The organism is Acidisoma sp. L85 (genome assembly GCF_009765865.1).
GTDB lineage: Bacteria > Pseudomonadota > Alphaproteobacteria > Acetobacterales > Acetobacteraceae > Acidisoma.
This window is the reverse complement of the sequence record NZ_LMUQ01000022.1, coordinates 43,322-100,992: the sequence shown is the minus strand read 5'-3', so window position 1 is coordinate 100,992 and position 57,671 is coordinate 43,322. Positions and strand designations below refer to the sequence as shown.

Below are 57,671 nucleotides of genomic sequence, written 5' to 3'. Positions count from 1 at the left end.
GGGGAACTGTCGAGCGTTTTGTCTTCACCGGCTCCGTCTTCAATACGCACGTGCGAGTGATCGAAGGGCTGGAGGTTCGCGCGGCGCTGACGATCGAGGAAGTTTCGATGTTGGGCGAGGAGAGTCTCCACCCGGACTCATACTTGGAGTTGCATTGGCGCCAAGAGGACATCGTTTTCGTGGAAGACTCGTAGATCGCTGTCACCCACCGGGTTGCTCGGCTACTAAGCCGTTCTCAACGGCGAGAGGACTGGATAGAATATGCCAAACGACTTGCGGATCGGCCTCGTCACCGAAGCTCTGATCAAGTGGCCCTTACCCGATGTCATGGACTGGCTCGAGCATGACGTGCCCGAGATCACCGACCTCGAAATCGGGACCGGCGCCTACGCACCCACCCAACATTGCGACATGCCTCAACTCCTGGCGGATAAGAGCGTCCGCGCCGCCTGGCAGCGGGAGATCGTCGCTCGCGGCTTTCGCATCGCCGCTCTCAACGCATGGGGCAACCCGCTGCACCCTGATGTCGCAATCGCACAGGCGCACGACAAGGCCCTTCGTGACACGATCACGCTTGCGGCGGCGCTTGGTGTGGACAGGATCGTAGCGATGGCCGGCTGTCCTGCGGGCGCTCCGGGCGATGTCACGCCGGTCTTCGCCGCCGGCGGCTGGCTTCCCTATCTGGAAAATGCCCATCTCAAGCAGTGGCAGGATGTCACCATGGGTTATTGGCGCAACCTGAGCGAATTTGCGCAACGCACCCATCCTGGGCTTCTGATCTGCCTTGAGCTTCACCCCGGCACTGTCGCGTACAACGTCGAAAGCTTCGAGCAGTTGGCAGGGCTGAGCCCCATGATCGCCGCGAATATCGACCCGAGCCATTTATTCTGGATGGGCATGGATACCGGCGCCGTGGTGGACCGACTCGCTGGACGTGTCGGCCATGCGCACGCGAAAGATGTCGTCTTCAACACGAAGCAGCTTGCGCTGAACGGACTGCTGGACCGCCGCTGGCCGATGCCCCCAGAGGAAATGCCCTGGACCTTTGCGACGGTCGGGAGCGGCCATGACGCTCATTGGTGGCACGGTTTCAAAGCGCAGTTATCCACCTTCGGCCGCGCCCGCACCATCGCGATTGAACACGAAGATCCGTTCGTTGCGCCCGAACTTGGTATCAAGGCCGCCGCGAAACTCTTGGCAGTCAAACCTGCCGCGGGTACTGCTTCTGCCTCTCCTCACCGAGCCATGGAGTGATATGCAGCCTCATGTCGCTTCAAGCGGCGGCTACGCGACCGCACTGGCAATGTAAGCCAGGCGGCCGTGCGCCGGCCCCGAGCGGAAGGGAGACCGGCATCACTCTCGCGGGGGTTTGACGCACGGTTCCCGTAAAAGATAGTAGCTGTTACTGCATGGTCTCCACCTCATCCGCACCAAGTTGATTTACGACCGTGTCATGCAGGGTCTTGAGTGCCGCCGAGACCGATGTCGTCGGATCTTGCGCGATTTGGCCGGTGGCCTCTTCTATACCACGGGCCCAGACAGCGAATCCGTCGTTCGAAGGAAGTAGCTTGTCATAAGGAAGAAATGTCGCGAACTCGCCATTGAATGGCGGCGCATAATTCACGTAGTCGGGCGATTTGGCGACCTCGGTATCGGGCGGAACGAAACCCGCCTTGGTGGCGATAAAGACCATGTATTTTCTTTGTTGGAGGAGATTGACCAAGTCCCAGGCCAGATCGGGATTCTTGCTTGCTTTCGAAATCGCGACATCCCATCCTCCCAAGGTACCACCTTGACCAGGGGACTGACCCTGTGACGTCGGAAACGCTGTCGCGCCCGCCGCTGTCGCCGCCTCGGCCCAATGCCGATTCTTCTCCTTCCAAGCACCGCCATACCAGTTGGACCCAAGTGCGATCGCCAGCTTTTGCTGCGCCATTAGGCTGACCGGTACCGCAACTGCTTTAGGCGAAAACAGATCGGAAAGCTGCGCCCCGAGCCCCGCCGAATACACGTCTTTGTAGAATTGCAGGACGTCCCGCAGACCGGGGCTGTCAATCACGTATTTTTTCGTTTTCGTATCATAGATGATGGGCGTTTTGGACGAAAAGATGACTGCACCAGAACCTTGCAGGACACCGGTCGGTCCCGCGCTGGTGCCAGCGGCGATCCACAGTGGAACAACCCCGGGAACCTTCTCTTTGATCGCCCGGGCCGCCGTCAGAATATCATCCCAATTGTGAGGGCTCCACGGCACGGCAATGCCGGCCTTCTGCAGCATCTCCTTGTTGTAATACATGCCCGTATTGTTCTCGCCAATGTCCGCGGCATAGACACTTCCGTCGATCCGGCCTTCATCCTGGATATTCTTTGGAAATCGGTTCCAAAACGCGCTAGAGCTTAGATACTTATCGAGCGGCAACAAATAGCCGGAGCTTTGGAACTGACCGATATAGGTTGTGGGAAGCTGGATGACGTCAGGCGTTGTGGATGGCGAGCGATACTGCAGGGCAATCGCGTTCATCTCATCGGTGTCGGTGCCGCCGTGCGGCTGCAGTTCCAATGTCACGTTCGGATGTGCAGCCTCGAACTCCTTCTTGATGTCATTCCAATATGAGACCGAGTCCGCATCTTCGTCGAAGACATAGGCGGAGGAGTACCCGACCTTGATGGTCGTTTGGGCCGAGGCGGCGCTCGCCCAGCCATAGGTAGCCAGCAAAGCCGCGACTGCCGTGGCCCCGCTCAACATCGCATTCCGCGACGTCAGCCTACGTGTTCCGAGCATCTTCATCTATCTCCTGTTATGGTTCTAGTTTGCTCTAACCTCAGCAAACACCTCCGGCTGCCACGTCTTCACCGGGCCCGATGTCGTCGGCAATAGTAGGCTTTGCTGTGTTGTCTTATCGAATAAGTGGAGATGCTGCGTATTGATTTGGATCCTAATTCGGTCGCCGATCGCAATCGGAGTACGGGGAGGCACGCGGGCCACTAGCGTTGTGGTCTCGTCACAGCGAGCGGTAACGAGGGTCTCGGACCCCAGCGGCTCGACGACTTCAACATCGCCGTAAATGGCATCTTGTGGATTCCCTGGATCGCATAAGACGTCCTCGGGTCGAATCCCGACAAACACCTCGGCGGATGAAGACGAGTTGGGAGACACAAAACTCGCCGGGTCCATCCGGATCGTCCGGCCCAGGACCTCAAGCACGGGCGAATTGTCGACGCTACCTAATCGTCCCGTCACGACATTCATCTTCGGCAATCCGACAAAGGTCGCGACGAACAGATCCGCTGGGCTATCGTAGATCTGCTGTGGCGTACCCACCTGAGCAAGGTGTCCTTTGGACATCACGGCAATCCGAGTAGCCATCGTCATGGCCTCCGCCTGGTCGTGGGTCACGTAGACGATTGTAGCATTGAGCTTCGTGTGCAGCCGGATGAGTTCGGCGCGCATCTGCGCCCTCAAAGTGGCGTCCAGATTTGACAGAGGCTCATCCATCAGAAACACCTTGGGTCGGCGTAGCAATGCCCGCCCTAGCGCTACCCGTTGGCGCTCACCCCCCGAAAGCTCCGCGGGCCGACTGTCGAGCAAGCGTTTAAGGCCGAGCAGTGTCGCGACCTCGTCCAATTGTCGGTTCATTTCGGCTTTGGGCACCCGCCGCAACTTCATCCCGAAAGCCAGATTCCCACGGACGGTTTTGTGCGGATATAGCGCGTAGTTCTGGAACACCATGGCGACGTCGCGCGCTTTCGATGGTAGCGCATTGACTGTCCGCTGCCCTATCGCAATGCGCCCATAGGTCGGCCGTTCCAGACCCGCTAGCATTCGCAGGCTCGTCGTTTTTCCGCAGCCTGACGGACCGAGCAGAACCAGAAACTCGCCATCTGCAATGTCGAGTGACAGGTCGTTGACCACGGGATGGTCTCCGAACAGCTTATAAACGTGCTCGAACTGCACATCAGCCATCGACGTTCGCCGTCGCTATCATCGCGAAGTTCCATGTCATCAGCCACGCACCCCCCCACCGAAGGCAAAGCCACCCCTGAAGATCCTGGCGATCAGGAGATAGAGAACCACGACCGGAAGTGAAAACAGTAGAGAGAATGCAGCCAACTGGCCGAACTGTATGTAGCCATGCGATCCGAGGAATTGATATATCGCGACCGTTCCAGGCTGGTCGTCGGGATTGGCATCCAAAACCAGGGGAACGACAAAGGCCCCCCACGCACTGATGAAGTTGAAGACCGCCGCGACCGCGAGCCCCGGCAGAACCAGCGGCAGGACAACATGGAGGAGGACGCGCAGGGTGCCAGCACCCTCAATGCCTGCGGCTTCCTCAAGCTCCATCGGCACCGCGTCGATATAATTCTTCAGCAGCCAGATCGCGAATGGCAGCGCGCTCGCGGCTAAAAACAGAGAGGTGGTGAACCTGGAGTCCAACCAGTGCAGCGTCGCGTATATCTGATAAATGGGAACCAACATCATCGTCACCGGCAGGCCGGAGGCAAAGAGCACCAGGAGCATCACCGTGCGTTTCCCAGGCACGTGCCGCCGCGACAGCGTATAGGCAGACAGCAAGGCAAGTCCGGTTGCGACGACCGTCGTCACCAGAGCCAGATAGAGGCTGTTCACAAATGGCTGCAGGCCATGGGCGGTTAGAACCGCCCGAAAGTTCTCGATGGTCAAGTTCGGCAGGCGGATGCTCCAATCCGCGTTTTTATCGACGGCTGCCAGAACCAACCAAAGGAGCGGCAGGGCAAAGGCTACTCCAACAATGACCAGGGTCGTGTTGGTGGCGATGCCTGTCGGAGAAAGTCTCGGATAGTCGACAACGATCAACGGCCCGGTAGGCTGTAGCGTCGGTGGGGCCTTCCGGTTCAAAAACCTCATGCCGCCGACCTCGATGTTCGCACGAATAAGAGCGACAGCGCTGCCCCGATAAGGATCAGCACAAGCGAAATCGTGGTGCCGTAGCCGAGCTCATAGTAGTTGAAGGCCTCCTGGTAAATATAGACCGGCAGAGTCATAGTCGAATTTCCTGGACCGCCCTGCGTCAGCGTGTAGATCAGCGTAAAATCTGAGAGATTGAGAATCGTCACAAGCAATAAATTGGTCACAAGTGTCGGCCCGAGCAATGGAAGAGTGATCGACCAGAGTCTTCGGAACCGGGAAGCGCCCTCGACATCAGCCGCCTCCAACACTTCACTGGGTATGTTGCGGAGCGCCGCAGAAAAAACGAGCATCGAAAATGCCGTACCGCGCCAGAGATTGGCGACAGAGACGGTCGTCATCGGAGCGGAAAACAGAAAGTTGGTGTGCGGAGATCGCGTCAATATGCCTAGCGTGCCGCCGGCCTGCGAGAAGGCATACCAGACAAACGCTGCGGTAACCTCGGGAATGACCCATGCCGCGACAACCAATACTCCGACCGAGAGCCGGATCGGCATCAACGACCGCCGCATAAGTAGTGCAAGAGCCAATCCGACCAGCGTTTGGCCCACCATTCCGGAACCGACGACGAAGATCAGAGTGAGCTTGACCGAAGTGAAGAAAACCGTGTCGTGCATGAGCCGGGTCGGGTTGGCGAGCCCGGTGAACCACCATCTCTGCGCATGCGGGCCGATAAGCTGCAGGTTCGTGAACCCGAGAAATAGCGCATAGACGATCGGCCCGACGAACAGGAAGAACAGAAAGCCGCCAGGTAAAGCCAAAAGAGCGGCGCTGCTGAGCTCAAAGCGCGGCTTATCCTGCCGATGGCCTAGTTGGAACCTTGTATCGCTTCCCATTGATGAAGCCCGTCCCGACAAATATCGTTCAGCTCAGCACGTGCGTCGATCCTGTCTCGAACTCGCAATCCCAACGCACCTGCGACCCACCACTGCCGATCAATCGACCGGTTTGTGGCGGACTACCTCCGAACGGCAACAAAACCGCTTTGGAACGTGACAGAACGGTAGGGACAGCCCGGTTTCCCTGTCAAGCATTATGCCAGGACTGGCTCACGATTGTGTTCGCCCGATCTGGGACGCCCTTGTGCGATCGAGAGCCGATATTCCGATCCGACCGACTTGCTTCGAGGCACTCAGGGGAAATCCAGCCAAAACAACCCGATATTTTCGTCGCCCAGGAAACTCAAGTTGCAGCTCCCTCGCATCTGATCTATCTCGTGGAGCGTTCCACAGCTGGGGCGACGAATGGGTGGAAAGCTCTCGGTTCTGAAAAGCATCGAGATCCGGCTCATCTACTCGCGCGCTCGAGCCGCTGATCCTGCCTGCCATGAACAAAGCATGGAATGAGTGTGATGCGCATTACTCGCGTGCATAGCCGGGTCGTCGACTTGCCACTGCCCGCTCCATTCCATCCCGCCTGGGCGCGCGGACGCAATCAGACCAACGTCCTTCTGGTTCTGGTGTCGGTGGAAACCGATGCCGGACTCATCGGTCACAGCGCGGCGCATGCTGGGCTCGAAGCCGCCATCACTGTCGAACGCTTCATATCGCCATATTGGATCGGCCAGGATCCGACCGGGGTCGAGCCTCTGTCCGCTGTCCTCCGAGATGCCGAGATTCTCGGTCCCCCGGCGTATTTTATGGAAATTGCGCTCTGGGACATTATCGGCAAGCAAGCTGGGCTTCCGGTCTACAAGCTATGGGGCGGTGCGCAGAACCAAGTGGCCGCCTATTGCGCCACAGCTGAGCTGCGTTCGCCGGAGCAGCGGGTCGAAGATATCCATCTTATGCTCGACCAGGGCTATCGCGCGGTGAAACTCCGTTTCCATCATGATGATGTCCGGCGCGACCTGGGAGTCGTGGAAGCCATCCGCAAGGCCGTCGGCAACCGTATCGAAATCATGATCGATGCCAATCAGGCCGGGATCGAGCCGGGGCTGACTGCGCACCGCATCTGGGGCTTCCAACGCGCGCTCGCCGTCGCACGCGAGTTGGAACAACTCGACGTGCTCTGGCTGGAGGAACCGCTGCCTCGATACGACTATGCTGGCCTCGCCCGGCTGCGCGAGAAATTAGACGGAATCAAGATCGCTGGCGGCGAAGACAATCACGGCATTCACGAATTCAAGCTTCTGATCGACCGCGGCTGCTTCGACATCCTTCAGCCCGACGCGCTTCTTTCCGAGGGCATCTTCCAATTGCGCAAGGTGGCCGCGATGGCCGAAGCAGCACATCTGGAAATTGCGCCCCATACCTGGGGCAACGGTATCGGCCTTCTCGCCAATCTGCATTTGGCCGCCTCGACGCCGAACTGCACATGGCTCGAGTTTCCGCACGACCCACCCAGCGGCTTCACCGCGTCCAGCCGGGACCAGATGCTGCGAGAGACACTATCGATCGATGCGCAAGGCTTGGTCGCGGTTCCCGACAGGCCCGGTTTCGGCTTCATCCTCGATGAGGATCGTATCAGCCACTACACCGTTGCCGAATTCGGGTAGACCTCTCACATGCGCCGGCACGATCACTCGCGCCACAGATACCCTTTTGCTTGACATTTCTAACCAACAAAAAGTATCCAACGGGAGTTTGGAACGATCCAAGGGGCGCGGCAAGATGTACGATGGCCCGATGATTGACTGCGACGTGCACCACGCGCGCGCGACAGACCAAGAGCTTCTGCCCTTTCTTTCTCGGGGCTGGCACGAATTCATCTCAAATCGCGGACCGGCCGGCATCATGCCGCTCACCGTACAGGATGGGCTGCCGAACCCACACGGTTTTATGCGTGCCGACACTTTTCCTCCCGATGGCAGTCCGCCAGGCTCGGACTTCGAAATGCTCCGTCAGCAGGTCTTGGACCGTGGCGATGTGCGCCGCGCCATTTTGACCTTTGGCGACGACAGCCATGTGGCCGGCCATCACAACCCCTATTTCGCCGCGGAACTGGCCCGTGCGCTGAACGACTGGTCGATCGATCGTTGGCTCAGCCGTGACGAACGCCTTGTCTCATCAATCATGGTGGCCACTCAACTCCCCGAGCAAGCTGTCGCCGAAATCCGCCGTCATGCCGATAACCCGCGGATGGTCCAGGTGATGTTGGTGGATAACCCCCATCGCTATCCGTTCGGCCATCCCGTGTTTCATCCGATCTATGCGGCCGCGGAGGAAATTGGGCGCCCCATCGCGATCCATGGCGGTGCCGGCGGATGGGCCAATCCCGCCAGTACTGGTGGCGGCAAGGTCAATTTTTATTTCGAGGCGCATACCCTTTGGCCTCAAGTCGTCATGACGCATCTTGTCTCTTTCATCAGCCACGGTGTGTTCGAGAGATTCCCTCGCCTCCGCCTGCTGCTGATTGAAGCAGGCGCGGCCTGGTTGCCCAGCCTGCTCTGGCGATTCGACACTGACTACAAAGGTCTGCGCCGGGAGGTTCCTTGGCTCAAGAAACTGCCGAGCGAATATGTCCGGGACCATGTCTGGCTGACGACACAGCCGCTCGAGATCTCGCCAAAGCGGGAACAGGTGGCCGAGTTGCTGGGATGGGTGAATGGCGCCGACCGTCTTTGCTATTCGTCGGATTATCCACACTGGGACGCCGACGAGACGAACTATATCGCGAGCCGTTTGCCCGCATCTTGGCACCGCCGCGTTTTCTTCGAGAATGCCTTGAAATTCTATGGCTGGCAGGAAGCCGATCTGGCGCCGGTAGGCGGGAGAAACGCGAAGTGACGACGGATGTCGGCCCGGTCGAGAGTTTTCCTGACGGCCAGGTCTCAATTATCACCCTTGGACGTATCGAGGTCGGCATCATCCGATGGTCTGGCAAAGTCTATGCGGTGAGCGGAATTTGCACACATCAAGGCGGCCCGCTCTGCCGCGGGGTTCTTTCCGGCCGCCTCGCCGGGACCGCGCCTGGAGACATGACGCTCGAAGACGCCGCTCCTGTGATTGCCTGCCCCTGGCATGGATGGGAATTCGATGTCTGCACCGGAGAGGCGATCTGGGACCCGGCCGTGCGTGTCCGCACATTTCCGGTCAAGATCGTCGCCGACCGCGTGCTAGTCGAAATCGGCGCGGGCTCGAGGCGTTGGTTGGCAAGCCCACGAGCGGATGAAACGTAAACCTTTGGAGCCCACAAGGCTTCCCACCATTGTCGATGTCGCCCGGTTAGCCGGAGTCTCCAAATCGACCGTCTCGAACGTCATCCGTGATGCCGCCTGCGTCGCGCCAGCGATGCGTGCCCGCGTGACCAATGCCGTGGCCGCGCTGAACTACCGCCCTAATGTATTGGCGCGTCAACTCGTACAGCAGCGCACAAAGATATTTGGGGCAGTGGCCGGCGACCTTGCCAACCCCTTCCACGCGGAGATGGCAAAGCAGATCGAGCAGCATGCAGCCGCGAAAGGCTATCGGGTCATGTTCGTCAATACGCATGCGGACGAGGTCGATGAGGCGAGTCTGGAGCAGCTCTTGGAATATCGGGTCGCGGGAATCCTATTCCTCGCCCATGCCGGCATGTCCGAACGCGCGCGCCTGCTCGTGTCGGGCAAGTTGCCGGTCGTTTTCGTCACCTGCAGCGCGGATTGGGGCGATGTCGTATCGGGCGACGACCATCGGGGAGCCGAAGTTGCCACGCGCCACCTGATCTCCCTTGGCCACCGGCGCATCGCCTATTTCGCCGACCCGATCGTCGAGGATGCCGCGGATCGGGCGCGCAGGGCAGGTTATCGCGCGGTCATGGAAGAGGCAGATCTCCAGCCAAACGTGTATCGCTGGCGCCGCTCCCCTCCTGGGCTGCTGCGCAACAATCGCGAAGTCTCGCCCGAGAGTCTTCTGCTGGGGGAACGCAGGGTTACTGCCATTTTCTCCTCCAACGACCTAGGCGCCATCGAAATATTGGATTGCGCCGACCGGCTTGGCATTCGGATTCCCGAGGATCTTTCGGTGGTCGGCTTTGATGATATTCTGCTGGCACGGCTTGCACGCATCAATCTCACCACGGTCGTCCAGCCGCAGCACGCTCTCGCGGAGCTGGCAATCGACACGCTCTCGGCGCGAATCGCCGGAAGTCTCCCCACCACACCCGTCCGACGCACTGTTGAATTGCACCTTGTCGTTCGCGGATCGACAGCGCCACGCTCGCCTGAGTGATGTGCGAATACTGACGCCGGCGATTGGGAGCAGGCTCACTACTTCAGGATGCGGGCGCGGATTGACGCTCCAAGCTCAGCCGGTATGGGTACGTTGCGCCCGGCTCGGATGGCACTTGGGGCGCCTAGCGCTCCGCGGCACGTGCCGGCGGTACCGGCAAAATGATTTCGGAAGCGATCTTCCAGTCCTTTCCGACGCTAAGCCAATTGATGATCATCAGAAACGGCTTGGGTGCTCCACTCTGCCCCGCATATGAGACCGTAATGTTCATAGGCACGTACGACTCCGCGACGTCGCTTGTCAGGCCAACGACTTTGAGCTTCGAATAGTCCGGCTCGAGCACGACCGGGCCGGAGGTGCCGATGTCGTGCAGCTTCTGATCGATGGCCTTGTTGCCCCAGAAGCCGGCCCAGTTCCCCTCGGACGGGATCGCGCTCTTCGCCACCAGAAGGGTCGAGGGCGATTGCCAGAACATCCCGTGGAGAGCCTTGAAATCGTGCTTGTTGGCCAATTCCATGAGCTTGCCGAACTGCGATTTGATCGTTTTCAGGGTCACAAAATTCAACGGCTCATTGCTGACGGCGGGAGCCGCCACGACAGCCCGAGTGGAAAGAACCAGAGCGGTAACGGCGAAAAGAAGCATGTTGCGCATCTCGGCATCCCTTTGCAGGTTGAACCATCGCTTACGAAGGAACACGATCCACGCCCGCTTCTCGGCGATGTTCGCGCCCCAGAGCGAGCCCGGATTGACGAGTCCTCGCAAAGATCGAGCAACGCATTGTAGAGCTGGCGCGTGCCCTCCGCTGACATGTCCGGCAGTCGGAATCGCGTAGAGACTGCCGCACGGGCTCGCAACAGGTCAAACCGCCTTCGGCGAGGTCAGATAGCGTGGAGCGGGATGGGAATTGCCGAGATGGCCGCTTAGAACGCGGCGAGCGGCCTCGTAGGACGTCCATTCCTGACCGTCTTGCAGAGGAGGGATAGTAACTACCTCGCCGGCGTCAAAGCCCGCGAGTGCGGCGGCAACCAGATCCTCGACGCTCATGACGATCTCGCCCGGCAGGTTATGGTGACCGCCGACGCCGGGGATGTCCCAGAAGGCGGTCGCGGTCGCGCCGGGAAGCACTGCCTGGATCCGGATCCCCTTCTCAGATAGCTCGTGCTGGAGGGACTGGGTCAGCGCGAGCACATAGGCCTTGGTTGCGCCATAGACGCCGTTGAGGATCTCAGGGCCAATGGCAACGATCGAGGCGATGTTGATAATCGCTCCGGTGCCGCGTTCGACAAAGGCCGGCGCTGCGGCGTAGGTCAGTCTGGTCAGCGCGGTGACGTTGATCCCGATCATCTCCTCGATCTTGCCGACGTCGGACTGCAGCAGTGGCGTTGCTGCGCCGAAACCGGCATTATTGACGAGGAGCGCGATCGTTGCGTTCCTACCCAGGACATCCTCGATCCGGCGCAGATCGGCGGCATTGTTGAGGTCGGCCGTCATCGCGTTGACCGCGCGGCCAGTCTCGTTGCTGACGCGCCGAGCGACCGCCTGCAGTTTGTCAGTGTTGCGCGCGACCAGAATCAGGTCGTAGCCACGCCTCGCCAATCGGTCGGCGTAGACGGCGCCGATGCCGCTCGAGGCGCCAGTGATAAGAGCGGTGCCCCTGCTTTGAGAATTGGTCATTTGTCCCTCCGTCGCGGCCGTCATGCCCGGTCGAGAGAGGCTAGCCTTGTCCGTCTACGGCTTGAATGTCATATAAACGGCAATTCAGGACATTCTGGAGCGAGTGATGCGGAAGGTCGGGTTCATCATTCATCGGGGATATTCGCCGATGGGCTTCGCCGTCAGCACAGCCTTCGAAGTGGCGAACCTCGTCACAGGTGGGATGCATTACGACGTCCGTATGCTATCCGAGCACGGCGGCCCCGTTCGAACTTCCTTGGGTTTCGAAGTGGTGACGGAAGCCTTCGCAACCACGCCTTACGATCTCATCGTCATCGGCGGTGCGATGGAGGATGCGTCATCGGAGACCGTCGATTTTGTCCGGTGTACCCCACAGTTCGCGCGACGTGTAGCTGCGACTTGCGTGGCGGCCTTCGTCCTGGCCGAGGCAGGGCTGCTCGACGGGCGGCGTGCAACCACCCATTGGATGCGCGCCCGTGAGTTGCAGACGCGCTATCCGAAGGTGCGCGTCGAAGAGGACCGAATCTACATCGCCGACGGTCGAATCTGGACCTCCGCCGGCATGACGGCAGGCATTGATCTAGCTCTGGCGCTGATCGAGGAGGATCTCGGGATCGAGGTGTCGCGCAGTGTTGCGCGCAAACTCGTGCTCTACCACCGGCGGGCCGGCGGCCAGTCGCAATTCTCATCATTGCTCGAACTAAATCCCAAGAGTGACCGGATCCAATCTGTTCTCACCCACGCCCGCCGCCATCTGACGGAACGGCTAAGCGTCGAGGACCTTGCCGAAGTCGCACATCTGTCGCCGCGCCAGTTCAGCCGGGCATTTCACAACGAAACAGGCCAGTCGCCGGCAAAGGCGATCGAACATCTGCGTCTCGAAGCCGCGCGGACCCTGATGGAGGACACGACTCATCCGATGGACGTGGTGGCGCAGCAGACAGGCTTCGCTGATCGTGACCGGATGCGGCGCGCCTTCCTGCGGACCTTTGGACAACCACCACTGGCGATCCGGCGAGCCGCCGGCGGCGGCGATGCTCAAGCCGTAGCGCACGCGTTGCCACGGTAACTGAGGCGTTTCCTCAGGCCGCCGCCACAAGGCCGCAATGCGTGCCGCCGTGATTATGACCGACAGGCTAAGGAGCTACGATGCAGCGAAGCGGCGGGTCCTGCCGACGTCAATCATCGACAAAGCCGCTATTCTGAACCACGGGGCCGAAAACTCACATCGGCCGAGACGACCTCCGGGACGGCAGATGCGGCAATTGTAATCGCTCGAGCAGGCTCCGGACTTCCTCTCCTTATACGCGTCCATTTATGGCCACTTTCATCCACACCGGCATCGACTGGCAGCGGATCCCGATCGCGCGATTCGGTCCGGGTGGTTGAATGCCTTGCAGCGGCAGCATACCTGCGCCGGCACACGGCTCGGTCGGCGCGGCAAACCCGCCCGCGACTGCGAGTCGCCCGCCGCCTGTTATTGCTTCAATCTCAATTGCGGGAGTTCGGCTCTCCACTCCCCTCCTCTTCCCGTCCTCCCGACATCGAAGTGAGCCCGGTCGGCGCTACTGCCGTAGCGGCGCGAAATGCACCGCATCCTCAATTACGTCGTCCCGGCTCCCTCCGCGTCCAGACGCAGCGAACGATCAATTCGGTATAGGTCATTGCTAGACTGATATGAGATGCGGGTCATCATGCTCGGCAATCCTGAGAAACAGCGTAGCGGGAAACGCGCGCGAATACTCAAGCTGGATTATCGATTGCACTACCGGCACAACGCAACAGGGCCGCTAAATTCGCCTGTCAATTAACGCAGCCATCTCCACTCGTGAGCCGACACCAGCAGTCGCTAACAAACTTGCTAGCGGGCGCTGTCTCATTGGAATTTGAACGCGCGGCATCGAACAGCGATTTACTAGCAGGGGGACAATTAAATGGAGTCATAAGACGGCGACCTGAGCTACGCGCAACAATGCGGCTCGCAAGCGAGCCGTTCGAGGAAAGAACGATCGCGGCCAAGTTCGTTTGGCCCAAAAAGACAGGCGAGCATGCCAATAGCATGCTCGTTTGGCGAGCCGCGCAGATCAATAATTCCTGTTGTTGCGGCCCTCTACGTCGCCCCTTTGGCCCAGCCAGCCCATGTCCAGCTAAGGTCTTCAACCCTCTGCCGCACACCCTTTTGACAGGTGTCAATGCCGACACGGCATCAGCGTAGCGATAGTCGCTAAGAGACGATCGGTCCGCCAAACCAGCTCCGTGGGTTGAACCCATGACAGAAATGCCGCCGCACAGGAGTGCGGATGACAGCAGTGTAACTAGGTTCAGGACCCTTTACACGGTTCGACGCGGTGTGATTCTGGGGGCAACGGAGGTGTTCGATGTCCCGAGTGCCACTGCTGACCGAGGCGCAGATGCGCCGGATCGAGCCGTTTTTCCCGATCTCGCGCGGGCTGCGGCGCGTCGATGACCGCCGTGTCATCAGCGGGATCATCTAACGTGATCCGCAAACAGCCTGCAGTGGAAGGACGCGCCTACGCGGCTACAGCCCGCACCAGGACGCTCTATAATCGCTTCGTCCGCTGGAGCCGGCTCGGCGTGTTCGACCGCATCTTCAAAGCCCTAGTGGCGCGGGCCGCGCATACCGGAACGGCTGATGATCGACAGCACCCACCTCAAGGCGCACCGGACAGCCGCCAGCTGGCAAAAAAGGGGATGCTTCACGCTGCATCGGACGCACCTGCGCGGCGGGCCGAACTCGAAACTTCATGCTGTCTGCGATGAGAAAGGCCGGCTCGTCCGCCTACTGCTGACCGCAGGCCAGACCAGCGACCATAAAGGCGCTGCGATGCGCCTGCCGGTTCTCCCACAGGCGCGCGAGCTGCTCGGCGATCGCGGCTACGATAGCGCGGACTTTCATGCCGACATCCTGGCGCGAGGCATCCAGCCCTGCATCCCGTTCACCAGAAAGCGGAAGACCGCGATACCGCACGACAGCACGCTCTATCGACACGGCCACACCGTATCGAGAACGCATTCGGCCGCCTCAAAGACTGGCGCCGCATCGCCACGCGCTACGACCGATGCGCCCACACGTTCTTCTCCGCCATCTGCATCCCCGCAACCGTTATCTTCTGGCTGCCGTAACGAGTCCTGAGCCTAGCTAAACGATGGCGCATTGGCAGCAACTCGCTTTTTGACAGGTGTCAACTACGCCACGCCTCGCAGCGTTGGCTCCTGGTCGCTCTGGACAACAAAAAAGAGAACCTGTTGCGTTTTCACTGCGCGATGATTAGTAACGGAGAATGGGCGAAACCAGGAAAGTTTAGCGTAGATGCCAGATCACGGTGTAGCGCCCGAGTTTGAGCCGGTTGATGAGGCGATCCGCGCCGACGCCGACGCGTTGAGCGCAGAGCTGTTCAATCTGCGGGCGCGGCTTTTCCCACCTTCAGCAGCCAAGCCACTTAGACTTTTTTCAAGTGGCGAAGCCGCTGCTCTTATCGGGATAAGTGACGCCTATTTACGCCAACTTTCGCTTGCGGGTTTCGGCCCTCAGGCAATCAGCGTCAATGGAGGACGCCGATCTTATTCCTTGCAGCAAATCAATGAATATCGCGGCCACCTTTCCCGCGAAGGGCGCGACTATTTTCCCAGACGTCGAGCTGGAGATCAGCTCCAGGTGATCGCGGTCACGAACTTCAAGGGCGGCTCAGGCAAAACCACCACTTCGGCGCACTTGGCGCAGTACCTCGCTTTGCGTGGGTTCCGAGTCCTCGCGATCGACCTGGACCCTCAGTCAAGCCTTTCGACCTTATTCGGGTTTCAGTCAGAGACCGACCTCGCCGAGAACGAGACCCTCTATGCCGCAATTCGCTATGATGAAACACGGCGCCCTCTACAGGAGGTCATTCGGACGACGTATTTTACCGGCGTCGACCTAATTCCCGCCAATCTTGAACTTCAGGAGTTCGAGCACGATACCCCGAGAATCCTCGCTGCCGGTCAGCGGGGAAAGCACAGTCTCTTTTTCAATCGGCTGCGGGAGACTCTGTCGGAAGTAGAGAGCAATTACGACGTCGTCATCGTGGATTGTCCTCCTCAACTAGGTTTTCTGACTCTTGGAGCGTTGTGCGCAGCCACAGGCGTTCTTGTGACCGTCCACCCTCAGATGCTTGACGTCGCGAGCATGTCTCAATTCCTGCTTATGACCGCTGATTTGCTGAGCGTCGTGCGCAAAGCTGGCGGCGAACTCCGATACGATTTCCTCCGATACCTCATTACACGATATGAGCCTCAAGATGGCCCGCAGACTCAGGTCGTCGGCTTCCTGCGAAATCTCTTCGCGGAACGAGTGCTCACAAATCCGATGCTTAAATCGACGGCCGTTTCAGACGCCGGCCTGACAAAACAAACGCTCTACGAAATTTCTCGTCAGAGCATGGGACGATCGACGTATTCCCGTGCGGTTGAGGCTTTGGACGCAGTCAACGGGGAAATTGAAACGCTTATTTCCAAAGGATGGGGCCGCTGACATGACAAGACGTAGAGACATGCTGCGGGCCGCGTTCGACAAAGACCAGCCTGCTCCTGACACGGGTTTGGTCCCCCAGGTGCCCGATACCTCCATGCGAGTACCCTCGGCTGCTGTGCGCGCTATGGGACTGACCTTGGGCCGTATCGAGGAAGATGCCGCTCGGGTTGACGCTTTATCAGATAGCCTCGCTCGGGGGGAGCTGGTCCACGCCCTTGATCCCGAGGTCGTGGAGCCATCATTCGTCGACGATCGGATCGACCGAACCGCGGACCCCGATTTCCGGCGGCTGGTGGACAGCATCCGCTCCTCAGGACAGCAGGTTCCCATCCTGGTGCGGCCGCACCCCACCGCCAGCGGCCGGTACCAGGTTGCCTATGGCCATCGCAGGCTCGGAGCCTGCCTAGAGCTTAAACAGCCCGTGAAGGCGCTTGTCCGCAACCTCAACAATGAAGAACTGGTCGTTGCGCAAGGGAAGGAGAACGCTGAACGGAGGAATTTGTCATTCATAGAACGAGCCGTGTTCGCCGCTCATCTCGAACAACAGGGCTTCGAACGGGCCGTCATCCAGGCCGCCCTTGCTGTCCATCCCGCCGAGATGACGAGACTTTTATCGGTGGCCAAGGGAATCCCTCAAGCGGTGATAGCCGCCATCGGTCCGGCACCCCGAGCAGGACGACCGAGGTGGATGGAACTTGCCGAACTCTTGGGGCACCCGAAGGCACACGAGGTGCTTCAAGATCTAGTCACCAAGGCATCCTTTAGGCAGGTCGGTTCAGACACTCGGTTCGACCTCGCTATCGGCTGTTTGCGCGCTACAAGGACCGAGTTAAACCCACCCGTTTTATTTCATGACGCTAAAGGTCGTATCGTCGTCAGGGCGGAAAGCAGTGCCCTCGGCTACCGATTTCTCGTCGATGTCAACGCTGCGCCTGGTCTCGACAGATACCTGTTAGACAAGCTTCCTGAGCTCCTCGCCGGTTTCAACCATCGATAGCTGTGTGGACTTTGGCGATGCGGCCGCTCGCGACGACCGATAGCCCCTACCCAAGCCGCATCTAGGTCTCACTGTGTGGACTCTCGCGAGGCAAAAGGGGCTTGCGTCCGCGGACTCCGCAGCCGTGGACTGTTGCGAGGCTGGCCTATCGATCGGTATCTCCATCCCGAGTCGCCCCCAACAGCTGTCAAAGACCCGTGGAAAACGCCAACAGCCCGAGTATGGACTGTAGCGAGATAGCCGTGGACTTTTGCGAGAAGCAACCAAGGGAAATCAACGCTTTACGCGACTTATCCTGTGGACTTTAACGATTATACTAATAGTAGTCTTCTAATAAGCTTCGAATAGGCTACCTCGCAAAAGTCCATGCGGACGGCGACCTCGGCTTCTGGCAGGCTAATGTCAGTTGATAAGTGTCCTAGGTGATCCAATGGGAACGGTGCATACGTTGATTGAAAGCAGAGGCCGTTTAGGGGCCCTTGGTTTCGATTTTGACCGTCGCATTGTCGAAACTGCGGCCAACTACATGGCAGACGAAGACAACGGAATCGGCTTTGTCTATTCAGGGTGGGCGCAAGCTGCACTTCCTCATCGTCGTCTAAAAGACGATCAGACATGGCAGATAAACTCTGACCACGTTAAACTCCTCATAGAACCCGGTCGCCGGGCAACGGAGGTAGGTGATCCAATCTGGGTGGGAGTACCATATGGATCCCGCGCCAGGCTCATCATGCTCTATCTACAAACCGAAGCACTGCGAACGAATTCGCGGGAAATAGAGCTTGGGAAATCACTGCGCAACTGGCTTAGCCGGTTAGGTATTCCCATCGGCGGAAAGTCACTCAAGGACGTTAGGGAGCAGGCTGAGCGGATTTCCCGGTGCAGGCTAACGTTTCATGTTCAAGCGGCCGGACGGGCGGGCCTGGTGAACCAAAACATCATGGATACCGCGATGTTTGTGGATGGGGCCGACCCAGCCCAGGGCAGTCTATTTCTCGAAACTGCAAAGTTGTCGGAAACATTCTACGAGCAACTGCGAAAGCACCCGGTCCCCCTAGAGGAAGCGGCGATCAGAGCAATAAATAATAACTCTATGGCGCTCGACCTTTACTGCTGGCTGGCCTATCGTCTTCATGTGCTTACTGGGCCACGCCAAGTAACGTGGAAGGCACTTATGGGTCAGTTTGGTGGCGGGTATAAGGAGCAGTTCCACTTTAAACCGCGATTTCTAGAGAACCTGTCTCTCGCCATGGCGGTCTATAGGGATGCAAAGGTCGACATCGACGAAAAGGGGCTGACACTTCGGCCCTCGCGACCACCAGTACCTCAAAAGCAAGGTGTCGCCGCGGCCCGCTGACCGGGCTGGTGCGACTCGCAAGAGTCCACTCCAGCTTGCTCTCAAGAGTCCACACTCGATCGACCAGTTCGACCCGCTGACGGGTACACCCATCGCCGCAACGATCGGCTAGCCCGACCGACAGCGGCGATGTAGGCAAGTGTAATCCGAGTCGCGCCTGAGGTGACCGCAATACGCCGCATAGTTCAACTCGATGTCCCGTTTCAGCCTCTGCGACCGGCATGCAGCTGCGGTTCCTCACCCAGGAGCTCGAGACCATCAGCTAGCAAACCGTTGATAGGAGTGGGCGGGAAGTGGGAGAGCGAAGGCGCGCCAATGACAAGCGAACAGCGCAGTTGGTCGAGCTCTAGGCAACAGAATCTGTCCGCACCCGTCCGAATTCTGACCAACCGGGGCTTAACTCCGGGAAGGGTGGCTGCCTGGTCGATCAGACGACGATTCACTATTCCGCTCGCGAGCAACAGACGTCAGGCCGTCGTGGGCGTACAGCCCTATTTTAACCACCGACTATCAGCATTTTTCTGCGGGACAGGCACGGTAGATCACGTTTACCGTGCCTGTCCGCGCAAGAAGGATCAATTGCCATAGTCACCGGATGGATTCAGACTGGCACGGTGCCGACGGCGTCGTGAGCAAGTGTGCGGGGGCTTTGGGGCAGCATGGCGGCTAAGACGGGCATTGCGGCTCTGCCGCTTACCGCGGACCAGCCTTTACCTGCGGCGCGCCGCTAAAACCGTGGCCGCCAGCACGACCAAGCTGCTGGATCTCTGACGGTGACCGAGACGCCCGCCGAGGCTCGCACGCAGGGCTCAGAAGACTTCGTGCCGGGCGGGGGGCGCGCTCGCGCTGCCTCAAACCGACTGGCTGCGGCACGACCTCGCGGTCACCGGACCGCCGGAGGACGTCGCGGCCCTGCGGCAGGCGGCGGAAAGGGGCAGGGAGCCATTCCCTGGCATTCGGGTGCTGATCTTCCTGCCCAGCACGAGGTGTCTAGTTTTTGTTCGCGGACGTCCCAGCTGATACGGGCGACGACAAGGGCGATTTGCGAGCCGTTCTCGCGTTGCTTTTGCCAGTCGCGCGCAACCGGATCGGTGTCACCTGCAAGGCTACGGCGCTTGCCGCGTATCAAGTGGAGACCTCATGGCGGCCCCGATAGAACATATCGTCGTGCTCATGCTGGAAAATCGCTCCTTCGACAGCATGCTTGGCTGGCTCTACCCTGACCGCCCCGATTTCGACGGACTGACAGGGCGGGAGACCAATCCCTGGCACCGCGATGGCGGCGTTGTGACCGTGCCAGTGTGGAACGACCTTGGCATGAGCCGGACCGAAGCCCGCGGCCCCGACCCCGATCCAGGCGAGCTGTTCGACGATATCGAGGCACAGCTATGGGGGGCCGACAGCGTGGGCATCAATGGCCACGGCCAAGGCACGCCATCAATGAGCGGCTTTGTCGACAACTACATGCGTCAGCCCCGCAGCCCGGATGGTGCCGAGCCGAACCCCGCCGCGGTCATGCACTGCCATTCCCCCGCTCAGGTGCCGATACTGAGCCTCCTCGCGCGCTCATTCGGCGTTTCAGACCGCTGGTTCGCTTCGGCGCCGTGCCAAACCTGGCCCAACCGCTTCTTCATGCACACCGGCACAGCTGGCGGCTGGGTCAACAACGATCCGCCGCATTGGCCCTATCGCATGCCCACGATTTTCCGCCGCCTCTCGGATCATAAGCGCGATTGGGCGATCTATTTCCACGACCTGCCGAACACCGCGATGCTCGCCGATATGTGGAGCAAGCTTGCGACGACGCATTTCCGACTGTTCCACAAACAGTTTGAACAGGATGCGCTGAATGGCGAGTTGCCGTCCTACACCTTCATTGAGCCGCGCTACTTCGTCTCACGGGTCCACAACAAAATTCCGAACGATCAGCATCCGCCCACCAACCTAGTGCATGCTGAGGAACTTATCGCCCGAACCTACAACGCGCTGCGGCAGGGACCGAAATGGGATAAGACGCTGCTCGTCATCACCTATGACGAGCATGGCGGCCTCTATGACCACGTGCCGCCACCATCCGCGACGCCGCCCGGCGGCCCCTATCCGGACGGCTTCACCTTCGACCGCTTCGGTGTCCGCGTTCCGGCCGTGATCGTCTCGCCGCACATCCCCGCCGGCAGCGTCTTGCGTCCGCCACTTGACGAGGATGGTTCCGGAACACCTTTCGACCACACCTCGATCATCAAGACGGTGCAGGAGCTCTTTGGTCTCGGCGCGCCGCTGACCGAGCGTGTTGCCGCAGCACCGTCACTGCTCCCCTTGCTGGGCGATGCCGGCCCGACCAACGCCGGACCGCCACGCGTCGACTTCGTTCCCGTGTGGCCGACCCCGGCGGAGGTGCAGCGTCTACGAAAAGTGGATAATGAGAGTGGCTTGCAACTCAGCATGAGTGGCATTGCGGCCACCCTTCTCGGCACAACTGCTCGCGTTGCCGCCCACTTCCGACATGGGATCAGAAAAACCGCCTCCAGCGCTGGCTTCAGCCGGTCACGGTCCGCGACGCGACCATGAACGGCCAGTCTAAAGTGGCGTCTCGTTCCATTCGCCACGACGAGATCAGTGCCGGTCGGCTCGTCCCACCTTCAAAGATAACCAGAGGCCGACACCCCCGATTGGCGTGTGGTGGATGCGTTGGCGTGAATCCGCCCGCCACCTGCCGTGCGCCTTGCGGCAACCTCGTTGCGTTCTGCCACCTGTTCCCGAGAAGGCACTGGACCCACCGCTTCGCCTAGGGGCAGTAGCTCCCGGCACCTCTTGGCCGGGCTGGAGCTCGCGCGCGAAGCGCTCTGCCCCGCCTCCTGCTGCGTTAGATGGTGATGCCGGAAAGCCCCCATTCCGCCGGGAGGGCACAACCAGCCGCGCTAAGGCCTGGCGTGGGGGCCGAAGTAGGCTCTTCTTGGGAAGCTGGCCGGGCTGTGACGCTTTGTGACTAAACGACGCCTTGGAACCCTCAAGTGACCGCCTCACCTGCAACCAGCATGAGAGGCTTTACTTGTTGGGAGAGATTACCGCCGGATGGGCTTAGTCGCATATGCTCTGAAGTTCCGCATTACCTTCTACGTTATCGCCGTGCTGGTGATGCTGGCAGGGATAGGCGCGGCCGTCGTGATGCCGAAGGACGTTCTGCCCGAGGTCGACATTCCTGTCATCACGCTCGTCTGGACATTCACAGGCCTTGATACGCCCGAGATGGAGAGCCGGGTTACAACCTACACCGAGGTTTCAATCAGCAACAATGTCAGCGACATCAAGTCGATGCAAAGTACTACTTTGCAGGGAATTACGATCCAGCGGATTTATTTTCAACCCAGTGTCAGTATAGACCTCGCGATCTCCCAGATCGTTGCCGCCACAAACTCGGTCCGTGCGGTTCTGCCTCCTGGAATTCAACCGCCGGTGATCATGCGCTTTACGGCGTCCTCAGTACCGGTCATCCAGTTGGTCATGTCTTCCTTGAAGGAGACGCAGCAGCAGCTTTACGACTACACCCAATACCGCATCCGTCAGACGCTCGCGACCAATCCCGGCGCTACTATGCCGCCGCCTTATGGGGGCACACCGCGTCAGATCATGGTCGATCTCGACCTTCACGCCTTGCAGGCGCGCGGCCTGACGCCGCAAGATGTCACCAACGCGATCACTGCCCAGAACGTCACCGTCCCCTCCGGACTCGCCAAGATTGGCACGACTCAGTTCGTCATTCACATGAACTCCGTGCCAAGCGTGATAAGCGCGCTTAACCAAATCCCCATCAAGCAGATCGATGGCGCGCCCGTGCTGATGCAGGACGTTGCCTATGTTCGGGATGGCGGACCGCCGCAACAGAACATCGTCCGTCAGGACGGCAGACCCTCGGTCCTGCTCACGGTTCTAAAGAACGGCGATGCCTCAACTCTATCAGTGGTCAACAACGTCAAGAGGATGCTGCCCTCCATCCAGGCGGCGGACCAAGGGACATGAAGATCACCCCGGTCTTTGATCAATCTGTCTTCGTCTCAGGCGCCATCGGGGATGTGATCCGGGAGACCGTGATCGCGGCCACGCTGACGGCCCTGATGATTCTCTTGTTTCTAGGTTCATGGCGCTCGACGTTGATCGTTCTGATCTCGATCCCACTGGCGATCCTGACATCCCTCGCGATACTCGGCGCGATGGGCGAGAGCATCAACATCATGACGCTGGGCGGCTTCGCGCTGGCCGTCGGCATATTGGTGGACGACGTCACAGTCGCCATCGAAAACAGCTATCGCCTCATGGATCAGGGGAAACCCTTCCGAGAGGCAGTGGCCAAAGGCGCGGCCGGCATCGCGAAACCGGCCCTCATCTCCACCCTCTCGATTTGCGGCGCCTTCGTCTCATTGCTCTTCCTTACAGGAGCACCGAAATACATCTTCACCCCGCAGGCGCTCGCCGTCGTCTTCGCTATGCTCGCCTCGTATTTCTTCTCTCGCACACTCGTGCCGATCCTTATCGATGTGCTGGTCAAGCGTGAATACGAGAAACGCGATGCGGCGCGCCAGGATGACCACACATCATCCGGCAAGAAGGGAAGCTTCGGCCGCTTCCATGAGGGTTTTGAGCGGCGGTTCCAGGCCTTCCGAACAGCCTACATCGGCCTCCTCTACGCCATCTTGCGCCATCGCTGGCGACTGCGATTGTCGCTGGGCTCACTCTCCTCGTCGGCGGTAGCCTGGTTCCCTTCATCGGTACCGATTATTTCCCCCAAGTCGATTCCGACCAGATGACGCTGCATGTTCGCGCGCCGCCCGGTACCCGAATCGAGGTCGCCGAACAGCTTTTTCAGGGAGTCGAGGACAGCATCCGTCAGGTGATCCCAGCGAAAGAACTCGGCACCATTATCGACAACATCGGCCTACCGTCGATCAACTACAACCTCGCCTTCAACGATGGCTCCTTCGTCGCGTTCTACGATGGCCAGGTGCTCGTGACCCTCAAGGACGGCCATAAATCCTCCATAGCCTACATGAACACGCTGCGCCCCATCCTGCGCGACAGGTTTCCCAACACTGTCTTCTATTTTCAGCCCGCCGACATGATTACCCAGATTCTCGATTTCGGGTCCCTCGCGCCCATCGATATTCAAGTCACCGGCCGTCATCTGGACAAGGACATGGCAGTCGCGGGCAAGATCCAGAGAGCGCTCACCCATGTCGAGGGCGCCGCCGACGTGCACCTCCAGCAAATCAATTATGGTCCAGAATATTTCGTGGATGTCGATCGCCAACGCGCCTCCGAGCTTGGCCTGACGGAGCAGCAAGTGGCCAACAATCTCGATGTCTCGCTATCCGGCAGTTTCCAGATTACCCCCAATTTCTGGAACGACCCTAAAACCGGGGTGCCGTATCAGGTCTGGGTTCAAACGCCGGAATTCCGCAACGATTCCCTTGCCGCGCTCGAAAATACCCCGCTGCTGCCAAGTTCTGTCGGCAATGGCGGCACGGTTCAGCTATTGTCCAATGTCGCGACGATGACCCGGCGCGCCGAACCGACGGTCGCGACTCACATCAACATGGCACCAACCTTCGACATCATGGCGAACGTGCAGCAGCGCGACCTCGGCAGTGTCGAACGCGCAATCGACCGCATCGTCGCCACGGCGCAGAAAAGCCTCGCGCCGCCTGACAAGATAGCGATACGCGGGCAGGTGGAGAGCAAGGACCAGTCGTTTCAGAACATCGCCATTGGATTGATGATTGCGGTGGTCGCCGTCTACCTGCTCATGGCGGTCAACTACCAAAGCTGGGGTGACCCCATCGTCGTGCTTTGCGCTCTGCCAATTGCGTTCTGCGGCATCGCGGCCAGCCTTTTCATCACCGGCACGACGTTCTCCATCCCATCGCTGATGGGCGCGATCATGAGTGTCGGCGTCGCCTCCGCGAATTCCATCCTCCTTGTGACCTTCGCGCGCGAGCACAGGGAGCGTAATGGCTCTTCCGCCATGGAGGCCGCCATCGCCGCGGGTGCCGAAAGGCTGCGTCCCGTGTTGATGACGGCGGGTGCCATGTTCGTCGGGCTGATCCCCATGGCGATCGGCATTGGTGAGGGCAGCGAACAAAACGCGGCGCTCGCCCGCGCGGTCATGGGCGGCATCGCCGTCGGCACATGCGGCACTTTGCTTTTCGTCCCCTACCTCTATGTCCTCCTACGCCAGCGCGCCCCAAAAACGCCGGAGAATTACCTGTGACCGACGCCCAGCTGTCGCAGCCTGAGAAGGACGACCCCGACTCCGGCTCGGATCACGACGAGAGGGCATCGGATGATAAGACCACGCAAAAGGAGACCTCGGAGGAACCGCCCCCCGCACCGCCGCGCGCGCACGTTTTCATCGGCGCTGGACTGGTGATCGCTGGTCTATTGGGCCTCGGGGTCTACAATCGCGTGCAGCGTGGCGCCGCCGCTTCCGAGACACAAAAGGCGACCGCAATTTTCGCTCCAACACTGCATGTCGCGACAGTGCGCAGCGATAACTCGCCGATCCGGCTGACTTTGCCTGGCGAAACCATGGCCTACGACACGGCCTCGATTTTCTCGCGCGCGACCGGCTACGTCTCGCAGCGTCTTGTCGATATCGGCAGCCGCGTAACCCGAGGACAGCTTCTCCTCCGCATAGCCGCGCCGGATCTCGACGCCCAGGCGGATCAGGCGCACGCCCAGCTCGGGCAGATGAAGGCGCAGCTCGTGGTGGCGCAGGCGCGTCTGGCGCAAGCCGAGGCCGATTCAAAGCTCGCCAAGGTCACCAATGGCCGCACAGGGACACTCGCGGCCGAGGGCTGGGCGACCAAGCAGAGTGCCGACAACGACGCGGCCAACGTCAGCGCTCAGGGGGCTAATGTCGCGGCATCCCAGGCGAGCGTCCAGGTGGCCCAGGCAAATGTTGAGGCGCAGACCGCGACGCTCAACCGGCTCCAGCAGCTCACCAGTTTCGAGCGGGTAGCGGCGCCCTTCGACGGAGTGGTAACGGCGCGGAACGTCGATTCCGGCGACCTTGTGACCATGGACGCCGCCTCGGGGCAACCGCTTTTTGTTGTCCAGCGGGACGACATTTTGCGGGTCGTCATCGATGTCCCGCAGAGCGGGGCGGTCAACCTGCGGGAAGGGCTGAAGGCGACGATTTCAGTCCCGGAACTTCCAGGGCAGCAGTTTGACAGTGTTATTTCCCGAACGGCTGTGGCGCTTTCCGCCGCATCTCGAACGTTGCGAGTAGAGGCCGACATCGACAATAGGGCGCATCGTTTGAACCCCGGACTTTACGCCAATGTCTCGCTAGCTATCCCGCGCGTCAAACCCGGCTTGATTGTGCCCTCCGACGCGCTGGTATTCGACGCACAAGGAATGCAGGTTATGGTCGTGAAAAACAAGATCGTGCATCTACACCGCGTATCGATCTACCGTGATTTCGGGACTACCGTGGAACTTCTGGGTGGAATTGCAAAGGGCGACCAAGTCGCGCTTACGCCGCCGGCGGATTTGAGGGACGGGGACCATGTACGAGTGGCGTCATCTCCAGCGTCGGCACGATAGGCCATCTGAGCCCTCCGGTGCCCGACCTACAGGGCTGGTGCACGGTTTGCGGCATCAGGTGACCGAACGCTCCCGGGGCTAGTTCGCACATTTCGACCGAAAATCCCGGAATGGCAAAGCAAACCTATGTCTGAATGGTCGCTCTCGGGAGTCTGGCGTGGGATCTTGTAGAACGCTGTTGACTCTTTCGCGGCCGTCCCATCAGCTTTCGATGCTGCGTCTCAGTAGTGGAATCCGCTGGATACATGCACTCAATCCGAAGTTCTTGGGCCGCGATCGTTAGCGGTGTTCCAACCGTCGTGATCATTGAGAAGTAACTCAATGTACGACCGTTTCTCATAAATCCAATCGGTATCATGGGTAAGGCGGGCGCAAGAGCGGTGACACCCTGGATGTTTCTAGCTTCGCCACCAGAATAATCGAGCAATGCTTGAATCAGTTCCGTCGTTTTCCGATCGACTATTTGCCCGATCGCCTCACGGTGAATACGTGCGAGAAGGCTCTCCGAAACATTGCCCCAATTGGAGATAAAAGGACGCATTCCGTTGGGATCGAACATCAGATGCAGCAGATTACGCGGTTTTGGGCGCGACTCCATGTCGATGAATTTTCCAAAGAAGCGCGGCGCAGCGTCGTTAGTCATGACCACATTCCAGTAGCGGTCCATGACTACTGCGGGAAATGGCTCATGTTGATACAACACGCGTCTGAGGGCATTCACAATGCTCTCCATCTCTGGTCCATCGAGCGGACTCTCGGGATAGATGGGCGCATACCCGGCTGCCAGCAGGAACCCATTGCGCTCTCGGAGCGGGACATGCAGCCCCTCAGCGATGTGCATCAGTTTCTCCCGGCTCGGGATGCTACGCCCGCTTTCGATGAAGCTGATATGTCTTTGAGAAACGCCAGTTTCGAGAGCCAGATCGAATTGGCTCTTGCCGCGCGCTTCACGCCAGTAGCGCATGAGTTTGCCCAGCCCGCTCTCGGGGCGCCCGGCCCCGCGTCTGTCAGGCCCCATCGCGTTATTTCTCATTCCAGTCTTCATTCCCCGCTGTCTACCACGATAAAGCTTGGGCTCGATTACCTTTCATGTAATTGAATTCATTCCTGCCAAGCTCTACTCAGAGTGTCGAACGAGCAGTCACTGCGCGATGTGCCCGTGACTCCGTTCACTTTCATCTCCCTGGAGGCAAGCGCACATGACAGACTTTCCGGTTAACACCATCGATACTGCGCCCGAACGTTCGAAGGCTGCTCTCCAAAAGTTGCAAGCGACCTTCGGGATGATTCCCAATATTTTGGGGTCCATGTCGACATCTTCAGTGTTGATCAATAGCTTGGTCGGCCTGTTCGAAAATGTCCATGGCGGCAGCTTTACTGAAGCCCAGATACAGACACTGCTGCTGACCAATGCAGTGACCAATGAGTGTTCCTGGGCCGTCGCGTTCCATACGGCCCTGGCGCTCAAGGAAGGACTGGACCCGTCTGACGTTCAGTCCATCCGTGACCGACGACTGCCCAAGGACGAGACGCTTGCTGCCTTGTCGGCTCTCGCAAAGGCGTTGATCCAGAAACGGGGTCGACTCGAGGATCAGGACATCGAGCGCTTCATCGCCGCCGGGTTCGGCAAGGATCTTGCGCTTGAGGTGATTGCTGTGGTCGCCGCGTCCACGATCACAAACTACACCGGGAGCGTCACGGAAACGCCGCTAGAAAAGCCCTTCCAGCCACACGCTTGGCAAGCGTAAGGAGTGGACATTTTGGCTGGCAACACGTTCAGTGCTTATTAAAAAATCTGTAGGTAATCCCCGGCAGAATCGGCCTCTTCATCGCGGCCGAGCTCGCGTTCGGCTTCATGACAAGCATCTTCACTAGCGCTTCTTAAGATATATCACGATGCAGCTTTTCGGAAACGCTACATTCAAACGGCGGCCCCTACGGATGGGCCGGGTGGGTAGTCCGCGTGCCCGCTCAGCCAGTTCAGCCACTCGGCGGCCGTTGGTCGATGGCGCATTCAGATCTCCTGGTGGACTTGCGGTCACCCGTCCATTTGACCAAATCTTAGGGTTGGCTAGCATGGCATCCTGCCCGCCTGGTCTTTCTAGATCGTAGCTTTAGCCCGGTTGGCCTGAGCTGCCGTGAGGAGGTGACGTCATTGCGGCGGGTCGTTGCAGCGGCTTCTCGGATTAGCCGAATCGCCTGTGCTAGGACCTGTCGACCCCACAACTTCCAACAAATGAGCTCATTTACACGATGGACAACCCTATCCTTGCGGCCCTGGTGCCTGTCATCCTCTTGCTTGCGTTTGGTGTTGTGGCGGTAATCGCAAGTCGCGCAGGAAGGCTGAGTCCCATTGTCGGCTACCTGGTGCTCGGCTTGGCATTACGAGCCGCCGGCGCGTCAATGGTTGTCAACAGCAGCACCATCGGCCTCCTTGCTCAGCTGGGAGTCGTCTTTCTTTTGTTTGATATTGGCCTCCATTTCTCGCTAACCCACGTCCGACGGCAGGCCCGAGACATCTTCGGCTTTGGCCCGGTGCAGATTTTGTTTGGCACAGTTCTACTTGGTATCCTGGCATTTGCGACCGGGCTGGCGCCGCTGCCGGCCCTTTTCCTGGGAGCCGTTTTAGCGCTGAGCTCGACCGCCGTAGTTGCGCCTCTGATCGCTGAGCGTCACCAACAGAGTTGCCCTGTTGGGTTAACGGCTACCGCAATCTTGGTCTTTCAGGACGTAGCAGCAATATTCCTTCTCATTGTAGCCGGGGCGCTAGGTGGGGGCTCGATTCTTCCAGTAGCGATGTTCGCTCTCGTCAAAGCTGCCGCAGCCTTTGCGGTTGCGGTGGTATTGGCGCGCCTAGTTGTTAAGCCACTCTTTAGGCTTGTCGCTCACACAGGACAGGAGGAAGTCTTTACCGCTATGGCGTTGCTGGTCGCGCTGGCGGCGGCCTGGGCTACGGGGCAGATTGGGCTGTCACTGACGCTGGGAGCCTTCCTTGGTGGGATGGCCGTAGCCGAAACACCCTACCGGGCCGTTATCCAATCTGAAATCAAACCATTTCGAGGATTGTTGCTCGGCTTTTTCTTCATCTCGGTGGGCTTGTCTCTTGACGTTGGTCCGCTTCTGCGACTGTGGCCTGCGGTGATCGGGGTCAGTGCGGCCCTCGTCGCGGCGAAAGTCCTGACCAATGCGGCGGCGAGTTTGGTCTTCCGCTGGTCGGTGCCCGGATCTTTGCAGTTGGGCTTCCTGCTGGCTCAGGGGTCCGAATTTGCTTTTGTTGTATTAAGCTTGCCTGCTGTTCGAGCGCTTCTGGGGCCAGTTCGGGTCTCAATCGTCGTTGCGGCAGTGGCGCTCAGCCTCGCGCTTACGCCAAATATCGCGCAGATCGGAAGGCAGGTGGCCGGTCAATTGCGTCGTCGAAAAGCAAGAATCAACGACCCTGAGCTGGAGCTCAAGGAGCTCGCGGCCCCCGTTCTGATCATCGGGATGGGCCGGATTGGGCGAACATTGGCCGATGGATTGAAGGAATTCGATATCCGCTATATCGCTGTCGAGCGTGATCAGCGCAGGTTGAGCGAGGCCATTGCCGATGGTTATACCGCAGTGTTTGGCGATATGGCCGATCCGAGACTCTGGAATTCGATCGCATCGCATGGTCGGAAAATCAACGCCTGGACTGGCGTTTCCCACGAGACAGCCCAGGAAATCATACCCTTCAGCCGGTCGCTCTACCCGGGTCTCACGCGGTTTGCGGCGGTGATCGGAGAGAGCGAAGTCGAGCGTTTTGACCTGCTGGGCGTGCGCGCCGTCGTAGACCGTAGCTTCCCACCAGGCCTGGATTTTACAGCAGCGATTCTGAACGCACTCGATGTTGAAGGCGACGCGATCAATAACTGGATGCGGCACCAACAGGAACGGGCGCTCGTAGGCGCTGCACGTGGTTCGGCTGCCGCGTGAATGAATGAGGGTTCTGTTTAGTCCCGCATCACAGCAGAACACTGCGGCGCCCCATGCATCGCCGACCTCCCCGCTTGTCGGCGCCATGATCTCGCTGAGCATCGGCTGCAGGAGCAGGATCAGTCGCCGCTTCTGATCGGCAGAGAATTTGATCGGTGGATCGGTGTCTCGCAGGTATCACGTGCCGGGGGTTGCTGCTAGGTGGTCCTCAAAGACGCCATAACAGCACGCCGAGACAAAGTCACTCGAAGCTGCCGATCTAGAGTCGAAGGGTTTTCGGGAGTGGCACCAAAATCATGCTCGGAAACTCGCCCTGATAAGATTTGCGGCTGATCTCGGCGACACGGACGCGCACCAAGCGTTGGTCGCGCCTGCAAATGCTGGTAAAATGGCATGTTGAAGATACGTCCTTAGTGACTGCTAGCCGCCGTCAAATTGACCCAAGCTTCGCCGAAGAATGCTCGCAGCTCGGGCCGCATGTTCAACTGCGGTACGCGATTTCTCGATCGCCGCCGACGAAGTCGCGTTGCGTATACGCGCTCCGGGCGTCAGTCATCGTGCCGGATGGTGCGCGATTTCTTGCCAATTGCCCCGGGGTCCGGCGTAGTGGCGCCGACGAAGGCCCGATCTGCATCGTGACTCGAGCGGGCGGCGTTGCTCGTTGCGGTCAATACCAGGGACTGGTAGGCCTCAACTAATCCTTGCCGCTGCTTGCACTTCGGAGCCATTCAAAGTGGATACCCATCGCACTGCTATCGTTCAGCCTACTGTTTACATGGGGGTGCTAGTCGCCCTCGGCCTCTCCCATCTTCTAAACGACACCATCCAATCACTTATTCCCGCTGTGTATCCGCTGCTGAAAGCGAGATTCGAGCTAAATTTCGCTCAGATTGGGATCATCACTTTGACCTTTCAGATAGCCGGATCGCTCCTCCAGCCCGCGGTGGGACTTTACACGGATCGAAATCCTCTTCCTTATTCCACCGTCGTCGGGCTTGTCTTCACATTTTTTGGTTTGATTGGCTTAGCTCACGCCTCGAGTTACTTCCTGACACTTGTCTCGGTCACCTTCGTCGGTATCGGATCATCAATATTCCATCCGGAGGCCACGCGGTCGGCGCGCTACGCTTCCGGTGGGAAACAGGGTCTTGCACAGGGTATCTTTCAGGTTGGCGGCCAGACAGGGGGTGCCCTCGGTCCTTTGCTCGCAGCTGTCGTTATCATGTCTCGTGGACAGACGAGTCTTCAATGGTTTTCACTAATGGCGATCTTCGCTATGGCGCTGATGACCTGGACCGCGCGCCACCATGCGGGGATGCGCGCGCACTTCGAAGCCGCGACTGCACGTTCTGGCAAACATGAGACTGATGGGCGGCCATCACGAAAGACGGTTTTGATTGGCTTGATCGTGCTTATTGTTCTCATGTCGTCGAAGCTTTCTTATCTCGAGAGCTTTCGTTCGTTTTATACGTTCTACCTCATCGAAAAGTTTGGCGTGTCTATTCCTACCTCTCAGGTCATGCTCTTCGTATTTTTTCTGTCATCCGCGATTGGGGTTCTGCTTGGTGGAATCGTCGGGGACCGAATTGGCCGCTATCGCATTATCTGGATCTCGATCCTAGGTCCTCTTCCGCTGACGCTGCTACTTCCCCATGTCGATTTTGTTTGGACCGGCGTGCTGACCGTGCTCATCAATATCATCATGGCCAGCGCGTTTGCTTCCATTATGATCTACGCCATGGATTTGGTTCCCGGCCGGATCGGGCTTATCGGCGGAATCTTCTACGGCTTGAATTTTGCTGTAGGTGGTCTAGCCGCCGCCTTTCTCGGCGGACTAACTGACGTGATCGGCATCGAAAGCGTGTATCGGATCTGCTCATTCTTGCCCCTGGTGGGACTGCTGACGGCCTTTCTTCCAAGGCAACGCCTGACCAGAGAATCGCACCAGGACCCGGCAGCGAACTGAGCCCTTTCGGCAAATGGACGAGCGAGCGCCAAGTCGTAGCCGGTAGCCGTCGCGAAACCTGTTAGGTCCGCCGTCAGACGAAGGGGCTCTCGCGGAACATCTGGCGTGGCGTGGCGGACTATTGAGTGTCAACACCCCGATGAAGTCCCAAGGCCACGGCCTTGTAATCGTAGGTCGGATAGAAGTCGGTCCTAAACCCACCCCAGGCGGTAGTTTCGATGGCGCGATTCACCTCTCTGAGCTTCGCTGCAGGAACGCGTAGCGTCACCACCTGGCCTATCCCCATCAGGACGTACCAAGACACCACATCTACGCCTGGGGGCGGGAAGGCTGCGAAGAAACCTTGCTCCTTCAGCTCCTGGTTAATCTTACCAAGCGGCTTCGACTCGTCGTGCCGCAGGAAGATAGTCAGCAGGAAAGTGTCATCGTTTGCCGGCGTTACAAGCGGCGCGATTTTTGGCATTTCTGGCGCAGGAGGCGTCTGCGCCGTCGCGGTTGCGGCGGTGGCGGCGACCAAAAAGGCCGCCGCGAAGCGGAGGAGGCTCATCACGTTGGTCCTGTCGGGGGTTGGGGTTGAGGAGGCACCAGTTTGCCAAAGGACCGACGCAGCTGTCGAGCTTGATCGATGATAGAGAAGACCCAAAGTGCCGGGTGTCACAGTGCATGCGCGGTTTGTTGATTTGCCTCGGAATAGGCCGCCATCACCATCAGGCACTCTGCCTGGGGCGAAGCGAATGAAATCACCTCAAGCTCGGGGGATCTTTCGCCGCAGCTCATGATAGGCGCTGCATCGGCTTTTAGTAGAGTCTCCACTCGTACACAATTTCCACTGGAGGCGCCGCTCGATTATGTCGGGGGACGTTGCCTCCGATTGCAGCTTAAACCCTGTAGGCAGGGTCTTTCCCCCCTCTACTTCGGGGCGGAAACGGATTCGCGCTCGATCAAGCGTGTCGGGAGTTCACGCCGCCTTGGCGGCTCAGCCAAGCCTTCAATGCGTTCTATCAGCATACTAACAACTTCCCGACCAAGGTCGTACGCCGGCTGTGCCACGACGGTCACAGAAGGTGTGGTTGCACTCGTCCAGTCGGCGTCGTGGAAGCTGATCAGTGAAATGTCTCTCGGTATTATCAATCGGACATCCTTCGTAGTGCGTAGTATGGCAAGAGCTATGAGGCTGTCAGACGCCAATATGGCAGTAGGTCGGTCGCTCAAATTTAAGAGGTCAGCGATGACATGCTGGGCACCTTGGCGATCCGTGACGCCGAAGCGGATATACCGATGGGGATCGGGAATGCCGGCGTCTGCTAAGGCCTCTGAAAATCCCGCAATACGATTGGCAACCGTGGACAGACCGATTCCTGTCGCATCGCAAAGCGTGTGCTGCTTCATGCCAGCTGCTGTAATGTAGGATAGGCGAGTGTGGCCCGCAGCGATCAGCAGCTCTGTTGCGCGCTTCGCGGCGGCTTTGTCGTCTAGCACCACGGCATCGAACCCAAGCGCTGGGATTTCGCGATCCATCAACACGACCGGGCGTCCGATCGTGGCGATATTCAGCAGGTGCGCGGTATCCCCTGAAGCAGCCGGCGCGATAATGAAACCGTCGATTTGCTTACGCACCAAAACCTCGAGGGCGGCTTTTTCCTCGGCCACATCCTCTCCGGAGTTCACTAAGACGACATTGAAGCCGCGTGCCTTCGCACCGTCGCTCACGCCTCGAACGGCCAGTCCGAAATACGGGTTCTCGATATCGCCCACGATGACGCCAATCGTCCCGGATCGTCCAGTCGTCATTGTCCTTGCAAGGTCGTTGGGAAGGTAACCGAGGGCGGCCGCGGCGGCGGTGACCTTGGTCATGACTCTCGCGCTGACCGCCCCATACTGGCCCAGCGCTCTCGCAGCTGTCGCTTTCGAGACTTCCGCCAGGTTTGCAACGTCCTGGACGGTAGCGGGTCTGCGTAGCCCCTGATCCTTGGCCATTCGGCGCCCTAACTGAGTTTCTGGGCCACCGTCAAGGTCCTCTCGGTTACTAAAATTAAATGTTGAGACCGGTCTCAATCGATGGCAAGGTTAGATGTAGACAGACCTCAACCAGAGCCAGAATGGAGTCGTGACGATGAAGCAATGCTCCCGAAGGTTTTTCGGCGCTGCCGCGTTCGCTGCCGTCACGGCACTCTACTGTGGCGGTAGCCCTGCTCAAGCCGCTCCGCCGAGCGGCAATCCCTACCACCTTATCGACCGGTCGGTGATCAGCGTGGGCACCGTGGGTGACGCGAAGCCCTACGCCTTCATCGATGCGAGCGGAAATTTCACCGGCTTCGACGTGGAGTTATTCCGAGACGTCGCGCAGCGGATAGGCTTCGACAGCGCGCACGTTACCTTTACCGGCCAGGACTTCTCGGCGTTGATCCCATCGATCGCAAACGAACGCTTCGACGTGGCCGCTGCCGCCATCGGCGCGACGGCCGCACGCGAGAAAACGGTCGATTTTTCAGACGGCTATCTCGCAGGCTTCCTCTCAGTGATCACAGCCGAAAACGGCATAAAGGTTCCTGCGGATCTCGACGGTAAGAGGCTCGGCATTCTACAAGGCTCGCTGCAGGAGATTTATGCGAAGGCCCATTTCAAGAAGGCTAACCTGGTCGAGTTTCCCGATAATAACTCGGCCATTTCGGCTCTGAATAATGGCACGATTGATGCGCATTTCCTGGATTACGAGCAGGCGAAGCAGACGGCACAGCGCTACAAGCTTCGGATTGCGATAAATGTCCCGTCCTTCGACGCGCCCGCAGGCTTCGTTGTAATGAAAGGTAACAATGCCTTTCGCCAGGCGATCAATAAGGCTCTGCATGCGTCAATGCAGGACGGTACTTGGGAAAAACTCTTCGTCAAGTGGTTCCCGGGCTCGCCGCTGACACCGCAATATCTGCCCCACCACTGACGCCAGACGCGACAGATGGGTTGGTTAGACACGCTGCAACAGACTTTCCTCGACTGGCCGTCGATGCTGGCGGTTCTACCCAACATGATTACGGTCGGGCTGAAGAACACCTTGATCCTAGCGGTCTGCTCGACCGCAATCGGCGCCGTCATTGGCCTTGTCCTGGCGGTAATGGGGGTCTCCCGCTCGCCTTGGATCAAGGTCCCGGCACGAGTTTATACGGACATTTTCCGTGGCTTGCCTGCAATCGTGACAATCCTCCTCATCGGCCAGGGATTCGCGAGACTGGGACGAATGCTATTCGGGCCGTCACCCTTTCCGCTCGGCATTCTGGCACTGAGTCTTATTGCCGGTGCTTACATCGGGGAAATCTTCCGTTCTGGTATTCAAAGTGTCGAACGCGGTCAGCTTGAGGCCTGTCGTGCGCTTGGGATGAGCTACCCAAAAAGCATGCGCCTTATTGTCATCCCGCAAGGGGTGAGGCGGGTCTTGCCGGCGCTGGTCAATCAATTCATTGGCAACATTAAAGATTCCAGCCTTGTCTACTTTCTAGGCCTCCTCGCGTCCGAACGTGAATTATTCCGGGTAGGGCAGGATGAGGCCGTGGTCAGCGGCAATCTTTCCCCGCTGCTACTGGCTGGTATCTTCTATCTGCTCATCACGGTGCCCCTGACCCATGCCGTCAACTTTCTCGACAATCGGCTGCGGACCGGACGGCGACCAACCGATGTCGTCAGCGGTCTACAAGAAGTGACCGAGACGGAGGACGCGAAAGTCATTTCGGGGCGCGACAGCGCGCGAAGGCCAGCGGTTGATAGACGGGACAGCGACCAAGTCTTTGGGCGGCTGGAGGCAATTGGGCTGGAGATGGCCTACGGCCCACTTCAAGTTCTGCATGGCATTGATCTCTCGGTCGAACCGGGAACCGTAACCTGCATCATCGGGCCCTCAGGATCTGGCAAATCTACCTTGTTGCGTTGCCTCAATCGCCTCGTCGAACCATGCGGAGGCGACATCCGGCTCGACGGCGAAAGCATGCTAACAGTGAGGCCAGACGTGTTGAGAAGACGCGTCGGCATGGTGTTCCAGCATTTCAACCTTTTTCCAGACCACACGGCACGCGCCAATATCGCACTTTCGCTGCGGAAGGTGCAGGGAAAGAGTAAGGCCGAGGCATTCTCTATCGCAGATTCTCGCTTGGCGGATGTAGGACTTTCTGCTCGTGCCGATCATCGACCGATCAACCTGTCCGGTGGCCAACAGCAGCGCGTGGCAATCGCGCGGGCGCTCGCGCTTGAGCCGGAACTCATGTTGTTCGATGAAGTGACTAGCGCGCTCGATCCCGAATTGGTCAAGGGCGTGCTCACCCTCATGGCCGAACTCGGCCGCCGCGGCATGACGATGATCGTAGTAACGCACGAGATGAACTTCGCCAGGAAGGTCGCCGATCAGGTGGTCTTCATGGACGAGGGAAGGGTGGTAGAAGCCGGCCCCCCGGAAGAGATCTTCGGCAACCCCAGAAGCCCCCGACTGCAACGATTCCTGTCAGAGGTTCTGTAGCGCGGTCTCTTCGCTCTCATCAACAATCAGCGTCCTCCGCGGCGACGACGCCGATAGGGCCACGATGCCGTCTCCCCATCGAGATTCCTAGAAGGCAAAAGCAAAATGACTGAATTATCCAAGGGTTCCAAGGTTGTCGTTATTGGCGGTGGCATTTTTGGCGCGTCGTCAGCCCTGCATCTCGCACGCCTTGGAGCCGAGGTTACTCTTGTCACTGAAGGAAAGCCTGGCGATGGAGCCTCGAGTCGGTCTCTCTCCTGGTTGAACTCATCTCGTATGCGTTCAAACGAGTATCATCGTCTCCGCATGCTCGGGATCGACCGCTACCGGACCCTCTCGGCTCAGCGTCCCGGGGTGAATTGGCTGCGCTTTGACGGTGGTCTAACATGGGATGCGGATGATGAAAGCAATAAAATCGCTAAGGTCTTCGATCATGAGCGTAGCATGGGTTACGATGCCGTCCTGCTGGCGGCGGACGAAGTCGCAGGGGTAACCCCGGGAGTCGATGCTAGCGCAATCTGCAAACCCGGCGCGATATTCAATGCGGGCGAGGGATGGGTTGACCTGCCCTCGCTGATCACCGTACTGCTCGCTGAATTCGCAAGACTTGGCGGCAAGGTCATTAGCGATTGCGGACCTGCCTCGGTTGCGGTCACTGCAGGACGGGCGAGCGGCATAATAATGGCCGATGGACACCGTATCGCCGCGGATGCGGTGCTGGTTGCTACTGGCGCTGCTGTGCCGAAGATGGCGGCCGCAGTTGGAAAACGTATCCCGGATGGAACGCTGATCTCGTTGCTCGTCAAAACGAAGCCGATCGACGTTCCGCTACGCGCCGTCTTAAATGCGCCGCGCGTTGCGATCCGGCCAACGCCCTCTGGCGCTCTCGTGCTCGATTCCGCCTGGTCCGAGCGAGCCGTCAGCGCGCTTCCGGATGGCTCATACGATGTGAAGAACTGGGTCATCGAGGAACTTCTTGAGGAGGCTTCGGCGGTGCTCGTTGGGCATCCGGCACTGGAACTCGACGATATCGCGATGGGAGCAAAGCCGATACCGGAGGACGGTGTGCCGGTGCTCGGCCGGCTGGACGAGGTTCCCGGCTATTATCTCGCGTTTAGCCACAGCGGAGCGACGCTGGGTCTGATCGTGGGAGAACTCCTAGCAGGCGAAATTATGACCGGCGCACCGCACCCCCTGCTAGCGAAGTTCCGTCCCGGGCGGTTCGTCGGCTGAGCGACAGGAAAGCAGCCGATTGGTCTGGAACGGAAGATCCTCAGATCGGGTGGTTTCGTGTAATCTCCAGCTGCACACTGGCCGAGGGTCATTAAGGCAGGGGATCCGATTATTACCGTGTCTACGAGCGTTGCGGAGCATGCGGTGACAGAATAGAGCTGACCGCGATGAGAATTCCTATCGCACTACAGCTCGAAAAGTTCACCGTCTCGTCGGTAATGACTGGCGGGCCGAACAGTGGGTCGGGAGCAGCGCGTGATCCATCGAAGTGAAAACTGACGGTCAACACGCGATAAGATCCCTCTCGCGTGTTGGTGGGTGTTTGGCCTTCGAGCGCTCGGAAACCCCCTTGCTTGCGATAGGGAGATTGGGCGACCCGGCGGGTCGCCGATCGACTGACGCTTAATGCGTGGGCGGACCGACCGGTTCAGCTTGCGGCTGGTGCTGCGGCTTGAGCTGGCGAAGTTGCGCTGATGGAAGCGTCCCTAAGAACGCAGCGAGGAGGGGAGGGCGGCCGGGTGAGGCATCGCTCTACCGGCCGGCTATTCCAATCCGCTGGTGCGTTCGGGCGGGTGCCAGAAGCCACCTCAGTATTCAGCGCGTGTGCATGTCCTCAAGAGCGGCGGCAAGCTCTATGAGATCCCGCTGCAATCGTGATACTCGTGATTTGCCAAGCTTTGCGACGGCAATGGCCTGTAGTTCATTTTTCACCTCCGCACAGGCCGCGCGTATGTCGACCCCACGCTTCGTCAGGCGCACGATCTTGGCGCGTGTGTCGGTTGCGTCGGGCACCTGCTCGACATAGCCGCGTGCTTCCAGCTCGCGAACCAGCTGACTAATCGCCTGTTTGGTGATTCCGGCTCGCTGCGCCAAGGTGGTGGGTCGGGCGCCGGTCGCATCAAGTAGGGGCATGAGGCTCGCGAAGGCGGGGGTCATGTCTTTGAACCCACAACTAGCAACCTTGGCCATCATGGTGGCGGTTAAGGCACGGCTGGCGGCAGCCAAGGCCGGTGCAAAGTTGACCCCCTTTTCTTCCTTTGAGCTACTCACGAGCGCCCACGTCGTCGCCGAACCAAAAAATCATCAAGGCTCTTGACCATATCATCAAGGTGCTTTACTTTCATTAGTCAAGGTAGTTTACCAGAACGTGAAGCGCAAGCAAAGGAGATTAAATGTCAGTACCAACGATCGCGCAAAAAGGTCCATATCCCGTTCAAGTTGAAGCAGGCGCGAGCTACTACTGGTGTTCCTGTGGATTGAGCAAGACGCAGCCCTTCTGTAACGGAAGCCACGCCGGCAGCGGCCTCTCTCCGATAAAATTCGAGGCCATAGAAACCAAGACGGCGTACCTTTGTGGCTGCAAGAGCAGCAAAAGTGGCGTCTTTTGCGATGGCAGCCACACCAAGCTCTAAAGATCGTTGCGACCTGGCGACGAGGCGGCCGCGGCGGAAGCGGAACGCTGCGGGGGTCGAAGTATTGACGCAAGTCGGATCTTCACTATCCGGCTTATTTTCTTCCGGAGCGACAAGCGTCGTGGCCTGACCCCGTCGTGCGCAATCTCTCATCTATCTAATTAAACGGCCGCTGTTAGCGACGATGGAGGTCATCATGAAAACGCTTGAACAAATCACCCCGCAAGCGGCGGGGGCTCTGGCCTTCAGCCCTGACGGGGTCCTCTTCGTCGGCGACAACAAGCTCGGCGCCGTCTTCGCCTTCGAGACGGAACGGGGCCAGGCTCCAGTCTCACTTGATCCCTTCCTCTTCGAGTCGATCGACGAGAAGATCGCCGGCGTGCTGGGCGTGGCGGTGAAGAGCTTGGTGATAAATGGAATGGCCGTCCACCCCGTCACGCGCGAGCCATACCTGTCCGCCGGAGTGCGCAACGGCGATCGCCTGGAGCCTGCGGTCGTGAGCGTCTCGCTCGCCGGAGAGGTCCGGCCCTTCGATCTCTCATCGTCGAAGATGACAGTACACCGCCTGACTGACGTTCCCGACGAGGGCAAGACCTTTAGGTCGCGGGCCGGCTCTTTCCCATATCCGCCGGCGGCGGTCTTCGACGAGAAGGCGCGTACGCCGCTCCGGTCCATGACGATCGTGGATCTGAAGTTTCACAACGGCGACGTGTACGTCGCCGGCGTCTCGAACCAGGAGTTCTCCTCCACGCTGCGACGTATCCCCAATCCGTTCACCGGGGCCGCCAGCGAGACCCAACTGGAAATCTACCATCTCGCTCACGGCCTCTACGAAACGCGTGCGCCGATCCGGACCATGCAGTTCGCCACCATCGATGGCGAGGACACGCTCGTCGCCGCCTACGCTTGCAGTCCGCTCGTCACCATTCCAGTCTCCGAGCTGAAGCACGGCGCCAAGGTGAGGGGCAAGACGATCGGCGACATGGGCAACGGCCAGCCCATCAGCATGGTCGCCTTCCGTGATGGGGACGAGGACAAGCTGTTCATCACCAATCTCAGTCGCGGCCCCATGATAGTTCCGCTCTCCGGAATCCGCTCCGCTGAAGGCTACACGCCCGAGAACCGACCGACCCAGGACAAGATGCTGGACCAACACCCCAGCATGCCGGCCGGGCCGGTCGGCAAGCAGGTGCTGTTCGTCGGATCGTCGTTGCGGGCCGACCTGTTCAGCGACCGCTTCTTCGTCTCGCTGACCCGCTATGCAGATACCGGCGATCTGGCACTTGAGACCCTGATGACCAGCCCGCTTCCCGGACGGCTAGACAAGATCTGGGTAGAATTTGATTTCCCGGGCGCCCAGTTCCCGCCGAAGCAGGCGGCGTGACCGAAGGAAAGCGAGAGGGAAGCAGTGGAAACCGCGGCGGGGAAGCGCTTGACGACGATGTCGGTTCACCGACACGCCAGGCGAGCGTTCGGCCGTCCGTACACGGTCGAGCGTCATTTTGCGAGAGCCGCGAATTGAATGACTGAGATACCCATCCGCATCTCTCCCCAAGCCAAGGTGCTCCCTGCCAACACCCTGCGTTTCTATATACATTTCCCGAGGCCAGGAGAGGCGCACTTCGATCGTGAGCGACTCTGGCTGCTGAACGAGGAGGAGCAGGTGGTGCGAGACCCTTTCCTCGTCCTGTCGCAGGAGCTCTGGTCGCCTGATGGGCGTCGCCTAACGGTGCTGATGGAGCCAGGAAGGATCAAGCGCGGTCTTGGGGCGGACCCGGCTCACGAGCCGGCCCTTGTCGTCGGGCGGTCATACAGCCTTGTCGCCACGGCGCTCGGGCAGACGGCTCGCCATACCTTCCGCGTAAGCGATCCAGTTCTAGAAGCGCTCAAGGAGACCTGCTGGCGTATTGTCTCACCGACGGTGGGGAGCCTAGATCCCGCTGTTGTGCACTTCGACAGGGTTATGGACGCGGCCCTCTGCGAGAATGAGATCGGAGTCCGGACCCCTTACGGAGAGGTCGTTCATACTCGTGTTTTACTCACATCGGATGGAACAGCGGCGCAGCTTATCCCAGGCCACCGTTGGAGTGCCGGGGAACACCGCCTCGTCGTCTCTGAGCGTCTCGAAGACGTTTGTGGCAACAGGTTGGGCGAGGCTCTAGACCATGACCTGGGTGCCGTTGGACGACCGCGAGCCGGGATGATCAAATTCGCTCCGCGCGGCCGACACGTCCTCGTCTGCTTAGGCCTTGAGCTTGAAGCGGTCGGGACGCGGAGCAGCGCAAGTACCTAGCCCGAAGCTGCCTTGATCTTCTATTGAGCCTAATGTTGCGATGCAGCACGACGGGAGCTGTTCGGTGGGCGTATTTGATGCGATGAACACTCTTCTCACTATTTTTTCAGGGTTAGCTCGACAATATCGTCGAGGCCGGGAAGACCGGCGTGCAAATCGTCAAGATTATCGGCAAATTGCAAATGAGCTCTCGATGTATACCGATCACGAGCTTCGTGAACTTAGGTTAAGCCGTGTGGACATTCACGCTGTTGCTTCAGGCACCGATCGTCCACGAAGAAAGAACGATGGCGGTCTCGCGTCGGGCGTACCCGGTGACCGGGTGGCCTGAGTCGCCCATATCTGCTCAACGGTGTGAGGAGGGCCATTCCGCGTCAGACAAATGTGCCGCGGTCTGCGCCTGCGGTGGCTTAGAACGCAGGGAGCGTCCGGAGGAGGTATGTTAGCGCGGTGCGATCTTGACGCTGAGCTCCTGCCAAGAGGAGCTCAGTAGGGACGTGGTATGCAAACCATCTGACCCAGCCACGGCGGATCCACAAGTGTTGCTGTTGGGTGGCCGAGGCTACGGCTGGTTGCATACGAAAAGTAAGGGTGCCGCGGTATGATCCGGATCTGGGGCCGTTCTTCGTCTTCTAACGTAATGAAGGTTTTGTGGTTGCTGGACGAGCTCGGCTTGGACTTCGAGCGGATTGATGTGGGCGGACCATTTGGCGGAACGCACACGCCAGAATATCTGGCGATGAATCCGGCTGGTTTGGTGCCGACGTTGGAGGAAGATGCGTTCTCGTTGTTTGAGAGCAACGCGATCCTGCGCTATTTGGGCAGCGAATACGCATCTGACAGCAACTGGTATCCGGCTACATCGCGGCTGCGCGCTCATACGGATGCGTGGCTAGACCTCCAGCAAACGCTGCTGACGGGGCCGTTGAACCGGGTCTTCATCGGGCTCGTGCGGACGCCATCGGAGAAGCGCGATCCGGCAGCAATTGCGGCGGCAGCCCTCGAGACAGGACGGGTATGGACAATTGTGGAGGCGGGGCTCGCTGGCTGTGAGTTCCTGGGCGGCGCTCAACCGTCGATCGCCGATGTGGCGTTCGGGCCGTCCTTGCACCGCTGGTTTATGCTGCCAATTGATAGGCCGGAGTTGCCGATGTTGCGCGCTTGGTACGATCGATTGTTGACCCGACCGGCTTACGCGAAGCACTGCGCGCAGCCGCTTTCCCCCTGACGATGCGGATCTACGAGTAGCGTGACGAAGCAGTATTTCGCTCCACTTCGCCGCCGAGCTTGACGGCATGGCTATAACCGGCACGAGCTGAGGTCTCGGATTCCGATTCAGCATGCACTGGGACACGCTCGATGGTGCGGCCCCGCGTTGAGGTTCGAAGCCCACTGCCGCTGGCCTGCGGTGTAAAATACTAACCTGCGCTCTGGCGGCTGCGGGTTTGCGAATAAACGAGGAAGCGTAAAAAGTCGCCGCGCCGGCTGTTTCGGGCGAACTTTGCTTCTGGCACAGCGACGGAGTTATTTAGCGGTGACGTGCGACCGCGACGCCCATCGATGCCGTGATCCGATCCAGATGATTGCGCGCAAAGTCAGGCCTTTGTCGACTTCATCGTGGACGCTTTCGCGCGGTATCCGTGCCTCCCGGGGGCAAATGACGCTTCTTCTGCTGCTGGCCTTAGAGTGCATTCCAAACAGGAATAGAGATTATTACCATTCACGACCTACAGGGCTTCTCCTCGATCTCATAATCGAGGCTCTGGCGCCCGTCCCGACGACTCAGCTCGACATCAAACGCGAGAACGGCTGGAGTTGGAAATATATCTGCAATTAGATCGGCGGTCACTCCGAAGTGCTGATCGTCGGCGCCATACTGGGTCAAATGAGTCGACCGAGCCACAGGCGGTTGCGGCTACAAAGTTGCTTAGCTTGTCCGAGGGCGAGCGAACCAGGCTCAATGAGGTGCCGATGCCCGGTGAGGGCGTAAAAATGCCGCGGAGCGATCCGCTAGCTATCGCCTCTACGAGTAAGTGATGATCGACAGACTGGCCTGGAAGCGCTACTCGAGTAAGAATTCGGCGACGGCATAATGTCCGCGATCGACTTCGACTTCGACATGGAGCGACCGCCGAACCCAATAGGTGATCGCGTCAAACTCACGATATCCGGCAAATTCTTGCCGTTCAAACATACGGCGCGATTGGCAACAACATCGAGTATGGGTACAAAGAACAGTAGCGGTGAACCTTCGGTCGGGCTGGCACTCGTCGCACTAGCAAGCTTTGGGCTTTCAGTAAGGGGTCGGCCGCTTAATCAGCCGGTAGCGACCACTTCGTCGCCGGCCTCCTTCTCGTCATCGGCGAATTTCGATCCGAGCTCCTGTTCGATAAAGCTCGCAAACGCCCGCGCCTTCGTGCTGACGTTGCGCCCCGACGGGAATACGGCCCAGAGATCAATCTTCGGCAACGACCAGTCCGCTAGGACGCGTGCCACGCGCCCAGACGCAATCTCGGGCGAGAACATCCACTCCGAAGCGACCGCAAGGCCTATCCCCGAGATCACTGCCTCCCGCACGCCTTCAGCTGCCGTGAGGCGAACCCGACCCTTGAGCGTGACGGCGCTTTCGGCCGTGCCTTGGGTGAACGTCCAGACGATGCCTCCGCCGCGCCGGTCGTAAATTACCGACTGATGCGCCACGAGGTCCGCCGGCGTTACCGGAATTCCGGCTTCCTCGAGATAGCTGGGCGCACCAACGACGACACGCGGGCTGCTGCCGATCTTGCGTGCCGTTAGTGACGAATCCTGTTGGTCACCCATCCTGAGCGCAATATCGATGCCGGCCTCGACCAGATCGACGTCGCGATCGTCGAGAAACACCTCGAGGTCGAGAGCCGGATGCATCGCCATGAATTTGCGAAGCCGTGGCACGACGTGGAGCCGAGAGAAGGTGACAGCGCCGCCGATTCGCAGCCGGCCAGAGAGCGCTGCGGCCGCCCCGCGGGCCTTGACTTCCGCTTCGTCGGCCTCTTCGACCGACCGCTTGGCGTGTTCGTAGAAAGTTTCGCCAGCTTCCGTCGGTGTTAGCCCTTGGGTCGAACGCAGCAAAAGCTTCACACCAACCCGGTCCTCGAGCTGGGCGATGATCTTGGAAATCGCCGGTTGGCCGACGCGGAGCTGACGCGCCGCACCGGTGAAAGAGCCGGTATCGACGACGCGCACAAAGGCGTCCATGGCGGCCAGTCGATTCATCGTCATTCCCCGTCGGAATGAAGGATATCTCCTTATGCAGCCTCCTCTCGTCAAGTGCACATGGGCAGATACGGTTGAGACGCTCTTCGAACATCCAACCGAGGCTCCCCCGATGTCTTTGAAGTCGCGACTGGCAGCGCTGCGCAGCCAAGCCGAGAGCGACCTTCCCCCGGGCACCTTCGACCGCTTGCAGGCGGAAGCGGCGCGCCTGCGCGCTTCGGGTATGCTGCGGCGAGCACTCAGGGCAGGCGACACAGTGCCGGATTTTCGGCTGCGGGACGGGCAAGGCGCCCTGGTTCGGCTCCGCTCTCTATTGCAAGGCGGACCCGTCGCTATCTGCTTCTATCGAGGTGGCTGGTGCCAATTCTGCGCTCTCGAACTCGAAGCCCTGACCCGCGTAACTGGCGAAGTCACCGTCCTCGGAGCCTCCCTCATCGCGATCGCCCCCCAAGTCAGTAAAGTTCGACTTCTGTGCCAAATAGTGCCCACGCCGTTTCCACTGTTGGCCGATGTCGGCGCCAAGGTGGCCACGAGCTTCGGCATTGCCTTCATGCCGGCCGACGAGCTCCACAATGACTACAGGGCACTCGGCCGTCCCGACAGCGCCTGCTGTCGCACGCCGCTTCCGATCCCCGCAACCTACGTAGCCGATTCGTCCGGGCGGATTGTCTTCTCGTACCTCGATAGTGATTTCACCAAGCGGATCGAGCCGGCCGAGATCCTGATCGCGTTGCGCCGCCTGCAGTCCACGCGCGTTGCTGCCACTGCAGTTTCCGCAGCTGCCAACCCGCCGCCCTCCAGGCGACGTTCCTGAGTCCCACCCCGAACAGACGGAAGCACCGATGTACCAAGTTTATGCCTTTTCGACTCCGAACAGCGTGCGCGTGCCGATCGCGCTTGAGGAAATGGGGCTTCCATACGAGCTCAAGCCGATCAACGTGCGCAAGGGCGAACAAAAGCAGCCCGACTACCTCGCCGTTAATCCGAACGGCAAGGTCCCGGTATTGGTTGATACCGAAGGACCTGACGGCCAGCCACTGACCCTCAGCGAGTCGGGCGCCATTCTGATCTACCTCGCGGAGAAGAGCGGCAAGCTGCTGCCAAAGGACGGAGTCTACCGGGCACGGGTCTTCGAACAGATGTTCTTCCATCTGACTGGCATTGGCCCGGCGCTCGGCCAAGTCGGGTTCTTCAAGCGTCAGGCTTCTGAGCAGGTCCCGTTAGCGATCAACCGTTTCCAAGCCGAGTCCGAGCGCGTCTTCGCTGTGCTCGATGGGTTGTTGGCTAAGCGCACATTCGTCGCCGGTGACGCATTCAGCATCGCAGACATCGTGCATTTCGGCTGGTTGTGGCGTCGGGAGTTCGCTGGCATCGACTTCGACAATTCGCCGAATATTGCGCGCTGGTATGAAATGATCGCGGCACGGCCGGGCGTCCAGGCTGGTATCGCCAAAGTCACTGCCCTCGTGCCGCCGGCCTGATCGTCCAAGCCCTCGTGCCGGCGGATGTGCGGCAGCCAGCCGAAGCGGGCGGCCTCATGAGAAGCTGTCGACATGGAGGACTTCGAGAAGTTCCCGATATTAACCTCGTGATTAGCCTCGAGCCCGTCGTCGGGCGCCAGCGACGTTGCTGATCCGGCTGCGCGGGACGAACTCGCAATCACCGATCTTCGGCATGCCCCCACCTCGACGATGCTCGATGCACAGAGCATCGGCGTTTTGAAACGCGGCGGCACCAAGCTGTCGCTGATCACGCTCGGTTTCGCATCATTCCAGAGCAGAATAAACTTTAGTCTCGTCTCCGAACTACAGGCTGTCCCCTCGATCTCTTATTCTCAAGCTCTGGCGCCGATCCCGGCGCCCCGACGCCCCGCGCCGCACCAGTGACGAGCGCGTGGGATAATAGAGATCGAAGGATTCGCTTATATGAGCAGAAAACTAGAGGGCAAGGTCGCCGTCGTGACCGGGGCCAGCGCCGGCATTGGCCTCGGTATTGCCAAGGCGTTCGCCAATGAAGGTGCGCGAGTGTTCCTCACCGGCCGCCGGCAGTCAGAACTTGATAAGGCCGTGGCCGAGATCGGCAATGGCAGCGTTGGCATCCAGGGCGACGCAGGGAAGCTCGCCGATCTCGACCGCGTTTACGCGACGGTCAGGGAGAAGGCCGGCCGTATCGACGTGCTGATGCTGAACGCCGGGTTCTATGAATTCATGAAGGTCGGCGAGATCACCGAAGAGCACTTCGACAAGACCTACGCCGTCAACGTCAAGGGCCTGCTCTTCGCATTCCAGAAGGCGCTGCCGCTGCTGCCGAAGGGTGCGTCGGTGATTTTCACCGGCTCGATCGCCGGCTCGATCGGCATTCCCAACATGTCGGTCTACGCGTCGACCAAGGCAGCTGTCCGTAACCTGGCTCGCGGCTGGCTGCATGACACAAAGGAACTGGGTATCCGCATCAACGTGCTGAGCCCTGGCCATACGCTGACCCCGGGTCTTCAGTCGTTGATCCCACAAGAGGCACATGCCGGAATCATCAATATGATCCCGCTCTCGCGCCTTGGCACGCCCGAGGACCTGGGCAAGGCGGCCGTGTTCCTAGCCTCCGACGACAGCGCCTACATCACCGGCATCGAGCTTGATGTCGATGGCGGCGTCTCCCAGTACTGATCGACCCCCAAAGGGGACGGCCGGTTGGACCCGACCTGCCGTCCCAGCAACTTCTGGCCGTCCGCCGAGGCGGCCGTTCCGAGACCCCCGCCGAACCGGCGGCGGTCCCAATTTACTTCGAACAGGAACCATGCCGATGAGGCGCTTTGCCCTTCTCGTCAACCTCAAGGCCGCTGTCGGCCACGAACAAGAAGTCGCCACCTTCCTGGCCTCCGCACGAACATTAGTCGACGGGGAGCCCGGCACGATTGCCTGGTTCGCCGGTCGGCTCGACACGAAGAGCTTCATGATCTTCGACACGTTCGACGATGAGGCGGGACGGGACGCCCATCTCAACGGCCCCGTCGCTGCGGCGCTCGGCGTCATATCGAGCGACCTTCTTGCGGCTGCGCCCGAGATCCATAAGGTCGACCTCATCGCGGAGAAACTGCCGTGACGCGCGCGGCCGTTCTCATCAACGGCGCCAGGGTATCGGCGAGCGCTGCCCGATCGGCTGACAAATCGAGGCGCACGGGTCATCTGTCTCGCACGCGGCCGTTCGGACCATTTCCCGGGCGAGCTCGTCAAGGTCGACCGCGTTAAAGCGGAGTTAGATCTGACTTATTTCAGCAACCGTACGCTGGGAGTGAGCTTGTCGATCCTCGTAGCCTTTGTCGCATCGATCACGCCTGCCAACGCGCGTGGCTGCTTTTATACCGGCTCTGCGGGCATGGACCTACAGCCGGACGTTCACGCCCTCGGACAATGGCGGTGGCAACTTCGGACGAACGATCACCGCGACCCGCCCGAATGGCGCGACAGCGACGAGCTCGTTCAACCGAAGGGTAACCAATTGGACGATAACCGATAGCCGAGCCATCACCGGGTTCAACGGTGCGACCTCAACCGGCACAGTGGCGAAAACCGGCCCAAACGGGCATAGCGTCACAGAGACGCGTCCGCGAGCAAAAACTAGACACCTCGTGCTGGGCGGGAAGGTCAGCACCTTCGAGACTTGCTCGCCTATTTGCACGTCCCCTGGCCGACGTTCATTTGGGGGCTTGCTCGGCCTGAAGCCCGCGCTCGACGGCGACGAGAGCCGTCACACGGCAATCGCCGACACCGGAACACGTCCCTCAGCGCTGGAAAAAACGCCCGCAAGCTACATTGCCGCGTACGCACCCGATGCGGGCGCCCACGCCCCAGCAGCGCGAAATGGCTACGCGCGCACACGCGCATACGGTCGAGATAGTCAGCAGCCATGCCGGTATCTTATCCCATCCGAGCCAGGTCGCCGCGTTCATCGAGCACTCCGCCGCTGCGCCCCATTAGTGCGCGGATGGACGGCAGGTAAAAGAGGTAAGAATTTCATAGGCGGGCATGCCCTCGACCGGCCGCGAGTTACAATACTTGCGAGCACGACGAAAATCCGGTCGGAACAATGTCCGAAGGCCCTCTGTGCTCGCCGGGCATTTGAGGTTGGATGCTCCAGCCCGGCGGACCAGGTTTATCAAAACTTCATACTGATTACCGCACCCGTCCTCACTAGATCGATATAGTCGTTGAGTTGGTCGAACCTGATGGTTGTTATCGTATGGCGGATGCGGCCTGAACGGCTAATGCGATGAATTCACTAAGTTTCGGTCCAAGATCATCTTGAGTCTTGAGAGACGATTATGATTCGATAGCGGCTGCCCCGATTCGCTGGAGCCCCCCGATGTGGATTGTCGAGAACCGCGCTCGCTATAACTGGAGCAAACTGCGCTACCCGAGCGACCTAACAGATGAGGAATGGGCTCTGGGCAAGACGGAGATCCCGCGGGCCAAGCGTGGCGGGCAACAAGCGGATTGTGAATGTGCGCGATGTGACGAACGGCCTGATGTATGTGCTGAGCACTGGCTGTCAGTGGCGCGCGATTCCGAAGGACCCGCCGCCGCGCAGCACGGTGGATCACTCACATGAGGAGTTTCCGGTCAAGAAGTCTTACCAAGGCGACATTGGTCAGTCTCCTATGGTGTTTCAAATCGGCACCTAAGTTCTGAGCGCATTCGATATGACGCTGCCCGTTCCGAGCACGATCAAGCTCACATCCGGTCGCCGCTCCAACGGCTACACCAATATCTCGCTTGCGGCGGGCGAGGCTCGAGAGAACGAGACCATTCTACTTATCGGCTGTTCAAGCCATATGTTCATCGGTTCGTCCAGTTGGATCCGCCAGGACTGATCAGGTTCTAAAAGATTGCGAAATTTGGTTCACGCCTATCGTCAGGCGGTCTTCATCACAACCCTATCGATTACGACACCAGCGGTCACATATTTCCAAAGTGCGACCAGCAGCTTTCGCGCCATTGCCAATCGTTGTTTTCTTAAGATGGCCGCCGCTGCGCGTGACCCGTTCCTTGAACCAGTGGCTGAGCGCTGACTCTGGCTGATGACGAAGCCAGAGCCAGGCGAGCTGGAGCAATGTTGTTCGTAGTCTGGGATTGCCGGCCTTCGATACGCCCCGTTCCCGATCGATCGATCCGCTCTGCCAAGGCGTTGGAGCCAGGCCCGCATAAGCCGCAACTTGTCACCGGTTGTCGAAATGTCGGAACGGCCCCTCCAACCACAGGACAGCGGCGAATTCAGACCCGATGCCCTTGATGTCGAGCACACCATCGCCGCCGGCGTAGCGGCGCGTTCAGCGTCAAGCAAGGTATCCCGCTCGACCTCCACCATTTTGATCTGCGCGAGCAGTAGTTGCAGGCGATCGAGTTCGCGGGTTGCGGCAGTGATAAGGGAACGGACTGAAGGCGGGAATGTTGAACCTTCGTTGCATAGGCTTGACGTTGGCCCAGGCGCCACGGTCCGTCAAAGTCCCCGAAGAGCGTCACTGTCGTAGGCCCGATCAGCCAGAAGGATTTGACCCGCGCCGATGGTGTCCAGCATGTCACGCGCGCTCGTGCCGTCATGGGCTTGGCCTTCGGTCAGCTTGAGGGCAATGGCATTGCCGTTGGCATCGACGAGAGCGTGGATCTTTGTCGTCAGTCCGCCGCGCGAGCGCCCCATGCATCGGGATGGAGTGTCGTGACCTTCGTCGGTTTCCGGCGGGCCCCCTTTTTGACGTTCGCCGCATGCTGATGGACCCGGATCGAGGAAGAATCGATCATTTGAAGATCACCGTCAAAGGCTCGCGAGACAGCCTCGAAGACCTTGTCCCAAACACCCACCTTCCGCCAGCGGACGAAGCGGTTGTAGCAGGTCGTGGGAGGACCATACCGCTCTGGGATATCTGCCCACGGTGAACCCGTGCGCAGCCGCCAATAGATGGCATTCAAGACACGGCGGTCATCGGCGCGTCGTACGCCACGAGGCTTATTCGGAAGCAGTGGTTCAAGATCGACCACTCAAAGTCCGTCAGCTCATATCGGCGCGGGGTCATGTTCGCTCCCTACTACAAGCAGCTTGAATCAGACTTCCTTGCCAGCGGAATTCCGTTTATGAGTTCGAGACCTAATTGTTTAGTCCCGCATTGTGATGGTGCGGGCTGGTTTTGAAGCGCTCGAGCTGGATCGTCCATCGCTGACAGATGAATTCGCAGGCGTTTGAGCTTCGCGGTCGCGATTGCCGGTCGCAGGGACCCCGGGCTCCTTGATCGCGCGGCCACTCCCCATCCGGTTTGACACACGACGGCAATGCACCTGCTTCAATCGGATGTAGATGTATGACTACGTCTCGCCGGGATGCCCGAATAGCCGGACCAGGCAGCACGAGAACACCGCGGCGTCGCCTGCTCTAGGTTTAGGCGATGGCGCGGGCGCATGATGCGAGCGACAATCGGTGACATGGAAGATGTGCAGTCGCCGATAGCCGAACCGGCGCCGCTCCATGGCCAGTGCCCGCAGACACTCTCGGGGCGCCGCGTCGTTCAACCTCGGCACTCCCGGCGCCAGCGACCTGGAGTCGATCCCACCGACGAAGAGAATACTCGAGTAAAATGCGCTTGGTCAGCGAAGCCGCAATTCAAGGCAATTTCGGCGATTTGCATCCCAGTCTGCAGAAGTAATTCTTTCGCTAAATCGACCCTTAGGCTCATTAGCCAACGATGTGGCGGCAATCCTGTGCTACGTGCGAAGGCGCGGCTAAAGTGGCCTGGGGACAGCCTGCATTCGGCGGCGACTTCCGAATACCGCATCGCGCCATTTAAATTTCCTCTGATGAGCTCCTTCGCCCTTCGTAGCTGCCAGGGCGCCAGACCGCCGGACGTGGCGATTTTGCCAGCGACTGTAGCGCCGTATTGGCCCGTTAGATGAGCGAGCAAACCGTAAGCGATGTGATCGACAAATAGCTCGTTAACTTCATGTTGGCGCTCCATAGCTGGCAGTAAGCTTGCAGCTAGGCCGGCGATCGTAGGATCGGATACCGTAGACCCGAAACTGACCATTAAACGGTCGATCGACCTTTTGTCGGTCTCACGACTGACCTCGTTCAGAGTATCTCTGTGAATGTAGAAATTTAAGCTATCTATCGGCTCGCAAATGGCAAACCTGATCTCGTCTGTTAAGTCATAGAAGGCTGAACTGTTCTTTGGACGTTCCTCGTCAGGTTGAAGCCGCCCGCCGATCCACGCCCGCGACTGCGTCACGTCGCGCAGCCTGACAGTAAGTGAATATGCGTTCTCGGTCGGTGTCGGTGCGGTAACGTCGCAACGAGGTAACTTACAATCAATTCTAGTGACGGCGAAGATAGAGTTGCGAATCTCTCGAACAATCGTGGGAGGAGGCTCGGAGATGCCAAAGCGGCGGGTAACCGCAGCACCGTAGTAAGCATTGCGGCCGGAGACTGGTTTTGGCGCGGCGATGCTTAGGCCGGTTTTGTATCGAGATTCACAAGCGGTTCTCATTGCAGAACTGCCGCCAGCGTCACCAACATACCCGCCGCACATAATCATATTTCCCAGATCGTCTATCGTGTATGCCAAGCCTCTTAACCGGCCCGTGAATGAAAGGCTTTGCGATAGATGAGGTCAATGAGACTATGGTCTACGTGAGATTGACGACGTCGATGGTTGGCGCAGATGTTCGAGATTTTGCATCGAGACGTGGAATATCATTCGTCGAGCAGGAACGGAGTGTAGAATACTGCGGCTCAAGCAGATGTCCTTGAAGTGCCACTAGTGGCGGAACGCAACGGCCGGCGCAGAGATGGGGGTTAGCTTAGAAGAAGTGTAGCGGTCTAAGCGTTTTTCGCCATCGAACAGTTTGCGCAGAACTATCGCTGAGTTTGTCTCGCGGATAGTCGCACTGCAGTCACCCAGGTACTTCAAGTTTGGCCGCGAGCTTGACCAGATCAGCGAGAGAAGCGGCCTCCATCTTCCGCATGAGACGACCGCGATGCGCCTTGACCGTAATTTCGCTTATGCCAAGTTTGCCAGCGACTTGTTTGTTCATGAGCCCGGAAACGACCAACGCCATGACCTCGCGCTCGCGGCGGCTGAGGAGGTCGTAGCGACACCGCGAGGACTGCATATCCGCCGCCGTCTCCTGCCGGTTGGCGCTGCGCTCCAGAGCGCCGCGGATTGCGGACAGAAGCGCCTCGTCCCCGAAAGGTTTTGTCAGAAACTCGACAGCGCCTGCCTTCATCGCGCGCACACTCATTGGAACATCGCCATATCCCGTTATGAATATGATTGGCATGTCCGCCCGCTCGCCAGCGATCATCTGTTGAAGATCGAGACCATTCAGATCCGGCAAAGACACATCAAGGACAAGGCAGTTGGGAGACGCGGCAGGCGGCGAAGCAAGGAAATCGGATGCGGAAGCGAATGCGGATGGCTGCCAGCCTGCTTCGAGGATTAGGCCTTCCAGCGATTCCCGCACCGAGATATCGTCGTCAACAATGTAAACGACCGAGTCGGCGCTTCGCATTGACAAATGATCCGTCTTATTTTCTGTCACGACAAGTTCACCCATACTCCTCGCTAATCTTTGCACGCAAGGAGATTGAACTATTTTGGCTTCAGCGCTGTTTCCAGAGCCGTCAGCAGCGCGGTATCGCTAAACGGCTTGAGGAGGCACGCGACGGCGCCGCGTTCGCGGACCGTCAGACGGATTACCTCTTCACCGTGTGCCGTAATAAACACGATCGGCACATTCCGCTTTCGCTGGATCAGCTCGCTCTGGAGATCGAAGCCGGACATCCCCGGCATTGCATAATCAAGAACCAAACACGCGGCTTGCCTTAGCCGGTCCGACGTCAGGAATGACTCGGCGGAAGAGAACGCTTGGGCATCGTAGCCGAGTTCCCGCAGGAGGTCCGGCAGAGACTCCCTTACGGACTCGTCGTCATCGACCACCGCAACATAAGGCCGTTTCGGCAACGTTATTCCACTCCGCCAGTGCAATGAGATTGGGCTGGAGCGAACGACGTGCACGCGATCCTCCCATACACAATTCGGGAACGAAAAAGCAGCCTCAAGGTGTCAGTCAAAGCGTCGAGGCTTCCGCGGTGTACGAGAATTCGAGCCATAAGCATTCCGGTCTTGGGTATCGGGAGCCATCTCTGCCAAAGCGTGTTCAATCAAATCGCGACGGTTCCCGGAGGAGACGGTTTGCGCCTCCGGTCCAAACTCCTCTTGCTGTTCGACAATGCCCCAGATGGGGCTTGCACGGGCATTATACCTAGGTGTTGGTTTTGAAGTTTTGTCGCCTCGCCGGGCCTGTGAAGCCCAAGTCTTTCGCAGAGGGCGGCTTCTAAATTGCTTCGAATCAGGCGCGCTGGGTGAGGATCCCGCTAGGACCTTTGGAAGCGATGGACCGTCTTGCGCAAATCACTCCGGCTCAAGTCCACGCACAGGAGCCTGCCCTAACATATTGAACATAGAGTGATTCCCATGCCGGCGGGATTAAGGACGGCCTGGTCGAGAAATCGCGGCGATTGACGAAGGGTAACGGGGCATGAAGGGTTGACACCGTCGCCCGGGAGAGTTCAAAGCACTATGTACGGCTGCTCAAAAAATAGGCTATTCACCTAGACGCAACTTGCGCGACGGCAAATTCCGGTAGAGGGAGCGCTCATTGAAGCACGCTGCGCCAGAAATCCGGTTTGCCGGATCGAAGCTTGATAGGGCGCGACATGTCTGCGCCTTCTTCAATAGCAACGAGGAAGAATACGACGTTCTGCTCCCTTTTATAAAGGAGGGGTTTGAACTCGGCGATAGGGCAGTTCATGTCGTCAATCCGGGCCAGCGCGACGACCATTTGTTGCGTCTGACCACGGCGGGCATCGACGCAGCGGCGGCCGAACGACGTGGTCAATTCGAGCTCAGAACCAATGTTGAGACCTACCTGCGCGACGGGCATTTCGATCAGAACCAGATGCTACAAACTTTCGAGCAACTGGCCAAGGGAAGCGCCGATTCACCGAACGGCCTGAGTCGGATTGTCTGCCGCATGGATTGGGCCGCGGAAGATCGGTCGTATATTGACGACCTGATCGAATTCGAATCGCGCGTCAACGATGTGTGGTGTCAACACGACGATGCGGTCATCTGCACATATCATTTGTCGAAATTCGGCGGCGACACGGTGATCGATGTTATGCGGACGCACCCGATGGTCCTGATCGGAGGCATTCTGCAAGAAAACCCATTCTATTTGCCGCCGCAGGAGTTTCTGCGTGAATTCCGCGGCCGTCGATCCGGGGCGTAAAATGGACGATTCTCTGCAGCGGGCTGCGGCAGAGACCAGGCGCCTTCAGAATTGCATCAGTGATCTGGTCGGCGTACTCGCACTTCCGGCCGTTTGGGCGGGTTGCGAGCCGAGACAAATCGCCAAAATTCTTATTGACTCGCTTTATGGCATGCTTCAGTTGGATTTCGCTTACATCAGAATGACTGATGTATCGGCTGAAGCTCATGTCGAGCTGGCTAGAATGAGGGCGGGAACCCGCCCACAACCTTCACCGCAGGAACTGGGCGAAATCCTCCGTCGTTGTTTGGGAGACGAGCCACGAAGCTGGACCGCAGGGTCATGCAGAGTCTTCGCGGATGACGCCATTGTAGCCGTGCCCTTGCAACTGGGGCTCCATGGCGAGTTCGGTATGCTGGTGACCGGCTCTGCGCGTCCGGATTTTCCGCGGGATCATGAAACTGTCGTGTTACGATCGGCCTCAAACCAGGCGGCGATAGGACTGGACGGAGCGCGGCGGTTGACGGAGCGTAAGCAGGTAGCCGAAGAACTCGATCGACGAGTGGCGCAGCGGACCAGCCAGCTCGCGTCCGCAAATGAAGAACTGCGGCTCCAGGTCGGTTTGCTGCAACATCTTCCGGTCGCGGCATGGACCTTCGCGCCTGATGGCACACCGGACTTCGTCAATCAGAGCTGGCTGGAATACACCGGGCAGTCGAGTGCCTACGTTCAATCTCAGCCTGAGGCCTGGATGACTGCCTTACACCCCGACGATCGGGATATTGCATCGCGAGCCTTCTGGAAGGGGGTAGGTTCGGGGCGCGATTTTACCTTCGAAGTCCGCTTTCGTCGGGCTCGGGACGGAGCCTACCGCTGGCATCTTAATCGCGCCGTAGCGTGGTATGGCGCTGATAGAAATGTCCAGAGATTTGTCGGTACATCGACCGATATTGAAGAGCTCAAGCAGTCGCAGGAAGATCTTCAGCGAGCCGAGGAAAGAACAAGTTTAATCATCGACACTGCCTTGGATGCGGTGATCACCATGAATGCGGGAGGAATGATAACGAGCTGGAACGGGCAAGCCGCGCTCATGTTCGGGTATAGCGCCAGCGAAGTTATTGGCCAGCGTATGTCCGAGGTGGTCATGCCGGCGCGGTATCGGTCGGCTCATGAAACTGGCCTGCGGAAGTTCTTGCTCACGGGCGAAGGGCCAATCTTGCGGCGGAGGATCGAGGTTTCGGCGATCCGCCGTGATGGAGCCGAGTTTCCCGCCGAACTCCAAGTCGTGCCCATGCGGCTTGGTCACGACTGGGTATTCAGCGCTTTCATTCGTGACATCACGGAGTCTAAGTTCGCGGAAGGCAAACTTCGAGAGAGCGAATTCAAGCTCCGCGAAATGACCGAGACCATCCCGGAAATGCTTTGGAGCGCGACGCCAGACGGCAATCTCGATTACTGTAACGCTCGCATGCTTGACTATACCGGCTTGCCCGTTGAAACAATTATGGGGGCCGGTTGGGGCCGGTTGCTCCATCCAGATGATGTAGACCAGATGACACAGGCCTGGATGTCGTGTGTATCATCCGGCGCACCTTATCGTGCTGAGGTCCGTATACTTCGTGCCGCCGATCACAGCCACCGCTGGTGTGTGATAAGCGCCTTGCCGTTGCGTGATCGGGAGGGCCGCATCTTGAAATGGCACGGGACGGTCGTGGACATGCACGACTGGAAACAGGCGCAGGAGGAGTTGCGCAACACCCAGGCCGAGCTGGCACATGTCACTCGCGTAATGACAATGGGGGCGCTGACGGCGTCGATTGCCCATGAGGTCAATCAACCGCTCGCGGGTATCATCACTAATGCCAACACTTGCCTGCGGATGCTGGCTGCCGATCCTCCCAATCTCGTCGGTGCACGGGAAACCCTGCGGCGCACGATCCGTGATGGAAACCGCGCATCCGATGTCGTCGCCCGGCTGCGCTCATTATTTAGCAAGAAGAAACCTGCAAGCGAGCAGCTCGATCTAAATGAAGCGGCACGAGAGGTGCTGACGCTTTCGCGCAGCCAGCTTCAGACAAGCCGCGCAGTCCTGCGCCTGGAATTCGACGATGACCTTCCCCCTATCGTGGGAGACCGCGTGCAGCTGCAGCAGGTCATTCTAAACCTTATCCTGAACGCGGCCGAGGCTATGCAGGAAGTCGATGATCGCCCCCGATGGCTGGTCGTCAGGACTGCGCTGGTAGACGACGATCATGCATGCCTAACCGTTCAAGACGCGGGTGTGGGCTTCGACCCGCAGGTGGCAGAGCGACTTTTCCAGCCGTTCTATACGATGAAGGACGGAGGCATGGGCATCGGCCTTGCCGTAAGTCGATCAATCATCGAAAGTCATCACGGTCGCCTCTGGGCGGAACCCAACGAGGGTGCGGGCGCCAAGTTCAGTTTCACAATCCCGATGCGATCCCGGCTTGAGGAGACCCCCATCAGCGCGCTAGATGT

45 protein-coding genes and 7 pseudogenes (1 of these 52 cut by a window edge) are annotated in these 57,671 nt (G+C 59.2%); 35 read left to right on the top strand and 17 right to left on the bottom strand.

Going from position 1 to position 57,671, the window contains the following annotated elements; translation table 11 throughout:
* Together GSQ83_RS04305 and GSQ83_RS04300 are read left to right on the top strand one after the other, a co-directional pair.
* Positions 1 to 194, top strand: the 3' portion of a protein-coding gene (locus tag GSQ83_RS04305) for a TOBE domain-containing protein (RefSeq protein WP_158801648.1). 43 nt of this gene lie to the left of the window's left edge; the window shows 194 of its 237 coding nt (coding positions 44–237); its start codon lies off the left edge, out of view; its stop codon occupies positions 192 to 194.
* Positions 195 to 273: 79 nt separating this feature from the next.
* Positions 274 to 1,254, top strand: coding sequence for a sugar phosphate isomerase/epimerase (locus GSQ83_RS04300; protein ID WP_158801647.1), 981 nt, complete (start codon positions 274 to 276; stop codon positions 1,252 to 1,254).
* A gap of 148 nt (positions 1,255 to 1,402) precedes the next feature.
* Here GSQ83_RS04300 and GSQ83_RS04295 read toward each other — a convergent pair whose 3' ends face one another.
* The 4 genes from GSQ83_RS04295 to GSQ83_RS04280 are packed head-to-tail and all read right to left on the bottom strand — an operon-like array spanning position 1,403 to position 5,784.
* Positions 1,403 to 2,746 (bottom strand): ABC transporter substrate-binding protein, encoded by a 1,344-nt coding sequence (locus tag GSQ83_RS04295; RefSeq protein WP_256367213.1) that lies wholly within the window; start codon positions 2,744 to 2,746, stop codon positions 1,403 to 1,405.
* Between the two features lie 60 nt (positions 2,747 to 2,806).
* Positions 2,807 to 3,964 carry an ABC transporter ATP-binding protein gene (locus GSQ83_RS04290; RefSeq protein ID WP_158801645.1) on the bottom strand — a complete coding sequence of 386 codons (1,158 nt, stop codon included), beginning with the start codon at positions 3,962 to 3,964 and terminating at the stop codon, positions 2,807 to 2,809.
* A 39-nt stretch (positions 3,965 to 4,003) separates the two neighbouring features.
* Positions 4,004 to 4,888 (bottom strand): carbohydrate ABC transporter permease, encoded by an 885-nt coding sequence (locus GSQ83_RS04285; protein WP_158801644.1) that lies wholly within the window; start codon positions 4,886 to 4,888, stop codon positions 4,004 to 4,006.
* On the bottom strand, positions 4,885 to 5,784 hold the full coding sequence (locus tag GSQ83_RS04280) for a carbohydrate ABC transporter permease (RefSeq protein WP_158801643.1): 900 nt from the start codon (positions 5,782 to 5,784) through the stop codon (positions 4,885 to 4,887). Before GSQ83_RS04280 ends, GSQ83_RS04285 begins: the two co-directional genes overlap by 4 nt.
* A gap of 515 nt (positions 5,785 to 6,299) precedes the next feature.
* On the opposite strand from GSQ83_RS04280, the gene GSQ83_RS04275 reads away from it, so the two are divergent.
* The 4 genes from GSQ83_RS04275 to GSQ83_RS04260 all read left to right on the top strand — a co-directional run bounded on the left by GSQ83_RS04275 (position 6,300) and on the right by GSQ83_RS04260 (position 10,098).
* The gene (locus GSQ83_RS04275) at positions 6,300 to 7,445 is read left to right on the top strand and encodes a mandelate racemase/muconate lactonizing enzyme family protein (protein WP_158801642.1); all 1,146 of its coding nucleotides are present in this window, start codon (positions 6,300 to 6,302) and stop codon (positions 7,443 to 7,445) included.
* A 130-nt stretch (positions 7,446 to 7,575) separates the two neighbouring features.
* Positions 7,576 to 8,676 (top strand): amidohydrolase family protein, encoded by a 1,101-nt coding sequence (locus GSQ83_RS04270; RefSeq protein WP_158801641.1) that lies wholly within the window; start codon positions 7,576 to 7,578, stop codon positions 8,674 to 8,676.
* Positions 8,673 to 9,068, top strand: a complete 396-nt coding sequence (locus GSQ83_RS04265; protein WP_158801640.1) for a Rieske (2Fe-2S) protein — start codon at positions 8,673 to 8,675, stop codon at positions 9,066 to 9,068. Before GSQ83_RS04270 ends, GSQ83_RS04265 begins: the two co-directional genes overlap by 4 nt.
* Positions 9,058 to 10,098: a LacI family DNA-binding transcriptional regulator gene (locus GSQ83_RS04260; protein WP_158801639.1), complete on the top strand. Its 1,041-nt coding sequence runs from the start codon at positions 9,058 to 9,060 to the stop codon at positions 10,096 to 10,098. The genes GSQ83_RS04265 and GSQ83_RS04260 overlap by 11 nt, the downstream gene beginning before the upstream one ends.
* A 124-nt stretch (positions 10,099 to 10,222) precedes the next feature.
* Here GSQ83_RS04260 and GSQ83_RS04255 read toward each other — a convergent pair whose 3' ends face one another.
* Both GSQ83_RS04255 and GSQ83_RS04250 read right to left on the bottom strand, forming a co-directional pair.
* Entirely contained in the window at positions 10,223 to 10,693 is a 471-nt protein-coding gene (locus GSQ83_RS04255; RefSeq protein WP_216849924.1) for a hypothetical protein, read from the bottom strand.
* A 264-nt stretch (positions 10,694 to 10,957) separates the two neighbouring features.
* A complete protein-coding gene (locus GSQ83_RS04250) occupies positions 10,958 to 11,773 on the bottom strand; it encodes an SDR family oxidoreductase (protein WP_158801637.1) in 816 nt (271 codons plus the stop codon).
* A 106-nt stretch (positions 11,774 to 11,879) separates the two neighbouring features.
* On the opposite strand from GSQ83_RS04250, the gene GSQ83_RS04245 reads away from it, so the two are divergent.
* From GSQ83_RS04245 to GSQ83_RS04210, 10 genes and pseudogenes are all read left to right on the top strand, one after another.
* Entirely contained in the window at positions 11,880 to 12,842 is a 963-nt protein-coding gene (locus tag GSQ83_RS04245; protein WP_158801636.1) for a GlxA family transcriptional regulator, read from the top strand.
* Positions 12,843 to 14,426: 1,584 nt separating this feature from the next.
* Positions 14,427 to 14,726 (top strand): annotated as a pseudogene (locus GSQ83_RS31105) (transposase); the annotation flags it as partial.
* On the top strand, positions 14,720 to 14,917 hold the full coding sequence (locus GSQ83_RS31100; protein WP_371417961.1) for a transposase: 198 nt from the start codon (positions 14,720 to 14,722) through the stop codon (positions 14,915 to 14,917). The pseudogene GSQ83_RS31105 and the gene GSQ83_RS31100, both read left to right, overlap by 7 nt.
* 187 nt (positions 14,918 to 15,104) lie before the next feature.
* On the top strand, positions 15,105 to 16,301 hold the full coding sequence (gene repA / locus GSQ83_RS04235) for a plasmid partitioning protein RepA (RefSeq protein ID WP_158801635.1): 1,197 nt from the start codon (positions 15,105 to 15,107) through the stop codon (positions 16,299 to 16,301).
* 19 nt (positions 16,302 to 16,320) lie between these two features.
* A complete protein-coding gene (gene repB / locus GSQ83_RS04230) occupies positions 16,321 to 17,298 on the top strand; it encodes a plasmid partitioning protein RepB (RefSeq protein ID WP_158801634.1) in 978 nt (325 codons plus the stop codon).
* A 430-nt stretch (positions 17,299 to 17,728) separates the two neighbouring features.
* Entirely contained in the window at positions 17,729 to 18,655 is a 927-nt protein-coding gene (locus GSQ83_RS04225) for a replication protein RepA (RefSeq protein WP_158801633.1), read from the top strand.
* Positions 18,656 to 19,795: 1,140 nt separating this feature from the next.
* Positions 19,796 to 21,223 carry an alkaline phosphatase family protein gene (locus GSQ83_RS04220; RefSeq protein ID WP_158801632.1) on the top strand — a complete coding sequence of 476 codons (1,428 nt, stop codon included), beginning with the start codon at positions 19,796 to 19,798 and terminating at the stop codon, positions 21,221 to 21,223.
* Positions 21,224 to 21,790: 567 nt separating this feature from the next.
* On the top strand, positions 21,791 to 22,672 hold the full coding sequence (locus GSQ83_RS30320) for an efflux RND transporter permease subunit (protein ID WP_254065496.1): 882 nt from the start codon (positions 21,791 to 21,793) through the stop codon (positions 22,670 to 22,672).
* Positions 22,669 to 24,917 (top strand): annotated as a pseudogene (locus tag GSQ83_RS30310) (efflux RND transporter permease subunit). The gene GSQ83_RS30320 and the pseudogene GSQ83_RS30310 overlap by 4 nt, the downstream one beginning before the upstream one ends.
* Positions 24,914 to 26,254 carry an efflux RND transporter periplasmic adaptor subunit gene (locus GSQ83_RS04210; protein ID WP_158801631.1) on the top strand — a complete coding sequence of 447 codons (1,341 nt, stop codon included), beginning with the start codon at positions 24,914 to 24,916 and terminating at the stop codon, positions 26,252 to 26,254. The pseudogene GSQ83_RS30310 and the gene GSQ83_RS04210 overlap by 4 nt, the downstream one beginning before the upstream one ends.
* A 124-nt stretch (positions 26,255 to 26,378) precedes the next feature.
* On the opposite strand, the gene GSQ83_RS04205 is transcribed toward GSQ83_RS04210, so the two are convergent.
* Positions 26,379 to 27,287, bottom strand: a complete 909-nt coding sequence (locus GSQ83_RS04205) for a helix-turn-helix domain-containing protein (protein ID WP_216849923.1) — start codon at positions 27,285 to 27,287, stop codon at positions 26,379 to 26,381.
* A 166-nt stretch (positions 27,288 to 27,453) separates the two neighbouring features.
* On the opposite strand from GSQ83_RS04205, the gene GSQ83_RS04200 reads away from it, so the two are divergent.
* From GSQ83_RS04200 to GSQ83_RS04190, 3 genes are all read left to right on the top strand, one after another.
* A complete protein-coding gene (locus GSQ83_RS04200) occupies positions 27,454 to 28,002 on the top strand; it encodes a carboxymuconolactone decarboxylase family protein (protein WP_158801630.1) in 549 nt (182 codons plus the stop codon).
* 505 nt (positions 28,003 to 28,507) lie between these two features.
* Complete coding sequence (locus GSQ83_RS04195) at positions 28,508 to 30,208, top strand: cation:proton antiporter (RefSeq protein ID WP_158801629.1); 1,701 nt, start codon at positions 28,508 to 28,510, stop codon at positions 30,206 to 30,208.
* Positions 30,209 to 30,941: 733 nt separating this feature from the next.
* Positions 30,942 to 32,174 (top strand): MFS transporter, encoded by a 1,233-nt coding sequence (locus tag GSQ83_RS04190; RefSeq protein WP_254065491.1) that lies wholly within the window; start codon positions 30,942 to 30,944, stop codon positions 32,172 to 32,174.
* Between the two features lie 118 nt (positions 32,175 to 32,292).
* Here the strand turns inward: GSQ83_RS04190 and GSQ83_RS04185 are convergent, their stop codons facing one another.
* Complete coding sequence (locus GSQ83_RS04185) at positions 32,293 to 32,721, bottom strand: hypothetical protein (RefSeq protein ID WP_158801628.1); 429 nt, start codon at positions 32,719 to 32,721, stop codon at positions 32,293 to 32,295.
* A gap of 362 nt (positions 32,722 to 33,083) precedes the next feature.
* Positions 33,084 to 34,151 (bottom strand): LacI family DNA-binding transcriptional regulator, encoded by a 1,068-nt coding sequence (locus GSQ83_RS04180; RefSeq protein WP_158801627.1) that lies wholly within the window; start codon positions 34,149 to 34,151, stop codon positions 33,084 to 33,086.
* A 136-nt stretch (positions 34,152 to 34,287) separates the two neighbouring features.
* Between GSQ83_RS04180 and GSQ83_RS04175 the strand changes: the two genes are divergently transcribed.
* The 4 genes and pseudogenes from GSQ83_RS04175 (at position 34,288) to GSQ83_RS04165 (ending at position 37,905) form a co-directional block, all read left to right on the top strand.
* Complete coding sequence (locus tag GSQ83_RS04175; RefSeq protein ID WP_158801652.1) at positions 34,288 to 35,112, top strand: ABC transporter substrate-binding protein; 825 nt, start codon at positions 34,288 to 34,290, stop codon at positions 35,110 to 35,112.
* A 15-nt stretch (positions 35,113 to 35,127) separates the two neighbouring features.
* Positions 35,128 to 35,808 (top strand): annotated as a pseudogene (locus tag GSQ83_RS31605) (amino acid ABC transporter permease); the annotation flags it as partial.
* Positions 35,809 to 35,979: 171 nt separating this feature from the next.
* A complete protein-coding gene (locus GSQ83_RS31600) occupies positions 35,980 to 36,672 on the top strand; it encodes an amino acid ABC transporter ATP-binding protein (RefSeq protein ID WP_216849927.1) in 693 nt (230 codons plus the stop codon).
* Positions 36,673 to 36,777: 105 nt separating this feature from the next.
* Complete coding sequence (locus GSQ83_RS04165; RefSeq protein ID WP_158801625.1) at positions 36,778 to 37,905, top strand: FAD-binding oxidoreductase; 1,128 nt, start codon at positions 36,778 to 36,780, stop codon at positions 37,903 to 37,905.
* A 594-nt stretch (positions 37,906 to 38,499) separates the two neighbouring features.
* Here the strand turns inward: GSQ83_RS04165 and GSQ83_RS04160 are convergent.
* Positions 38,500 to 38,955, bottom strand: a complete 456-nt coding sequence (locus tag GSQ83_RS04160; RefSeq protein ID WP_158801624.1) for a MarR family winged helix-turn-helix transcriptional regulator — start codon at positions 38,953 to 38,955, stop codon at positions 38,500 to 38,502.
* Positions 38,956 to 39,077: 122 nt separating this feature from the next.
* Between GSQ83_RS04160 and GSQ83_RS04155 the strand changes: the two genes are divergently transcribed.
* From GSQ83_RS04155 to GSQ83_RS31090, 4 genes and pseudogenes are all read left to right on the top strand, one after another.
* On the top strand, positions 39,078 to 39,317 hold the full coding sequence (locus tag GSQ83_RS04155) for a CDGSH iron-sulfur domain-containing protein (protein ID WP_158801623.1): 240 nt from the start codon (positions 39,078 to 39,080) through the stop codon (positions 39,315 to 39,317).
* Between the two features lie 196 nt (positions 39,318 to 39,513).
* Positions 39,514 to 40,701, top strand: a complete 1,188-nt coding sequence (locus GSQ83_RS04150) for a hypothetical protein (protein WP_158801622.1) — start codon at positions 39,514 to 39,516, stop codon at positions 40,699 to 40,701.
* A gap of 1,510 nt (positions 40,702 to 42,211) precedes the next feature.
* Positions 42,212 to 42,838 (top strand): glutathione S-transferase family protein, encoded by a 627-nt coding sequence (locus GSQ83_RS04145; RefSeq protein ID WP_158801621.1) that lies wholly within the window; start codon positions 42,212 to 42,214, stop codon positions 42,836 to 42,838.
* 864 nt (positions 42,839 to 43,702) lie between these two features.
* Positions 43,703 to 43,747: pseudogene (locus GSQ83_RS31090) on the top strand (hypothetical protein); the annotation flags it as partial.
* A gap of 179 nt (positions 43,748 to 43,926) precedes the next feature.
* Here the strand turns inward: GSQ83_RS31090 and GSQ83_RS04135 are convergent.
* Positions 43,927 to 44,862: a LysR family transcriptional regulator gene (locus GSQ83_RS04135; RefSeq protein WP_158801620.1), complete on the bottom strand. Its 936-nt coding sequence runs from the start codon at positions 44,860 to 44,862 to the stop codon at positions 43,927 to 43,929.
* Positions 44,863 to 44,974: 112 nt separating this feature from the next.
* Here GSQ83_RS04135 and GSQ83_RS04130 point away from each other — a divergent pair, with 112 nt between their 5' ends.
* The 4 genes from GSQ83_RS04130 to GSQ83_RS04115 all read left to right on the top strand — a co-directional run bounded on the left by GSQ83_RS04130 (position 44,975) and on the right by GSQ83_RS04115 (position 47,961).
* Positions 44,975 to 45,676, top strand: coding sequence for a peroxiredoxin-like family protein (locus GSQ83_RS04130; protein ID WP_158801619.1), 702 nt, complete (start codon positions 44,975 to 44,977; stop codon positions 45,674 to 45,676).
* A gap of 28 nt (positions 45,677 to 45,704) precedes the next feature.
* Positions 45,705 to 46,343, top strand: coding sequence for a glutathione S-transferase family protein (locus GSQ83_RS04125; protein WP_158801651.1), 639 nt, complete (start codon positions 45,705 to 45,707; stop codon positions 46,341 to 46,343).
* A gap of 444 nt (positions 46,344 to 46,787) precedes the next feature.
* Positions 46,788 to 47,525: an SDR family NAD(P)-dependent oxidoreductase gene (locus GSQ83_RS04120; RefSeq protein WP_158801618.1), complete on the top strand. Its 738-nt coding sequence runs from the start codon at positions 46,788 to 46,790 to the stop codon at positions 47,523 to 47,525.
* Positions 47,526 to 47,661: 136 nt separating this feature from the next.
* Positions 47,662 to 47,961, top strand: a complete 300-nt coding sequence (locus GSQ83_RS04115; protein ID WP_158801617.1) for a putative quinol monooxygenase — start codon at positions 47,662 to 47,664, stop codon at positions 47,959 to 47,961.
* A 279-nt stretch (positions 47,962 to 48,240) separates the two neighbouring features.
* Here GSQ83_RS04115 and GSQ83_RS04110 read toward each other — a convergent pair whose 3' ends face one another.
* A complete protein-coding gene (locus GSQ83_RS04110) occupies positions 48,241 to 48,453 on the bottom strand; it encodes a hypothetical protein (protein ID WP_158801616.1) in 213 nt (70 codons plus the stop codon).
* 768 nt (positions 48,454 to 49,221) lie between these two features.
* On the opposite strand from GSQ83_RS04110, the pseudogene GSQ83_RS04105 reads away from it, so the two are divergent.
* Positions 49,222 to 49,453, top strand: a pseudogene (locus GSQ83_RS04105) (transposase); the annotation flags it as partial.
* Between the two features lie 105 nt (positions 49,454 to 49,558).
* Positions 49,559 to 49,729, top strand: coding sequence for a hypothetical protein (locus tag GSQ83_RS04100; protein ID WP_158801615.1), 171 nt, complete (start codon positions 49,559 to 49,561; stop codon positions 49,727 to 49,729).
* 41 nt (positions 49,730 to 49,770) lie between these two features.
* Here the strand turns inward: GSQ83_RS04100 and GSQ83_RS30305 are convergent.
* From GSQ83_RS30305 to GSQ83_RS04065, 5 genes and pseudogenes are all read right to left on the bottom strand, one after another.
* Positions 49,771 to 50,268, bottom strand: a pseudogene (locus GSQ83_RS30305) (transposase); the annotation flags it as partial.
* A gap of 10 nt (positions 50,269 to 50,278) precedes the next feature.
* Positions 50,279 to 50,926 (bottom strand): annotated as a pseudogene (locus tag GSQ83_RS30300) (IS5 family transposase); the annotation flags it as partial.
* A 486-nt stretch (positions 50,927 to 51,412) separates the two neighbouring features.
* Positions 51,413 to 51,679 carry an AraC family transcriptional regulator gene (locus tag GSQ83_RS30295; RefSeq protein WP_254065494.1) on the bottom strand — a complete coding sequence of 89 codons (267 nt, stop codon included), beginning with the start codon at positions 51,677 to 51,679 and terminating at the stop codon, positions 51,413 to 51,415.
* A gap of 1,114 nt (positions 51,680 to 52,793) precedes the next feature.
* The gene (locus GSQ83_RS04070) at positions 52,794 to 53,411 is read right to left on the bottom strand and encodes a response regulator transcription factor (RefSeq protein ID WP_216849921.1); all 618 of its coding nucleotides are present in this window, start codon (positions 53,409 to 53,411) and stop codon (positions 52,794 to 52,796) included.
* 80 nt (positions 53,412 to 53,491) lie between these two features.
* Complete coding sequence (locus GSQ83_RS04065; protein ID WP_216849920.1) at positions 53,492 to 53,863, bottom strand: response regulator transcription factor; 372 nt, start codon at positions 53,861 to 53,863, stop codon at positions 53,492 to 53,494.
* A gap of 697 nt (positions 53,864 to 54,560) precedes the next feature.
* On the opposite strand from GSQ83_RS04065, the gene GSQ83_RS04060 reads away from it, so the two are divergent.
* On the top strand, positions 54,561 to 55,193 hold the full coding sequence (locus GSQ83_RS04060; protein WP_158801609.1) for an MEDS domain-containing protein: 633 nt from the start codon (positions 54,561 to 54,563) through the stop codon (positions 55,191 to 55,193).
* Between the two features lies 1 nt (position 55,194).
* Positions 55,195 to 57,671 (top strand): PAS domain S-box protein (locus GSQ83_RS04055; RefSeq protein WP_159013247.1); only part of this gene is annotated, 2,477 nt, incomplete at its 3' end.

Excerpts from the sequence above, each read along its gene's own strand:
- GSQ83_RS04295 (WP_256367213.1), bottom strand. The coding sequence starts at position 2,746 with ATGTTGAGCGGGGCCACGGCAGTCGCGGCTTTGCTGGCTACCTATGGC.
- GSQ83_RS04290 (WP_158801645.1), bottom strand. The coding sequence starts at position 3,964 with ATGGCTGATGTGCAGTTCGAGCACGTTTATAAGCTGTTCGGAGACCAT.
- GSQ83_RS04285 (WP_158801644.1), bottom strand. The coding sequence starts at position 4,888 with ATGAGGTTTTTGAACCGGAAGGCCCCACCGACGCTACAGCCTACCGGG.
- GSQ83_RS04280 (WP_158801643.1), bottom strand. The coding sequence starts at position 5,784 with ATGGGAAGCGATACAAGGTTCCAACTAGGCCATCGGCAGGATAAGCCG.
- GSQ83_RS04275 (WP_158801642.1), top strand. The coding sequence starts at position 6,300 with ATGCGCATTACTCGCGTGCATAGCCGGGTCGTCGACTTGCCACTGCCC.
- GSQ83_RS04270 (WP_158801641.1), top strand. The coding sequence starts at position 7,576 with ATGATTGACTGCGACGTGCACCACGCGCGCGCGACAGACCAAGAGCTT.
- GSQ83_RS04260 (WP_158801639.1), top strand. The coding sequence starts at position 9,058 with ATGAAACGTAAACCTTTGGAGCCCACAAGGCTTCCCACCATTGTCGAT.
- GSQ83_RS04250 (WP_158801637.1), bottom strand. The coding sequence starts at position 11,773 with ATGACCAATTCTCAAAGCAGGGGCACCGCTCTTATCACTGGCGCCTCG.
- GSQ83_RS04245 (WP_158801636.1), top strand. The coding sequence starts at position 11,880 with ATGCGGAAGGTCGGGTTCATCATTCATCGGGGATATTCGCCGATGGGC.
- repA (WP_158801635.1), top strand. The coding sequence starts at position 15,105 with ATGCCAGATCACGGTGTAGCGCCCGAGTTTGAGCCGGTTGATGAGGCG.
- repB (WP_158801634.1), top strand. The coding sequence starts at position 16,321 with ATGCTGCGGGCCGCGTTCGACAAAGACCAGCCTGCTCCTGACACGGGT.
- GSQ83_RS04225 (WP_158801633.1), top strand. The coding sequence starts at position 17,729 with ATGGGAACGGTGCATACGTTGATTGAAAGCAGAGGCCGTTTAGGGGCC.
- GSQ83_RS04220 (WP_158801632.1), top strand. The coding sequence starts at position 19,796 with ATGGCGGCCCCGATAGAACATATCGTCGTGCTCATGCTGGAAAATCGC.
- GSQ83_RS30320 (WP_254065496.1), top strand. The coding sequence starts at position 21,791 with ATGCTGGCAGGGATAGGCGCGGCCGTCGTGATGCCGAAGGACGTTCTG.
- GSQ83_RS04205 (WP_216849923.1), bottom strand. The coding sequence starts at position 27,287 with ATGAGAAATAACGCGATGGGGCCTGACAGACGCGGGGCCGGGCGCCCC.
- GSQ83_RS04200 (WP_158801630.1), top strand. The coding sequence starts at position 27,454 with ATGACAGACTTTCCGGTTAACACCATCGATACTGCGCCCGAACGTTCG.
- GSQ83_RS04195 (WP_158801629.1), top strand. The coding sequence starts at position 28,508 with ATGGACAACCCTATCCTTGCGGCCCTGGTGCCTGTCATCCTCTTGCTT.
- GSQ83_RS04185 (WP_158801628.1), bottom strand. The coding sequence starts at position 32,721 with ATGAGCCTCCTCCGCTTCGCGGCGGCCTTTTTGGTCGCCGCCACCGCC.
- GSQ83_RS04180 (WP_158801627.1), bottom strand. The coding sequence starts at position 34,151 with ATGGCCAAGGATCAGGGGCTACGCAGACCCGCTACCGTCCAGGACGTT.
- GSQ83_RS04175 (WP_158801652.1), top strand. The coding sequence starts at position 34,288 with ATGAAGCAATGCTCCCGAAGGTTTTTCGGCGCTGCCGCGTTCGCTGCC.
- GSQ83_RS31600 (WP_216849927.1), top strand. The coding sequence starts at position 35,980 with ATGGCCTACGGCCCACTTCAAGTTCTGCATGGCATTGATCTCTCGGTC.
- GSQ83_RS04165 (WP_158801625.1), top strand. The coding sequence starts at position 36,778 with ATGACTGAATTATCCAAGGGTTCCAAGGTTGTCGTTATTGGCGGTGGC.
- GSQ83_RS04155 (WP_158801623.1), top strand. The coding sequence starts at position 39,078 with ATGTCAGTACCAACGATCGCGCAAAAAGGTCCATATCCCGTTCAAGTT.
- GSQ83_RS04150 (WP_158801622.1), top strand. The coding sequence starts at position 39,514 with ATGAAAACGCTTGAACAAATCACCCCGCAAGCGGCGGGGGCTCTGGCC.
- GSQ83_RS04145 (WP_158801621.1), top strand. The coding sequence starts at position 42,212 with ATGATCCGGATCTGGGGCCGTTCTTCGTCTTCTAACGTAATGAAGGTT.
- GSQ83_RS04135 (WP_158801620.1), bottom strand. The coding sequence starts at position 44,862 with ATGAATCGACTGGCCGCCATGGACGCCTTTGTGCGCGTCGTCGATACC.
- GSQ83_RS04130 (WP_158801619.1), top strand. The coding sequence starts at position 44,975 with ATGTCTTTGAAGTCGCGACTGGCAGCGCTGCGCAGCCAAGCCGAGAGC.
- GSQ83_RS04125 (WP_158801651.1), top strand. The coding sequence starts at position 45,705 with ATGTACCAAGTTTATGCCTTTTCGACTCCGAACAGCGTGCGCGTGCCG.
- GSQ83_RS04120 (WP_158801618.1), top strand. The coding sequence starts at position 46,788 with ATGAGCAGAAAACTAGAGGGCAAGGTCGCCGTCGTGACCGGGGCCAGC.
- GSQ83_RS04115 (WP_158801617.1), top strand. The coding sequence starts at position 47,662 with ATGAGGCGCTTTGCCCTTCTCGTCAACCTCAAGGCCGCTGTCGGCCAC.
- GSQ83_RS04100 (WP_158801615.1), top strand. The coding sequence starts at position 49,559 with ATGACGCTGCCCGTTCCGAGCACGATCAAGCTCACATCCGGTCGCCGC.
- GSQ83_RS30295 (WP_254065494.1), bottom strand. The coding sequence starts at position 51,679 with ATGCGGTATTCGGAAGTCGCCGCCGAATGCAGGCTGTCCCCAGGCCAC.
- GSQ83_RS04070 (WP_216849921.1), bottom strand. The coding sequence starts at position 53,411 with ATGCGAAGCGCCGACTCGGTCGTTTACATTGTTGACGACGATATCTCG.